The sequence below is a fragment of the Intrasporangium calvum DSM 43043 genome (assembly GCF_000184685.1).
Classification (GTDB): Bacteria; Actinomycetota; Actinomycetes; order Actinomycetales; family Dermatophilaceae; genus Intrasporangium; species Intrasporangium calvum.
Window position 1 is genome coordinate 170,458 of the sequence record NC_014830.1, and the last position, 54,397, is coordinate 224,854.

Genomic DNA, 54,397 nt, shown 5'->3' on the forward strand with positions numbered 1-54,397 from the left:
TGACGTCCTGGGTGACGGCGTCGACGTCGCCGAGCTGGTCGGGGCCGAGGCAGTCGGACTGCTGCTCGTCACTGAGGCTCCGCCGCCGGACGTCGGGCCGCCCGGCTCGTCCGGTGCCGTGCCGCTGCAGGAGGTCAGGAGCAGGCCGGACACCATCGCCGCGGTGGCGAACCACCGGGACCGGGGTGTCGACGCTGCACCCATGGCGCCTTCTTCCTTCACCTCCAGTTGACTCCCAGTGGGCCTTCGCGGTTGACCTGTGTGGTGGAGGGAACGCGTCTTCTCCGTCACACCGGCCGGTCGGCCGGTCGGCCGGTACGTTCGACAGGGTGACCGACCAGCGCGAGGGAGCCGCCGGGTGGGCGCGGTTCGCCCCCGGCCTGGGCGTGCTCCTCTCCTACGACCGGACCTGGCTGCGCGGCGACGTCCTCGCCGGCGTCACCGTCTCGGCCTACCTCGTCCCACAGGTCATGGCCTACGCGGAGGTGGCGGGGCTCCCCGCGATCACCGGGCTGTGGGCGTGTGCGCCGGCCCTCGTCGTCTACGCGCTCCTCGGGTCGTCGCGGCAGCTGTCCGTCGGCCCCGAGTCGACGACGGCCCTGATGACCGCGGCGGGCATCGGCGCTCTCGCAGGTGCGGCCGGCGGCGGTCGCCACGCGGAGCTGGCTGCCCTGCTCGCCCTCGCCGTGGGCGTCGTCTGCGTCCTCGCGTGGCTCGTCCGGCTCGGGTTCCTCGCCGAGCTCCTGTCGAAGCCGGTGCTCGTCGGCTACATGGCCGGTATCGCCGCGCTCATGGTGGTCAGCCAGCTCGGCAAGATCACCGGGATCGAGGTGGAGAGCGGCACCTTCCTCGAGGAGGTCGGCTTCACGGCGACCCACCTCGGTGAGGTGCACGGTCCCACCCTGGCGGTTGCTTCCGGTGTCCTCGTGGTGCTGCTGGCCTTCGGCCGCTGGGCGCGGCGCTGGCCGGGCCCGCTCATCGCGATGGTGTCGGCCGCGGCGCTCGTCCACGTCCTGGGGCTGACGGACGAGGGCGTCCGGGTCGTGGGCGAGGTGCCCCGGGGGCTGCCCCCGCTGAGCGTGCCCCAGCTCGACGACGTCGAGATCTGGAAGCTCCTGCCAGCGGCCGTGGGGGTCGCGGTCGTGGCCTACAGCGACAACGTGCTCACCGGTCGCGCCTTCGCCCTCAAGCGCCGCGAGACGATCGACAGCAACCAGGAGTTCGTCGCGCTCGGCGCCGCCAACATCGCGTCCAGCCTCGCGTCCGGGTTCCCGGTCAGCTCGAGCGGCAGCCGCACCGTGCTCGCCAACGCGATGGGGGCCCGCACGCAGCTGCACTCGCTCGTGTCCGTCGCCGTCCTCGCGGCGACGATGTTCTGGCTCGGGCCGGTGCTCGCGACGTTCCCGACGGCGGCCCTCGGGGGCGTGGTCGTCTACGCCGCGCTGCGCCTCGTCGACGTGGCCGAGCTGCGGCGGATCACCGGCTTCCGGCACAGCGAGCTGGTCCTCTCGCTCGCCACGACGGTGGCGGTCCTCGGGTTCGGCGTCCTGCCGGGCATCGGGGTGGCCATCGTCCTGTCCGTGCTCGACCTGCTGCGGCGGATCGTCCACCCGCACGACGGGGTCCTCGGCTACGTCCCCAACGTCGCCGGCATGCATGACATCGACGACCACTCCAACGCCGTGCAGGTGCCCGGTCTGGTCGTCTACCGCTACGACTCCCCACTGTTCTTCGCCAACTCCCACGACTTCGTCCGGCGCGCCCTGCAGGCGGTGGCCGACTCCCAGCGGACGGCGCCGGTGGAGTGGTTCCTGCTCAACGCCGAGGCCAACACCGAGGTCGACCTCACGGCCGTCGATGCCCTCGACACGTTGCGGCTGTCCTTGGCGGACGAGGGGATCCGGTTCGCCATGGCCCGAGTGAAGCAGGACATGCGCGAGCCGCTCGACGCAGCGGGGTTCGTCGACAAGGTCGGCGAGGACCACATCTTCCCCACCCTGCCGACCGCGGTCGCCGCCTACGCGAAGTGGTACGAGGAGCACCACGGCCGCCCGCTCGAGGGGCTCGAGATCCCGCCGGTGCCGAGGCAGCCGCGCCCCCCCGAGCGCTAGCGCCGGGGTCGCGGGAGGAGCGCGAGGGCGATCGCACCCACGAGGGAGAAGGTTCCCACGCGGCGGGACAGCCGGTTCGCCCGCGCGATGTCGGATGCCGCTGGGCTCGGCCCCGTGCCCAGGGTCCCTCGGTCCTCGGCCCGGCCCTCGTACACGTTGGTCCCTCCCAGGGTGACGCCGAGGACTCCGGCGAACGCCGCCTCGACGACGCCGCCGTTGGGGCTCGGGTGGGCCGGGGCGTCGTGCCGGATCGCCTCGCGGGCGCGGGACACCGCCAAGGAGTCGCCGTCGAGCGCCGCGCCCGTCAGTGCGGCTCCCGCGGCGACCCGGGCAGGGACCCAGTTCACGAGGTCGTCCAGCCGCGCCGCCGCCCAGCCGAAGTCGCGGTACCGCGGCGTCCGGTGGCCGATCATCGCGTCGAGGGTGTTGACGGCCCGGTAGCCGACGAGCCCGGGGATCCCGAGCAGGCCGCCCCAGAGCAGCGGGGCGACCACCGCGTCCGAGGTGTTCTCCGCGACCGACTCTACGCACGCCCGGGCCACCTCGTGCTCGTCGAGCCGGGTCGTGTCGCGCCCGACGAGGTGGCGCAGCCGTCGTCGGGCGGCCACCCGGTCCCCGGACGACAGGTGCCGGCCGATGACGTCGCCCTCGCGCACCAGGGAGCGCCCCCCGAGCACGGCCCACGTCGCCGCCGCGGTGGCCGCCACATGGACCACGGGGGAGTGCCGCGTCGCCCGCTCGGCGACGAGCCCGAGGGCGGCCGTGGAGCCGACGAGCAACGCGACGTGACGGACCCCGGCAGCGCGCCCAGCGGCATACGTCCGCTGCTCGACGGCCGCTGCCGCGGTCCCGAAGCCGGCGACGGGATGCCAGCGCCTCGGGTCGCCGAGGAGACGGTCCGCCACGAAACCCACCGCGAGCCCCACGGCCCTCGATCCGACGCCCTTCCGCACGGCTGCCCTCCTGTCGCCGCGGGCAGTCTGCCAGATCCCGGACGGGCGTTCCGCAGAGGCGGACGGCACGGGCGCGGTGGGCCCGGCTGTGGGACAGTGGCGCCGTGAGTGCCCCCGACAGCGTCACCGAGACACCGGTGTTCTTCCTCGCCGGCGGCACCGGCATCTCCGCGGAGACCCTGGGCAACCTCATGCTGAACCAGTTCCCCTCGGTCCGCTTCCGGCGCCGCAAGATCCCGTTCATCACCACACCCGAGATCGCCCGGCAGGTCGTCGCCGAGATGGACGAGGCGATGACCGACGCGGTCACCCCGCTCGTCTTCTCGACCGTCGCGGACGAGGAGGTGCGGACCGAGCTCGTCAAGACGAAGTGCGCCTTCATCGACCTCTTCGGCAGTCACCTCGACGCCATCGAGCGGGTCCTCCACGTCAACGCGAGCCACAACCGGGCCGGCCTGCACGGGCTCGGCGACCCGCGCCGCTACGAGCAGCGGATGAAGGCGATCGAGTACGCCATGGAGCACGACGACGGCCAGAGCCTGCGCAACCTCGCCCAGGCCGAGCTGATCCTCGTCGCCCCCTCACGCTGCGGCAAGACGCCGACGTCGATGTACCTCGCCCTCCAGCACGGGATCCGGGTCGCGAACTACCCCCTCGTCGAGGAGGACCTTCACTCCACCCACCTGCCCCGTCCGATCCGGGACTACGCCGACCGGTGTTTCGGCCTCGTCTCGACGCCCGCGCGCCTCAGCCAGGTGCGCAGCGAGCGGCGCCCGGGGTCGACCTACGCCTCGCTGGCCCAGTGCAGCTACGAGCTGCGGCGGGCCGAGGCCCTCTACCGAGCCCACCGGATCCCCTCGATCAACTCGGCGTCGATGTCGGTCGAGGAGATGGCCGCGGTCATCATGCAGACCCGGCACATGAGCAACCTCGCCTAGCGGCCGGGTTGCCGCCAGGCTCCAGATCTCCAGACTTCGCCCGTCATCGCCGACGAAAGGACAACACACATGACCGCCAACATCCTCTGGTTCCGTGAGCTGGGGCTCACCGACGTCGAGTCGGTGGGCGGCAAGAACGCCTCCCTCGGCGAGATGGTCCAGCACCTGTCGAAGGCGGGGGTGTCCGTCCCGGACGGCTTCGCGACGACGGCTGAGGCCTACCGCCGGTTCCTCGCGCACGAGGGGCTCGCCGACCGCATCAACGCGCTGCTCGACGACCTCGACGTCGACGACGTGCGGAGGCTCGCCGAGGTCGGGAGGCAGATCCGCGACGCCGTCGAGTCGCAGCCGTTCCCGGCGGACCTGGAGGGCGAGATCCGGACGGCCTACGACGAGCTCGTCGCCGCGGCCGGCGCGGAGGGCGTCAGCTGGGCGGTCCGCTCGAGCGCCACCGCGGAGGACCTGCCCGACGCGTCCTTCGCCGGCCAGCAGGAGACCTTCCTCAACATCACCGGGATCGACAACATCCTCCACGCGATCAAGCTCGTCTTCGCCTCGCTCTACAACGACCGGGCCATCGCCTACCGGGTGCACAGCAACTTCGACCACTCCGGCGTCGCCCTGTCGGCGGGTGTGCAGCGGATGGTCCGGTCGGACATCGGCGCGTCGGGCGTCATGTTCACCATCGACACGGAGTCCGGCTTCCCGGACGCCGTCTTCATCACGAGCGCCTACGGCCTCGGCGAAGGTGTCGTCCAGGGGGCGGTCAACCCGGACGAGTACTACGTGTACAAGCCGGCCCTGCGCGCCGGTCGGCCCGCGATCCTCAAGCGGGGCATCGGGGCCAAGGCGACCAAGATGGTCTACACCGAGGACGCCTCGGTGGGGCGGACGACGGAGTTCGTCCCCGTCGACCCGGCCGACCAGGTCCGGTTCAGCCTGACCGATGACGAGGTCACCGAGCTCGCGCAGCACGCGGTGCGGATCGAGGAGCACTACGGCCGCCCGATGGACATCGAGTGGGCCCGCGACGGGATCGACGGGCGCATCTACGTGCTCCAGGCCCGACCCGAGACGGTCAAGTCGCGCTCCGGCTCGTCGACGCTGCGACGGTTCCGGATGAACGAGCGTGGACCGGTCGTCGCCGAGGGGCGTGCCATCGGCCAGAAGGTCGGCTCCGGGGCGGTGCGCGTGCTCAGCGACGTCGCGTCGATGCACGAGTTCCAGCCGGGCGAGGTGCTCGTCGCCGACATGACCGACCCCGACTGGGAGCCGATCATGAAGCGGGCCAGCGCGATCGTCACGAACCGCGGCGGCCGCACCTGCCACGCCGCGATCATCGCGCGTGAGCTCGGCATCCCCGCCGTCGTCGGGTCCGGGAACGCGACCCGGGTGCTCGAGGACGGCCACGAGGTGACCGTGTCCTGCGCCGAGGGCGACACCGGGTTCGTCTACGAGGGGCTGCTCGACTTCTCCGTCGACGAGACCGCCCTCGACGAGATGCCCGAGGTCCCGGTGAAGATCATGATGAACGTCGGGACGCCGGAGCAGGCCTTCGAGTTCTCGCGCCTGCCGCACCACGGGATCGGCCTGGCCCGGCTCGAGTTCATCATCAACCGCCAGATCGGGATCCACCCCCGCGCCCTGCTCGAGCTCGACGACCAGGAGCCGGCGCTGCGCGACGAGATCCGCGGGCTCATCGGCGCCTACGACAGCCCGCGTGAGTTCTTCGTGAAGCGGCTCAGCGAGGGCGTCGCGATGCTCGCGGCCGCCTTCGCGCCGGAGCCGGTGATCGTCCGGATGTCCGACTTCAAGTCGAACGAGTACGCCAACCTCGTCGGCGGCGAGCGCTACGAGCCGCACGAGGAGAACCCGATGATCGGCTACCGTGGGGCCTCGCGGTACCTCTCGGCCGACTTCGCGGAGTGCTTCGCGATGGAGGCGGAGGCGCTGAAGTTCGTCCGGGACGAGATGGGCCTGACCAACGTCAAGATCATGATCCCGTTCGTCCGCACCGTCGCCGAGGCGAAGGGCGTCATCGACCTCCTCGCCCAGCACGGGCTGCGCCGCGGCGAGAACGACCTGCAGGTCATCATGATGTGCGAGGTCCCCTCGAACGCCGTCAACGCGGACGCGTTCCTCGAGCACTTCGACGGCTTCTCGATCGGCTCCAACGACATGACGCAGCTGACCCTCGGCCTCGACCGGGACTCGGCGCTCGTCGCGGGCTCCTTCGACGAGCGCGACCCGGCCGTCAAGAAGATGCTGAGCATGGCGATCCAGGCGTGCCGCGCGCAGGGCAAGTACGTCGGCATCTGTGGGCAGGGCCCGTCCGACCACGTTGACCTCGCCGAGTGGCTGCTCGACGAGGGCATCGAGACGATGTCGCTCAACCCCGACACCGTCGTCGACACGTGGCTGCGCCTGGCCAAGCACGCGGGCTGAGCCCGGCACCCACGGCGCCGGCCGCGCGGAGCGAGCCCAGCGGCATACGACCTCGTTCGTATGCCGCTGGGCTCGCTGCCGCTCGAAACGCTAGCTCTCGCGTCGGAAGGTCAGCAGGTAGTCGCCGGTGAAGTCGTGCGGGAGCGTGTCCCAGTGGACGACGGTCTCGCCCTGGAACGGGAGCACGGCGCCGACCGCCCGGGCGACGTCCCACGCGAGAGCGGTGGTGTGTCCGGCGTGGCGGATGTTGGCGACGTTGAGCACGAGGTGACCGCCGGGGCGGAGGATGCGCCGCAGCGCCTGCGCGATCGACGCGAGGTCCGCGAGGTAGCTCGCGTAGCTGCCCGCGACGAGCGTGTAGGCGGTGAGCGGGTCGTGCGGGTGGTCGTTCGCGGTGCGGTAGGGCGGCGACGTGAGGCAGAGGGCGACGGGGCCCGCGTCAGGGAGGAGCCGGTGCAGGCCGCGGGCGTCGCCCTCGACGATCGTCGCCGCGGGAACGCGCGCGCGAACCACGTCGACCCGCTCGGGGAGCAGCTCGACGCCGAGCCCGCGCCGCCCGAGCCGGTCCGCGACCAGGAGGGTCGTGCCGAACCCGGCGAACGGGTCGAGGACGAGGTCCCCCGGCTCGCTCAGGCGCTCGATGACCTCGGTGGCGAGGTGCTCGGTGAAGTGGACGTCCTCGTCGGCGCCATCGGCACCGGCGGCCCGCTCGGCCACGAGCTCGGACGCGGTCGCCGTCAGGTACGGCGGGAGGGGAGGCCTCGGCATGGGGAAGCCGGGCTCAGTCGGTGACGACCTCGCCGCCGGACTGTTGCCAGGCTCCGATCCCACCGCTGAGGTGGTACGCCGAGGTGAACCCGGCAGCCTGCATGAGCTGGAGCGCTGCGGCGGACCGGTTCCCCGAGCGGCAGTAGACGGCGTAGGGCGCCTTGGGGTCCAGCTGGGCGATCGTCGTCGCGAAGTCGGCTCCCTCGACGTCGACGTTGACCGCGCCCGGCAGGTGACCCTCCGCGAACTCGGCGGGCGTGCGGACGTCGAGGATGGTCGTGCCCTCGCGCTTCGCGGCGGCGGCGAAGTCGGCGGCGGACAGCTCGGCGCCCAGGGTCGGCGCGGCGGCTGCGGGTGCGGCGGAGGAGAGGTTCGCGCCGTCGTCCGCGCCGCTGCAGGCGGCCACGGAGGTGACGGCGACGAGGGCGAGGAGGGCGCCGGCGAGACGACGACGGTGTGACATGGGTGATCTCCTGACGGGGGCGGGGTCGCACGCCCATTGTGGGTCAGCGTCCGTGGGAGCGCCGACACAGGGCAGGTCAAACATACCCCCAGGGGTATCGTGCCTCGCAATCGAAGGAGCACTTCGCGACCCGCCCGCCCATCGGGAGGGCACGTCGCGACACCGAGGTTGTCGGTGCGTCCTCCTAGGGTCACGGCAGGGGCACCGACAGTAGGGACACCAATGGAGCTGAGTGCTGCACTGAAACTGGGCCGGGAGCTGATGGCCGTCCACGGCCTGAGCGACTGGACGCTGAACCTCGACCGAGCGAGGACGCGGGCCGGGGTCTGCCGGGCGGGCAAGCGGGAGATCTCGCTGAGTGCCCATCTGACGCGGCTCCACCCCGAGGCCGAGGTCCGCGACACGATCCTGCACGAGATCGCCCATGCGCTCGTCGGTCCCGGGCACGGCCACGACGCGGTGTGGCGCGCCAGGGCCCGGCAGATCGGCTGCTCCGGCAACCGCTGCTCCTCCGTCGACGCCCCGGGCATCGCGGGGGCGTGGGTGGGGACCTGCCCCGCCGGCCACCGGACGACCCGGCACCGGATGCCGTCGCGAGTCGTGCTCTGCACCCGCTGCCGCGGCACGGAGGCCGCCCGCGTCTTCGACTGGACCCACCAGGGACGGCGGGTGGCGATGCACCCGAACTACGCGGCCGAGCTCGACGCCCTGCTCCTGGGGTTGCCCCACCTCGCGCCGGGCCGCCTCGGACCCGGTGCAGTGGTCCGCATCGCGGCTCCGGGTCAGTACGACGGGGCGGTGGGTCGGATCGTCACGCGGGGGCGGACGCGCTACCGGGTGCGGGTCCCCGACGGACTGCTCTCGGTGCCCTTCGCGTGGGTGGAGCAGGCCGGCTGAGCCCGGCGGCCCGTCAGGCCGGGTGACCCCGCGCCCGGCGCGCCGCCGTGACGAGGTCGCCGGGCTCCCGGACGACCGCGCAGGTGCGGGCGTCGGGCCGGACCAGCCAGATGTCAGCGGGGTCCGACTTGAGGGAGTCGAGCAGGATGCCGCTGGGCCCGGGCTCGCGGCCCGTGACGCCGCGCCGCCCGTGACGCCGCGCGGCCCGTGACGCCGCGCCGCCCGTGACGCCGCGCGGCCCGTGACGCCGCGCGGCCCGTGACGCCGCGCGGCCCGTGACGTCGCGCTGACCGCGAACCGCCTCAGCGGCGCACCCGCGCGTACGTCACCTCGTCGGAGAAGGTCCCGTCCACGTTCCGCAGCCGGCCGGTGAGGACGCTTTCCCGGACGAACCCGGCGCGGGCTGCGACGACGCCCGAGGCGACGTTGCCGACCTTGTGGCCGAGCTCGAGCCGCACGATCGAGGTCGCGCTGAACGCCCACTCCGCGAGCAGCTCGAGCGCTCGGGTGGTGAAGCCGCGGCCCCGGAACCGGGGCAGGACCCCGTAGCCGATGAGTCCGATGTCGGGAGGCCCCATCCGCAGGACCCCGATCGCCCCCGCCGGGTGCCCCGTCGCCTCGTCGACCATGACGAACCGTGCCGCCCGCCCGCTGACCCAGTCCCGACGAGCCGAGGCGGCCCGGCGGCGGGCCTCGGCCTCGGTCAGCGGCCCGGTGAGCGACCACCTGAGCGACTCCTCGTCGTTGTTCTCCTCGAGCACCGTCTGCCAGTCGCTCGCGGTGAGCGGGCGCAGGCCGAGGACGCCGTCGGACAGGCGCTCGACCGGGGGCCAGGGGGGCGGCCCGACCTCGCTGCTCGGTTCCGACGGGCGCACGACGTAGGCGTCGAGCAGCCACCCCGACGCGTCCTCGGCACGCCGCCGCGCCGCGGTCAGGGTGGCCGCGAGGTCGCCGAGCCGCCCCGAGACGAGCACCTCGTCGTCGCGGTCGAGGTGCGCTCCCCAGAAGACCTCGAGGTCGGGGTACAGCTCGGCGAGCTCGAGGCAGCGCAGCTCGGCGTCGGCGACGACGACCGCATCGCCGTCGTGGGGCTGGTAGGTGTCCACGAGGTGCTGGCCGGAGATGGCGTGGACGCCCGTTCCGTCTCGTCCCAGGGTGATGCCGTGCCGCGCCGCGAGCAGCTGAGCCGCCCCGACGCCCGGAGTGATGGCGACGCCGATGCCGAGTCGGTCGGCCAGCGCCGTGGCGAGCTCGTGCGCCGCGGCCTCGAGCGCCGGGACCCCCGGCACGAGGAGGCCCACCGTCGCCGCGGGCGGAGCCAGCTCCCCGAGCTCCCGGACGATCGCCGTCACGCGCTCGCTCACCGACCCCACGCCGTATGCCGCTGGGCTCCCAACGCTCCCAGGCTCGCTCGGGTGGGCGGTGGGCTCGATGAACCGGTGCGCACCGGGGTCCGTCAGCACCGCGGCGAGCAGCTCCCGCTGGGCCGCAGCCCCGGGCTCGAGGACGACGAAGACGTCGAGGGTGTCGAGGGCGGCGACGCCCGCCCCGGTGAGGTGGGCACGGTCACCGAGTCCGATGCCGACGAGGTGGATTCGCTGGGTCATCGGGCCGGCTCCTGTCCGGGTCCGCGCCGGGAAGGCTGGCGCAGCTCCCGCGTTTGGGTGAATGCTATGGAGCACCAGTCTCGTTCGATCCGGGAGGGTTCATGAGCACCACAGCGGACGACGATGTTCGCGAGGCACATCGGGGCATGTTCTCCACGAGGCGGGTCTTCATCCTCGCCGCGATCGGGTCTGCCGTGGGCCTCGGCAACATCTGGCGCTTCCCCTATGTCGCCTACGAGAACGGTGGCGGCGCCTTCATCCTGCCCTATCTCGTCGCACTGTTCACCGCAGGCATCCCGTTCCTCTTCCTCGAGTACGCCCTGGGGCACAAGTACCGCGGGTCGGCCCCGCTGTCGTTCGCGCGGCTCTCCCGCGGCACCGAGGGGCTCGGCTGGTGGCAGGTCGGCGTCTGTTTCATGATCGCCGTCTACTACGCCGCCGTCCTCGCGTGGGCGCTCAGCTACACCGTCTTCTCCTTCACCAAGGCGTGGGGGGACGACCCGAACGCCTTCCTGTTCGGCGACTACCTCAAGGTCGCGGAGTCCCCCGGGATCTCGCTGGACTTCGTCCCGGGCGTCATCATCCCGCTCCTCATCGTCTGGGGAGCGCTCATCGTGCTGATGGCCCTCGGCGTCCAGCGAGGCGTGGGGCGCACCTCGGTCATCTTCATCCCGGTGCTCGTCGTCGCGTTCCTCGCGCTGGTGATCCAGGGGCTCACCCTCCCCGGTGCGGGTGCCGGACTCGACGCCCTCTTCGCGCCGAACTGGGGGGCGCTCGCCGACCCGGCCGTCTGGGCGGCGGCGTACGGCCAGATCTTCTTCTCCCTGTCGATCGGGTTCGGGATCATGATCACCTACGCCAGCTACGTGAAGCGGCGCACCGACATGACGGGCTCGGCGATGGTGGTCGGCCTGTCCAACTCCGGCTTCGAGATCCTGGCCGGGATCGGCGTCTTCGCGGCGCTCGGCTTCATGGCGCAGGCGTCCGGCGTCGCCGTCAGCGAGGTCGCCACCTCGGGGCTCGGTCTGGCGTTCGTCGCGTTCCCGGCCATCGTCAACGAGGCCCCGGCCGGCGCGGTCCTCGGCGTGCTCTTCTTCTTCTCGCTCGTCCTCGCGGGCTTCACGTCCCTCATCAGCGTCCTCGAGGTGGTCGTCTCCGCCGTTCGGGACAAGTTCGAGATGTCGCGGATCGGGGCGACGCTGTGGGTCACCATCCCGTGCGCCATCCTCAGCCTGCTCGGGTTCAGCACCACCAGTGGCCTCTTCGTCCTCGACATCCTCGACCACTTCATCAACCGCTTCGGCATCCTGCTCGTGGCGGTGGTGAGCATGGTCGTGCTCGCCTGGGTGGTCCGGGCGCTGCCGGGCCTGCAGAGCCACCTCAACACCGACGGGTCGGTGCCGGTGCGCTGGTGGTGGATCGCCCTCGTCTCGGTGATCAGCCCGATCGCGCTCGGTTTCGTCCTCGTCCGCGAGTTCATCGCCGTGGTGCAGGAGCCCTACGGTGGCGGCGACTACCCGCAGTGGATGCTCCTCGCCTTCGGCTGGGGAGCAGCCCTCGCGGTGCTCGTCGCAGGCTTCCTGCTGGCCCGGATCCCTTGGCGCCCGGACACACCCGTCCACGGACACGGGAGGGAGGACTCAGAATGAGCACTGGAGCGATCGTCATGATGGTCGTCGCCATCCTCGTGGTGTGGGGCGGGCTGGCCCTGGCCATCCACAACCTGCGTCGCGGTGACGCCCAGGAGATGCTCGAGCACCGGGACCTGTGAGGTCCGCCTGCCACGGCGGCTCCCCGGGGACCGTCGAGGTCTCGGGGAGCCGCCGGGTCTCACTCGGGGTCGCCATCGGCGAGGAGCTGGTAGAGGCGGCGCCGGGTCTCGGAAAGGATGTCGCGGGCCTCGGCGCGCTGTTGCGCCGTGCCGGTGGTGACGACCTGCCACATCGCGCCCATCACCTGTCCGACGACGGGCATCAGGCCGTCGCCCCCGGGGGTGCCGCTGAAGCCGTGGCTCGCCCGGTCGTCGGGAGCGGCGTCGTTCTCCGGCTCGAAGGGAGCCCACGTGGCACCCATCTCGTCCGGGTGCTCCTCGACGTAGCGGCGACCTTCGTCGGTGAGGCGGAGCAGACGCCGCCCCTCGGCGTCGCGGCCCTCGACGAGGCCCTCGTCCTCGAGCTGCTGGATGGTCGGGTAGACCGAGCCGGGGCTCGGTTTCCACCCGCCCCCGGTGCGCTCCGCGATCTCCTGGATGAGCTGGTAGCCGTTCATCTCGTTGCCGGCGAGCACGTCGAGGATGGCGGCCCTGACATCGCCCCGCCTGGCGCGGGGGCGGCGCGGTCCGCGGGGGTGCTGCTCTGGTCCCAAGGCCGGCCCCCCGAACTGGCGGATGAGGTCGTGGATCCATGGCGGCGGTCCGGGACGTCCGCGTCCCATGCCGCCCCAGGGGCCACCCTCCGGCCCCCAGCCCCCGAACCCGGTGAGCCAGTCCGGCCCCCCGGGGCCGCGGCCCCCCGGACCTCCCGGTCGGCGGTGGCCTCCGTGTCGGCTCGGGCCACCTCGGTGGCCGGGCTCACCTTCCGAGCCGGCCGTCGCGTCGGACCAGCCCCACTCTTCGTTCGCTTCGTTGCGGTCTGAGTTCATCGCTGCCTCCCTGTGATCCACGACCGGAGCAATCGTGATGCATCAACGATATATCGCGACTGGATCGTTGGCTAGGTTTGGCGGACTGAGGTTGCGGGTAGGACTCGGTTGATGCTTCATTGTTTGCGCGCCCCGACGTCGCTACGCTGACGGAGCGCATCCGGACGGGCGACCGGCGCCCAGGGGAGGAGGACCCGCGTGCCGACGATGCAGGACGGCAGTCCCAGCACGGACGGGGGTGCCCCCCAGAACGAGAAGAGGACTGTGCGCATCCCTTGGGCCCCTTCGGCAGCGCCCAGCATCCGCAAGACCCTCGTCGCCGACCTCGCGTCCCGCGAGGTCCCCGGCGAGGTGGTGGAGGAGGCCGAGATCGTCGTGAGCGAGCTCGTCGCCAACGCGATCCGCCATGCGAAACCCCTTGCGGACGGCGCGATCCGCGTCCACTGGAAGGTCAAGAACAACGTCGTCGAGGTCGAGGTCACCGACGGTGGCGGACCGACGGTCCCGCGGCCGGCCCCGCCGACGACGTGGGGCCCGGGCGGCCGCGGGCTGCGCATCGTCCGTTCGCTGGCCCACGAGTGGGGCGTCCTCGACGAGCCCAACGGCCGCACGGTGTGGGCCTCGGTGGGCGGTCCCTCGCGGCGCCGCTCACACTGAGCCACTGCGGGAGCCGTATGCCGCTGGGCTCGCTCACGCGGGCGTCTGACCACCCACTAGGGTGACGTCCCATGGGTAAGGCTTCTCGACGTTCCCGGGCTGACCGCGCTGCCCGCACCTCCGGCCCCGTGCCGGCCCCCTTCGTGGCGCGGCCCTTCGAGGGCCTGCCGGGAGAGACCGACTGGGTGGCGATGCGCGAGATCGTGCCGGCGGCGACGGCGACCATCCGCTTCGCACCGGGCAGGGCTCCCGAGGGCGCCCCGGAGACGGTGACCATCGCGACCGTCCTGCCGCTGGCCTGGCCCGCGCTGCACCGGGACACCGGCGAGATCCTCGTCGGGATCCAGTCCGGCAACGCCAGCGGCGACACGAGCCGGGACATCGCCCAGGCGATCGAGCTGGCCGTCGCGGCCCAGCCGGGCAGCCCCGTGACCACCCTGCCGGTCTCCACGCTCGACACCGACCGCCTCCAGGACCTCCTCGACCTCGACGCACCCTTCGACATCGAGGTCCACGAGGGCTTCGAGTTCTGGGTGGGGGACAGCGAGCTCGACGTCGAGGGGCAGCAGTCCCTCGAGCGCGCGAACGAGTCGGCGATCCCCACGGTGAAGCTGGCAGCGGCTCCCTCCGCCTACTGGTGCCGTATCGGCGAGCGATGCTACGTCCGGTGGGTCCTGCCCCACGACGAGGAGACCTCGACGAGTGCCCTGGCCCGGCTGCACGCCGCCGGCACGTCGACGCTCGGCGACGGGGGCCGGTTGCTCGGCTGCTTCCGTTCCAGCGGGCTGCTCATCCCCGTGTGGGAGGTGGACCCGGAGGCGGAGCCCGAGTCCCACGAGGCGGGCGTCTCGGCGATGCACGGGCGGCTCGAGGGGGCCGTCACGTCGACGGCGCCGCTCACCGCCGCGGAGCGCGGCGCGCGGGCGGGTCTGATGAACCGCCAGGTCACGCTGCGCTGAGCGACCGGCCGATGCCGCACCCCACCGGTGTTGCCGTCCCGTTCGTCGTCGTCATCCCGGCCAAGGACGAGGCGACACGCATCGCTGCGACGATCCGGGGCGTCCGGCGCATCCCGGGGGTCGGCGAGATCGTCGTCGTCGACGACGGCTCGAGCGACTCGACGGCGCGGATCGCGGCCGGCGCCGGTGCCGAGGTGGTCCGGCTCACCCGGAACCACGGCAAGGCCGACGCCCTCATGAGCGGCCTCGGCCGCATGGCCGGACTGCAGCGGGTGGGTCGGGTCGACCCGGGCGCCGCCGTCCTCTTCGTCGATGCCGACCTGGCGGACTCCGCCACGGAGGTCGGGGCACTCGTCGGCCCGGTCCTCCGTGGCGAGGCTGATCTCACCATTGCGACCCTGCCCCCACAGCGCAGCGCCGGCGGGGGCCGCGGGCTCGTCGTCGGCCTGGCCCGACGCGGGATCGAGGAGCTCACCGGCTGGAGCCCGGTCCAGCCGCTCTCCGGCATGCGGTGCCTCTCGCCGGCCGCCCGCGCGGCGGCGACGCCGTTCGCCCGCGGGTGGGGCGTCGAGGTGGGCATGACGATCGACGTCCTGGAGGCCGGGCTCGTCGTCCGAGAGATCCCGTGCGACCTGCACCACCGCGTCACGGGCGCTGACTGGCGGGGCCAGCTGCACCGGGCGGCGCAGTACCGTGACGTGGCCCTGGCCCTGGCGGTGCGCCGCCTCCGACTTGGCTCTCACCGCCACTCCCACCGCCCCTGATCCGCCACCGTCCCTGACCCGCCACCGTCCCTGACCCGCCACCGCCACCGCCACCGCCTGCACCGCGCTCAACCGCAACACACCCGCTTACCGACCGCACCCCTCGGTTGCAGGTGGGGGTGGCAGACGGTAAGCGGGTGTGTTGCGCGGCTGGCCCGGTCGCCGGGTTCGGGGTCCTGAGTGCGGGGAGGGGGCGGCTGGCGCGTCCGGCGTGCGGTTCGGTCAGCGGTGGTGCCGGTCACGCCGGCGTCGGACCGGCTCGTTGGCGCGCTCGATCGCCATGAACGCGGCGACGGCCGCGACGACCAGCGGAACGGTGAGGACCATGGCCACCGGGGGGATCGCGGCCCCGGAGTCATTGGTGAGGAAGCCGATGGCCGACAGGACGAGGATGGCGACGAGCCCGTCGCGCAGCAGCGGGGCCTCCTCGACGAGCCGCGCGAAGGGGGCCGTGCCGAAGCGGCCCGGCTGGAGCACGAGCACGAGGACGAACGCGGCGACGGCGAGGACCACCGCCAGCAGAGCCGGGTGCGCGGTGGACAGCTCGACGTTGGCCAGCAGCTTGCGGGACACGACCGTGAACGCGTCCCCGTCGAGCAGCGTCTGGAAGAATCGGCCGGGGTGCGAGCGGTACTGCTCCGGTCGGCGCCAGTCGAGGTAGCAGACGAGCCCGACGACGAGCCCTGCGGCGAGACCGACGAGCGCCAGGCTCCGCACCGAGACGCGGATCCCCGCGACCCGCATCAGGAGCAGACCCAGCGCCGGCACCAGGGCGATCGGGCCGCCGAAGTCAGCACCCCAGGCCGGCAACACGTCGACGGCCAGCGCGGCACCTCCGAGGACGAGGACGACGACGACGGCGAGCCGAGGGGCGTTGCGCCGCCTCAGGGCGTGCGCCATCGCCGCGCAGAGGAGGATCACGGCGGAACCGTAGAGGGCGAAGGCGACGTTGCCCATCCCGTAGAAGCGGCCGCCGACCAGGGGCTGCAGTCCGAAGATCGAGGACATCTGCAGGCGGGAGCCGGTCATCAGGTCGAGCCCGATGACGCTCGCGGTCACGGCCGACAGGACGGCGAGCGGGCCGAGGGCCGAGGAGCCCCAGGGTCCGTTGAGGCAGACCACGGCGATGAGTCCGCTGATGAGCAGGACGAGGGCGCTGAGCAGCGCGACGAGCACCGAGGACGGCGGCGACCACCGCCACCAGGGCACGAGGTTGGCGAGGAAGGTGGCGGCGGGCATTCCGGCCGCGACGAGCCCGACGAGCCGGGTGAGGCGCAGGATCCGCTGACGGGACAGGCGCGTGTGCCAGGGACGAGCGCGCTGCCAGAGGATCCACAGCACGAGCAGGGCGAGCAGGGCGCTGGCCAGCCACACGACGAGGAAGGGCACGACGATGCGGTGCATCGCGTCGGCCTTGGTGTCGATGTCGGTGAGCCGGGTCAGCTTCTTGGCGGCCGTCGACTCGCTGTTGTTCGGCGACGGGCTGGCCGACAGGGCCCGCCCGCCGATCGGCTCGACGGCCCGGACGCCGCCGCGCTGGAGGATCGTCGCGGTGACGTCGGAGATCTGCGCGATCCCCTCCATCCGGGTCGACGCGGACGCGAGGATGCCGGGTGCGTAGTGCGGGCCGGTTGCCGTGAGGATCCGCAGCCGCTCCTGCTGGTCGCGGTCGGCGAGCCCGGCGACGATGAGGTCCGCGCCGGTCGGCATGGCGTCCCGCACCCGGGCGATGCGCTGCTCGATCGCCGTGGTCTGCTCGACGTGCGTGGCCGGGTCGGGGTCCGTCGTCAGGATCCCCCCGGCGTCGACCAGGGTGATCGGGCACTGCGCCAGCTCCGACACCAGAGTTCCCTCGTCGAAGGGGGTGTACCGCTGCACCGTCCCGTCGGAGCGGGCCGCGGCGATGGCCGCCCCGGGCCCGATCGCGCCGACGCAGGAGGTGTGGTCGGCGAAGCTGTCGCCGAGCAGGCCGAGCCGGGCCTCGAACGCCGCCTCCCGGGACGCGGCCGCGATCTGCGCGAAACCCGCGACGGAGTAGCCGCGCTGCTCGTCCCCGACGACCTCGGGCAGGGGCGTGCACTCCGGGCGGTCGCCCTCCGCCCGGGGACCGGCGGCCTCACCTGCGGAGAGGGTCGCCCAGCCGTCCGTGGGGCAGGTCGTCAGGTGCAAGGTCTTGACTGACACCGAGGCGGCCGCCCCGTCCCGCAGGAGACCCCACAGGACTGGTGTCCGGTCGGGGGAGACGTCGTCCCAGGAGATACCGCCGACACCGACGACGACGAGCGACTCCCCCGGCTCCGGGTCGGCGGTGCGGGGCACGGGAACCGAGTCCCGCGTCGCATAGGACCACCCGAGGGCTGCGACCAGCAGGACCAGCACGGCGAAGAGCGCCTTGACGGGATGCCTGCGGATCACGGGGGACAGACTACAAAGCCGCCCCTCGGCCGATCCGGACGCTCCCTTGGGCGGCGGCCACAGCCTGGAACGGGAGCGAGCGTCGCCCGCGGCGGGACTACCCTTGCGGATCGTGGAGGAACCGACCCTTGCGGTCGTGGCCATCGGAGCCGCGGTCGTCGCCGTGCTCGCGCTCGCCCTCGCGGTGGGCGCGCAGCTGCGGCTGGCCCGGATCCGGCGTGACTTCCGGGCCCTCGCCGGGGACGGGTCGACCGACATCGCTCGCGTCGCGGCCGGCCAGAACCACCGCATCGACCGGATCGCGACGGAGGTGAGCCGGCTTCGCGAGCAGGTTCGCACCGCCGAGGACGACGTGCGCCAGAGCCTTCGCCACGTCGCGGTGGTCCGCTACGACGCCTTCGGGGACATGGGCGGCCGCCTCTCCTTCTCCGCGGCGATCGTCGACGACCTCGGCGACGGGATCGTCATCTCGTCGATCCACGCGCGCAGCGAGTCACGCACGTACGCGAAGGGCGTCGTCGGCGGCCGGTCGAGCATCACCCTGAGCCCGGAGGAGCAGCAGGCGCTCGCCGCTGCGACCAGGGGCGAGCCGCGTTCCGTCCATCCCTCGAGCCAGAAGGACGTCCCATGACGCCACGGACCCTGTCCGACCTGCATCGCTTCGGCTACCTGGGGCCGCGGGGCACCTTCACGCAGATGGCGCTCGACGCCTGGGACGGCGCCCGGCACGAGGAGCAGGTCCCCTTCGGCAGCGTCGACGCGGCGCTCGATGCGCTTCGGTCGGCCGAGATCGACGCGGCCATGGTGCCCATCGAGAACTCCGTCGAGGGCGGTGTGTCCGCGACGCTCGACGCCCTCGCCACGGGTGACCCGCTGGTCGTCATCGGCGAGGTGCTCGTGCCCGTGACCTTCGTCCTCTGTGCTCGAGCCGGTATGCCGCTGGGCTCGGTCCGCAGCGTCGGCACCCACCCGCACGCGTGGGCTCAAGTGCGCAGCTGGATGGCGAGCCACCTCCCCGACGCGGTCTACGTCCCGACCCTGTCCACGGCGGCGAGCGCCGCCGCCCTCGGCCGGCCGGGCGACGTGATGTTCGACGCGGGAGTGTGCGCGCCCGTCGCGGCGGCGAACGAGGGCCTCGAGATCCTCGCCGGGGACATCGGTGACAACCGGGCCGCGGTGACCCGCTTCGTCCTGGTGTCGCGTCCCGGGACCTTGCCGGAGCCCACGGGAGCGGACAAGACGACCGTCGTGCTCTTCCAGCGCGACGACCACGCCGGAGGGCTGCTCGAGCTGCTCGAGCAGTTCGCCGTTCGGGGCGTCAACATGACGAGGCTCGAGTCCCGTCCGACGGGGGAGGCGATGGGCAGCTACTGCTTCTCGATCGACTTCGAGGGTCACGTCCAGGACGCCCGGGTGGGTGAGACGCTGATGGGTCTGCGGCGGGTCTGCGCGGACGTGCGGTTCCTCGGCTCCTACCCCCGGGCCGACGGGGTCCGGGCGGATGCTCGCCTCGGCACGGCGGACCACGACTTCGACGCGGCGCGGCTCTGGCTGGAGCAGCTGCGCAGCTGAGCGGGATCGGCGAACCGGCGCCGGACGTGCCGAGGGGCGCCGGGTGTGTGACCACCCGGCGCCTCCTCTGTCCCCTGTCTCTCCCCAGGGTCCACCGGCCCCCTGAGCCGGTGGGATCCTGCGAGACATCGGGCCCCGTTGCCCCCCAGCAACGCCCCCGGGCGCCCGATGTCTCCTTGCCCCCACCGGACCAGAGACGATGGCCGGGTCCCTGATACGTCCCGGGCGAGAAAGTTTCCCGGGGCGGCCTGACGTATCACCCGCGGACGGAGCCGGCTCTGCACGTCGAGGCCCTGGGAGGGCCAGTGGGCCCGACGACGGGGGGAGTGCGATGACGGACTACGTGCCGGGGCGGCTGCTCGTCGCCGGCTTCCCGCGCACCGATGACGCGCCGTGGCTCGTCGAGCTCCGGCTGGCGCTCGCCGAGGTGGGCCTCACCTTCCGCCTCACGGCGGCGAGCCGACGGCGGACCCGCCGGCTGCGGTCCACGGGCGGGCGGGCTCTCGAGCTGCTCGACGCCATGTGGGTCTCCACGGTGGTGCTGGAGCCGCTCGTCGGGCCTGGTGTCGAGAGGCCCGAGATCCCTCAGGCCTGGTGGGTGATCGAGCGACTGCGGAGCCGTCGGCCGACCCTGGCCGACCGGCTGTCGCTCGTCGAGACCCGCCGCCCGGCCACCATGGGGACGGAGCCGCTCGGCCTCGTCATCGGCGTGCCCGCCTAGCTTCTGCGGGGGCGGTCACGCGACCCGCACCCCGCCTCTCAGCACCCGGGCGGGCCGAACGAGGGCCGCGGGATCCTCGTCGACGAGGCCGGTCACGACGAGGACGTCGGCGGTGCCGCCGGCGCGGAGCCGGCCGGCGCGGCGCCCCAGCCCGATGGCCTCGGCGGCCCGCGAGGTGCACATGGCGAGCGCTTCGGTGACCGGGATCCCGACCAGCTCGACCCCTTGGACGACGGCGAGGGGCAGCACGTCGTGCGGCTTGCCCGGGCCGATCCCGGCGTCCGTCCCGAGGATGCAGCGCACTCCCGCCTCACGGAGGCCGCGGATGTGGGCCAGGAGGGCCGGCATCCGGGCGGCGACCGCTGGCAGGGGCGTCGTGCCAGGGGGGGTGCCTGCGGTCAGGGACACGGCGACGCCGGACTCGGCAAGGCGTTGGATCAGCGCGGGGTCCTCGGCGATCCCGTCCTCCGTGAAGAAGCTGCAGTGCTCGATGGTGTCGACCCCGGCCGCCGTCGCATCGGAGACGCCGCCGGTGCCGTGCGCATGGGCGGCGACCGGGAGCCCGGCGGCGTGGGCCGCGTCGACGACCGCCTTCAGCTCGGGCAGCCGGAACTGCGACTCGTGTGGCGCGGAGCCCGGCGTGATGTTGCCTCCGGTCGCCATCACCTTGATGACGTCGACACCGGCCTCGTCGAGGCGGGCGACCGCCTTGACGAGCTCGTCGGCGTCGGTGCAGGCGCCGCCGAGGAACCAGCAGTGACCGCCGGGGGTCGTCAGGGCAGGGCCGGCGACCAGCAGCGTCGGGCCGGCGAGAGGGCTGCGGGCGGTCTCGTCGCGCAGCTGCAGAGCCACCCGACCGCGGCTGCCCAGGTCGCGGATCGTCGTGATCCCCGCGGAGAGGGCCCGGCGGGCGTTGGTGCGGCCCTGCTCGAGGAGCGCCGAGTCGTCGTGCTCGGCGTGCCACGCGAGTGGGTCGGCGGCGTCCCACGTCAGGTGCTGGTGGGCGTCGACGAGGCCGGGGAGGACGGTGACGGCGCCGAGGTCCTCGACCACGACCTCGCTCGCGTACTCCGTCGGCTCCTGCACCGCGACGACGTTGGGGCCGTCGAGGACGACGTCCGTCCGGCCCAGGAACCCGTCACCGTCGAAGACCTGGTCGGCCCGGATCACGTGCATGCCCTGTCCCTCCCGTGCTCCCGCCCCGGGGGTGGCGCGGCTGCTGCTCCCAGTGTCCGGCACCCGGTGGGCGGGCGCCGGGGCTTTCGGCGAAGGAGGCTCCCAGCATTCTCCCAGCGAGGTTAGGTTAGCCTTTCCTACATGCTTGTGAGCAATGCCCTCATCGGTCTTCGCGAAGGCCTCGAAGCCGCCCTCGTCGTCGTCATCCTCGTCGCCTTCCTCGTCAAGACCGGCCGCCACTGGGCGCTGCGGTGGGTGTGGCTCGGAGTCGGGACCGCCGTCGCGCTGTCCGTCGTCCTCGGCGCGGTCCTCACCTACGGCACGAGCCGGCTCTCCTTCGAGCAGCAGGAGCTGATCGGCGGCTTCGCGTCCATCATCGCCGTCGTCTTCGTCACGGGGATGGTCTTCTGGATGCGCTCTGCGGCGCGCACCATCTCGGGCGAGCTGCGGGGCCGCCTGGATCGGGCTCTCGACCTCGGACCGCTCGCGGTGGCCCTCGTCGGCTTCCTCGGGGTCGGCCGCGAGGGGCTCGAGACGGCGATCTTCTTCTACGCGACGACGCAGGCGGCCGGCGCAGGCAACTCGCAGCCGCTCATCGGCTGGGTCCTCGGCCTCACGGGAGCGGTCGCCCTCGGGGGTCTGATCTACCGTGGCGCCGTCCGGATCAACCTCACCGCCTTCTTCCGCTGGACGGGGAGCCTGCTCGTCGTCGTCGCGGCCGGCATCCTCGCCTACGGGCTGCACGACCTCCAGGAAGCCGGTCTCCTCCCGGGCCTGGGCGCCGTCGCGTTCGACATCAGCTCCGTCATCGCCCACGACGGCTGGATCGGCAACCTGCTCCGCGGCATCTTCAACTTCACGCCGCAGCCGACCGTGGTCCAGGCGGTGGCCTGGTCGCTCTACGTCGCGGTCATCCTCACCCTCTTCCTCCGTCCCCAGCGCACCTCTCAGCCGAGCGAGCCTGCGCCGAGTGCTCCTGCCGACCTGGCCGCGCGCCCCAGCGAGCCGGCCCCGGCGAACTGAGCCCAGCGGCATCCGGCCGCTGCCCACCCGACCGCGCTGACCCGCGCTGACCCGCGCTGACCCGCGCTGCAACTCACAAGGAGCCATGCCCCGCACCCTCCACTCCGCCATGTCCATCGCCCTGGGGGTGGTCGCGTTGACCGCCTGCAGCGCCGCTGAGGCGTCCGACTCGCCAGCCGACCCACGGGCGATCACGGTGACCGCGAGCGACACCCGCTCCGACCTGAGCGCGACCACCGCTCCCGCCGGGACCATCACCTTCGGCATCGTCAACACCGGCACCAGGGTGACCGAGTTCTCCGTCTACGCCGACGGGGACCGGATCGTCTCCGAGGTCGAGAACCTCACACCCGGCCTCAAGCGCGAGCTCCAGGTCGAGCTGACCGAGCAGGGCACCTTCACGACCGCGTGCAAGCCGGGCATGCTCGGCGACGGCCTCCGCAGCGAGCTGACGCTCACGGGAACGGCGGCCAAGAGGAGCGCCGACGCGAAGGTCGCCCGGGCCATCGCCAAGGAGCTCTACCCGACGGCCCGCCTCCCGTGGGAGACCATCGAGCCCGTCGAGAGCTTCGGGGACCTCGACCCGCGGATCGACGGGCGCGAGGACGTCATCGAGGACGGCAGGGAGTTCACCGGCTACCACCGCCTGGAGAAGGACCTCTGGGTCGATGGGCTGCAGGCCGAGGCCACCGACGGTGCCGGGCGCGCCCCCGAGGCGGCACCGGGCGGCCTCGTCGGCGGTGGGCCCCAACGCCCGAGGACACCGGCGAGGCGTACGGGCTGCCGGCCTCCGGACTGACCCTCACCATCGGCTTCGGCCCGTCCCTCTTCGATGACCGCTTCGACCTGGCGGCCCGCAGACCAGCCGCGCTCGAGGAGCTGGCCGGCGTTCCGCGGCGACCAGCTCGACCCCGCCCGTTCAGGCGGTGACCTGTGCATCCAGGCGTGCGCCAACGACCCCCAGGTCGCCGTCCACGCGGTCGCAACCTCATCCGGCTCGGCTTCGGCGTGTCCGTCCGCTGGTCGCAGCTGGGGTTCGGCCGCATCCGGATCCTGCGTCGGGGCTACAACTTCACCGACGGCAGCCCCCGGCACGCAACCCGGCCGGTGGTGGGGCGAGGTCCTGCTCACCTGACCTCTGGCCGTGCTCGTCGGTCCGTCAGGTGATGGGGACGCGGACGGTCAGGGCCGCGGGGCGGACGGTCGCGTTGATCTCGGTGGCCTCGCCGACGACGTCGCCGTCGACCTGCACGGGCAGGGGATGGTCGACGCGCACCCTGATCTCGCGACAGACCTTGTGGTCGAGCGTGGAGTGACCCTTGCGCTGTCGGGTGAGGACACGAGCGATGACCGGGGCCCACCCGACGAAGCCGCGGGGCGAGGCGATGACGACGTCGAGCTGCTGGTCGTCGACGCGGGCGTCGGGCATGAGGACCAGGCCGCCGAGCAGCCGACCACAGTTGCCGATGACGACGGCGCGGGCCCGACGCTTGAACTCCGGCTCCGCGTCGAGCCGGACCTGGGTGCGGAACTCCGGGGACACGAGGTGCTTGAAGCCGGTCAGCAGGTAGGCCGCCCAGCCGACGCGCTGCTTGAGGGCCTCGTTGGTGCCGCCCATGATGAGGGCGTCGAGACCCATGCCGGCCATGACGAGGAACTGTTGGGTGACCAGCTCGCCACCGCCGACCGGCTGCCCGTGCGCGTCCATCTCTCCGATGACGACCTCGCCGACGTCGATGCGGCGGTTCCGCCCCGTGAGTGCGACCCGGACGGCCTCGTCGAGAGCGAGCACCGGCAGGTCGAGATTGCGCGCGAGCAGGTTGCCGGTCCCCGCCGGGAGGATGCCGAGGGGCGTCTCCGTGCCGATGAGGCCGCTCGCGACGGCGCGCACCGTGCCGTCGCCGCCGAGGCTGCAGACGACGCTCGCCCCCTCGGCCACGGCCCGCTCGGCCTGGCCGGTGCCAGGGTCGGCCACGGTCGTCTCGTAGAAGAGGGGGTCACCCCAGCCGCAGGCGTGCGAGGTCGAGGTGATCCGCTCGTGGATCATCGGCAGGTCGGCGAACTTCGTCGGGTTGACGACGACGGCCGCCCGCTTGAGGGCGGTGCTGCGCTGGCCCGAGCGGAACTGGTCGCGACTGGGACGACCCCGCCCGCGCCGGCGCCGCAGGGCGGTCGTCGAGCGAGCAGCGGTCCGCGTGCCCAGGACGACCCCGACCCCGAGTGCCAGCGCCACGATGCCGGCGATGATCCACGGCAGGTAGTCGTTGGGCACCCGAAGAATCTACCGGAGCGTAGGGAGCGCCCTTGCCGCGTCCTACGCTGTGGGCATGAGCGACGCGCGCGTGCAGCCCAGCGACCCGGGTCCCGCGGCCCCCGACACGGCGGACTGGACCTGGGTCCTGACTCGGCCCTGCCTCGACTGCGGCTTCGATCCCGCCGATGTGCGCCCCGACGGCGTCTCCGAGATCCTGCTCGACGCGAGGCGCCGTTTCACGCGGGTGCTCGAGCGGGACGACGTGGCACTCCGCCCGGCGGAGGGCGTGTGGTCCCCGCTCGAGTACAGCGCCCATGTCCGCGACGTCTGCGATGTGATGCGGGGCCGGCTCGAGCAGATCCTCGCCGCCGGCGGTGCGACGGTGCAGTTCGCCAACTGGGACCAGGACGCCGCCGCCGTGGAGAAGTCCTACTGGCGGTCCGACCCGACGGTTCTGCGGCGCGAGCTCGACGCCGCCTTCGACGCTGCCGCCGCGGCCTTCGCGCGACCGACGCCGGGGCAGTGGTCCTGGCCGGGTCTGCGGAGCAACGGCTCGCCCTTCACCGTTGATACGCTCGGTCGCTACTTCGTGCACGACGTGCTCCACCACCTCTGGGACGTGCGGGGATGAGCCCCGTCGCAGTCGGCGGGAACGCCCACGCTCTTCCCGAGGCCCGCGTCCCGGACCCGCGTGAGGCGCCGCCGATCCGCTGGGGGATCCTCGCCCCCGGAGGCATCGCCAACGAGTTCGCCGCCGCCGTCACGGCCGGCACCGCGTCCACCGTCGTCGCGGTGGGGTCGCGGAGCGAGCAGCGAGCCCGCGACTTCGCGGACCGGCACCACATCCCCCGGGCCTTCGGCTCCTATGAGGCACTCGTCGCCGACGAAGCGGTCGACGCCGTCTATGTCGCCTCGCCCCACTCCGAGCACCACGACCACGCGCTGCTCGCGCTCGAAGCCGGCAAGCCGGTCCTCGTCGAGAAGGCCTTCACCCGCAACGTCACCGAGGCTCGCGCCGTGATCCGCGCCGGCGCGGACCGCGGGCTGCTCGTGGCGGAGGCGATGTGGGCGCGCTACCTGCCGCACTACGACGTGGTCCGACAGGTCCTCGACGGAGGCGTCCTCGGGGACCTCGTCCTCCTCCGCGCCGACCACTCACAGCTGCTCCACCCGAACGGGCCGGAACGGCTGGCCCGCCCCGAGCTGGCGGGTGGGGCGCTCCTCGACCTCGGGGTCTACCCGGTGTCCTTCGCCGACCACCTGCTCGGCCCGCCGGCCTCCGTGGCGGCCCGCGGCTCCCTCACGGAGTGCGGCGTCGACGCGACGGTCGGCATCGTCCTCGCCTACGTCTCAGGAGCGGTCGCCGTACTGACCTGCTCGATGCTGGCGCGGACGCCGTGCGCAGCGGAGATCATCGGCACCGAGGCCCGGCTCGAGCTCGACGGCCCGTTCTACGCGCCCACCGCGGTTCGGCTGCTCAGCCCGGCCGGGGAGGTCCTCGCCGAACGCCCCGGCACCCTGCCCGGCCCGCTCCGTGGGTTCAGCTACCAGGCAGCCGAGTTCGCGCGCTGCCTGTCCGCCGGCTCCCGCGAGTGTCCCGCCATGCCGCACGCGGCGACGCTCCGGGTCATGTCGACGATGGACGAGATCCGCGCACAGGTCGGGGTGCGCTACCCGGGGGAGTGACGACGGCACCGCCCTGCGACGGGGGCGCGCACCGAGGTCGAGTGTGCACTACGTGCCACTGTCACCGGCCTCCAGGACGGAGAGGTCCCGCTCGGCGAAGAGCCGGTGGTGGTACTCCTCGTTGAGGACGGTGAGCAGGCACTCCCGCACCGGGTAGCTGCGCGGCTCCGGCCAGCCAGGGCCGTCGACCGGTGTCGTCTGCGCCGCCAACGACTCGTCGGTGAGCCCCTCGAGGAGGCGACCCACCCGGGCCATCCCGTCGTGTCGCAGCGCGAGCGCCTCGTCGAGCGACGGCCGGGCCGCACGGTCCCGGGGCACGCCCGGGGTGTCCGGCATCTCGTCCCACGGCAGCTCGAGCGGGTGCCAGGGTGACGGGTCGCCCTGGATGGCGCGGCTGACCCACGAGTCCGTGGCGAACGCCAGGTGGCGGAGCGTCTCGATGAAGGACCACTCGCCGTCGACCGACTGGTAGAGCGCCTCGGCCGGCAGCAGGCGAGCCCGCTCCACCGTCCCGGCCCAGCGCCGTTCGTTGATCGCCCACGCCTCCCGGAACCCCGCGGGGTCGGTCGGGCGCAGCAGCGTCGGCCGCTCGGGGTCCCGGCGGTCTAGCTCGGCCTCGACGAGGGGGACGACGTCGACGCCGTTCACCGTCAGGCTGAGGATCTCACCCGAGACGTCGGCCTCCCGGACGAGCACACCCCGCAGCTGCGCGCCGGAGAAGTCGACGTCCCGGAAGGCCGCGCCGGTCAGGTCGACGGTCTGGAACCGGGCTCCGGTCAGGTCGACACGGCGCAGCTGGGCCCCGACCAACCGCACGTGCTCGAACTCCGAACCGGACAGGTCAGCATCGTGGAACCGCTCCATCTGACGACGGTAGCCCTCCCGCCGCGCCGGTGTGTGGGAGCGAGCCCAGCGGCATACGGGATGGGGGTGCGCCTCAGGCGCCCATGAGGTTCGGGTCGCGCCAGGGCCGCTCGAAGGGCAGCCGCCACGCGAACGGGGCGACCAGCTGGTGGATCTGGTTCGGCCCCCACGTCCCCTGTTGGTAGGGGCGCACCGGAGGCGGGTTGTCGAGGAGCGGCTGGCTGATCTCCCACAGCCGCTCGATCCCCTCGGCCCGCGTGAAGAGCGTCGCGTCCCCACGGGCCGCGTCGTAGATGAGCCGCTCGTACGCCTCGAGCGCCGCACCCGCCCAGTCGGTGTCCTGCATCGAGAACTGCATCGACAGCTTGTCGAGCGCCATCCCGGGGCCGGGCCGCTTGCCGTAGAACGACAACGACATGCGCGCGCGGTCCGCGAGGTCGAAGGTCAGGTGGTCGGGCCCGTCGTCGCCGACGCCCGAGCTCGGCGGGAACATCGTCCGCGGTGGCTCCTTGAAGGCGATCGAGATGATCCGGGCGCCCTCGGACATCCGCTTGCCCGTGCGGAGGAAGAACGGGACCCCCGCCCAGCGCCAGTTGTCCACAAAGCACTTCAGCGCGACGAACGTCTCCGTCTCGGAGTCCGGGGCGACGCCCTCCTCGTCGCGGTAGCCGACGTACTGCCCCCGCACGACGTCGTGCGGGTCGATCGTGAGCATCGACCGGAAGACCTTGCTCTTCTCCTCGGTGATCGCCGAGGGCTCGAGCGAGGTCGGCGGCTCCATCGCGGTGAAGGCGAGCACCTGGAACAGGTGCGTGACGACCATGTCGCGGTAGGCGCCGGTCGCCTCGTAGAAGTCCGCGCGCTGCTCCAGCCCGAGGGTCTCCGGCACGTCGATCTGGATGTGGTCGATGTGGTTGCGGTGCCAGATCGGCTCGAACAGCCCGTTCGCGAACCGGAACGCGAGGATGTTCTGCGCCGGCTCCTTGCCGAGGAAGTGGTCGATCCGGAAGATCTGCTCCTCGGCGAACACCTCGTGGAGCTCGGCGTTGAGCTTCCTGGCGCTCGCGAGGTCGGTGCCGAACGGCTTCTCCATGATGATCCGGCTGCGCTCCACGAGCCCGGCCGCCGCGATCTGGCGCACCACGGCCAAGGCTGCGGCCGGTGGCACGGACAGGTAGTGGAGGCGTCGCGCGCCCGACCCGAGGATCTCCTCCGAGTCGAGGACGGCCTGCCGGAGCGCGGCCGGACCCCCGGAGCCGGGGACCCAGTGGATCCGGTCGGCGAACTCGCGCAGGTCCTCGTCCGTCACGTCCCGACTCGAGTGCGTGCGCACCGAGTCGACGACGAGGTCGAGGAACTCGTCGCGGGTCAGGTCCTCGAGACTGGTCGCCACGATGCGCAGGCCCTCGAGCAGCTGCGACTCGTGCAGGTGCAGCATCCCGGGCAGGAGCTTGCGCTTGGCCAGGTCTCCGGTGGCGCCGAACAGGACAACGGTGGTCGCGGGCATGCGCCCAGCCTCCCCTACCCGTGCTGCCCGCGCACCCGTTGGGAACTCACGAGAACGTCACGCCGCAAGCGGCCACGGTGCGCCGCGGGGACCTACCGTGGAACGTATGCGCACGCGCCACCGACTCACCCGTCTCGTCGTAGCGAGCGTCGCCGCTGCGACCGCCGCCATCGCGGCGATCGGCTTGGCCGCTCAAGCCGCTCAAGCCGCCGACCCTCCCGGGAAGCCCGACATGGATGTCCGCTTCGCCACCTTCAACGCCTCGCTCAACCGCAACGCGGCCGGTCAGCTCGTCGCCGACCTGTCGACCCCGGACAACGCCCAGGCCCGGGCGGTCGCCGAGATCATCCAGCGGACCAGCCCGGATGTCCTGCTCATCAACGAGTTCGACTTCTACGAGGACGGGGTCGCGGCGGAGCTCTTCCGCGACAACTACCTCGAGGTCTCGCAGAACGGCGCCGACCCCGCCGACTACCCCTACTACTTCGTCGCGCCGTCCAACACCGGCATCCCGAGTGGCTTCGACCTCAACGACAATGGCGTCGTGGGCGGACCGGACGACGCCTACGGCTTCGGGTTCTTCCCGGGCCAGTACGGCATGGTCGTCTACTCGAAGTACCCCATCGACGCGGGGGCGGTCCGCACCTTCCAGCACTTCCTGTGGAAGGACCTGCCGGGCAACCTCATGCCCACCGAGTTCTACTCGCCCGAGGAGCAGGCGGTCCTGCGCCTGTCGAGCAAGTCGCACTGGGACGTGCCCATCTCCATCGGCAAGCACACCGTGCACTTCCTCGTCAGCCACCCGACGCCGCCGACGTTCGACGGGCCGGAGGACCGCAACGGCCGCCGGAACAACGACGAGATCCGCTTCTGGGCGGACTACGTCGGCTCGCCGGCCCGGTCCGCCTACGTCTACGACGACGCGGGCGCCACCGGCGGGCTCCGACCCGGCGAGCTCTTCGTCATCGCCGGGGACCAGAACTCCGACCCCAACGACGGCGACTCCGTCGAGGGCTCGATCGAGGCGCTGCTGAACCATCCCCGGATCAACACCTCGGTGACGCCCTCCAGCGCGGGAGCCGTCGAGGCGAGCGCGCTCCAGGGCGGGGCGAACCTCTCGCACACCGGCAACCCGGCCTACGACACCGCCGACTTCAACGACAACCCGGCGCCCGGGAACCTCCGGGCCGACTACGTCCTGCCGAGCAGGGCGCTGCGAATCCTGGACGCAGCCGTCTTCTGGCCGGTCCAGGCAGACCCGCTGTCCCGGCTCACCGGGACGTTCCCGTTCCCCTCGAGCGACCACCGCCTCGTCTGGGTGGACGTCCGCCTGCCGCACCGCTGAGGCACCACCTTTCCCGTATGCCGCTGAGCTGGCTCCCGCTGTCCGTTACGGTGGGAGCCAGCCGGGGTTCGGACCCTGACTGGACTCAGGGTCGGGCGTGTCGATGCCGGGGTCGGAATCAGGTCCATGACTGATGTGCCGGGCGGTGGCCGACCGGCACCGTGGTCCCATGATCCACGTAGACCGACTGACCAAGCGATACGGCCCCTTCACGGCGGTCGACGACATCTCGTTCGAGGTGAGGCCCGGGCAGGTGACCGGCTTCCTCGGCCCGAACGGCGCGGGCAAGTCCACCGCCATGCGCATCATGGCCGGCCTCACCCCGGCCACGTCCGGCACCGCGACGGTGCTGGGCCGCGCCTACGGGCACCTGCCCAACCCGGGTCGCCACGTCGGCGTCCTTCTCGACGCCTCAGCCCAGCACGCGGGGCGCACCGGTCGAGAGATCCTCAGCCTGAGCGCCATCATGATGGGCGTCGACCGCCGGCGGGTCGACGAGATGCTCGACCTCGTCGGGCTCACCGACAAGGAGGCTGCCCGCCGGGTCCGGAACTACTCCCTCGGCATGCGCCAGCGGCTGGGCATCGCCAACGCCCTCCTCGGCGACCCGGAGGTCCTCATCCTCGACGAGCCTGCCAACGGGCTCGACCCGGCCGGGATCCGGTGGATGCGGGACCTGCTCCGCGGCTACGCCAACCAGGGCGGCACGGTGCTGCTCAGCTCGCACCTGCTCAACGAGATCGAGCGCGTCGCCGACGAGATCATCGTCATCGGGCACGGTCGGATCGTCGCCCAGGGCACGAAGGACGCGCTGCTGTCCGGCGCCGGCACCTACGTCCGGTCCACCGACGACGCCGGCCTTGCGGCGGCCCTCGCTCTCGAGGACATCTCGGTCTCACCCGCCGCCACGGGCGGGCTGCACGTCGACGCCGAGCCCATGACGGTCGGCCAGGTCGCCGCCGCATCCGGAGTCGTCCTCGTCGAGCTCCGGTCCGGCGACAGCCGCGGCCTCGAGGAGATGTTCCTCGAGCTCACGGCGGCGACGGCCCGCGAGGAGGTGGCGGCATGAGCACCACCGTGACGGAACCTGTGGCCTCGCCGACCGCAGAGTCCCCGCTGCCCGCCACCGCGCGGATCCCCGAGCGGATCCCGGGTGAGCGACCCACCGCGGCAATCCCCTTCTCCCGACTCCTGCTCGTCGAGCTCCGCAAGATGGTCGACACGCGCGCCGGCCGCTGGCTGCTCATCGGGATCGGCGCCGTCATCGCCCTCGCCCTGACCATCATGTTCTTCAACGAGTCGGGCCACCACCCGTTCGCCGCCTACCTGCAGGCGACGACGATGCCGATGGCCGTCATCCTGCCCGTGGTGGGCATCCTGGCCGTGACCTCGGAGTGGTCGCAGCGGACGGGCCTGGTCACCTACACGCTGGAGCCGCGCCGGGCCCGGGTCACGTGGGCGAAGTTCCTCGGCGCGATGCTGGCCGGGGTCGCCGCGATCGCCTTGTCCTTGGCCCTCGCCGCCGTGATGCACCAGGGGGCGATCACCCTGCGGGGCTACAGCGGCGACTGGTCGCTCGACAACAAGGCCCTGCTCGGTGCCTCCTTGTACGTTCTTCTGGGGATCGCTCAGGGCGTCGGCTTCGGAATGCTGCTGCGCAACACCCCGGCCGCCATCGTGCTCTACTTCGTGCTCCCGATCGCCTGGGGCATCCTCGGCGACCTGGTCAGCTGGCTCGACGGGGCCGCGAGCTGGTTGGACATGAACCGCACCATGAACCCGCTCTTCCTCGTCGAGTCGATGACCGGGGAGCAGTGGGCGCAGCTCGCGACCTCGGTCGGGGTCTGGGTCGCCCTCCCGGTCGCGCTCGGGATCTGGATGCTCCACCGCGCCGAAGTGAAGTAGCCGGTCCTCGCACCACACCTCCGCCCCTCCCGCAACACACCCGCTTACCGAGTGCACCTGTCATCTGCAGACGGCATGGTCACGCGGTAAGCGGGTGTGTTGCCGGTGCATGGGGGGTCACGGAGTCGGGACGGTGAAGCCGTAGGGCAGCTCGAGCCGGTGCCTGGCCATGAGATCCGCGTCTGCGAGCAGATCCCGGGTGGGCCCGTCCGCGGCGATGACCCCGCCGGACAGGACCACGGCGCGCTCGCACAGCTCGAGGGCGTAGGGCAGGTCGTGCGTCACCATGAGAACGGTGACGTCGAGGGACCGGAGGATCTCGGCCAGCTCGCGGCGTGACGCCGGGTCGAGGTTCGAGGACGGCTCGTCGAGGACGAGGATCTCCGGCTCCATCGCGAGCACGGTGGCGACGGCCACCCGGCGCCGCTGGCCGAAGGACAGGTGGTGCGGCGGGCGGTCGACGAACTCGACCATGCCCACCTGGTCGAGGGCCCGGTGGACGCGGCTGTCGAGCTCGTCCCCACGCAGTCCGAGGTTGGCCGGCCCGAACGCCACGTCGTCGCGGACCGTCGGCATGAAGAGCTGGTCGTCCGGATCCTGGAAGACGATGCCCACACGGCGGCGGATCTCCCGGAGATTGGCCTTCGTCACCGGGAGGCCCGAGACCGTGACGGCACCAGCACCGGCGGTGAGAATGCCGTTGAGGTGCAGCACCAGAGTGGTCTTCCCGGCACCGTTGGGCCCGAGGAGCGACACTCGCTCGCCCCTGCCCACCTGGAGGTCGACGCCGAAGAGAGCCTGGTGCCCGTCGGGGTAGGCGTAGGCGAGCCCGCGAACGTCGAGGACGGGGGCGCCGCTCATCCGGCCAGCACCGCCGCCGCGCTGACGAGGCCGCACGCGATGGGCAGCAGGCCGCTGGCCGCCCACTGCGAGCCGGTGGCCGTGAGCGGCCGGAGCGTCGGCAGTCGCCCGGTGTAGCCGCGCGACAGCATCGCCAGGTGCACGCGTTCCCCCCGCTCATAGGACCGGATGAAGAGGGCGCCCAGGGTGGCCCCGAGCGCGGGCCACTGGCGGACCGACCGGGCGCGGAAGCCCCTCGACTCCCGTGCGACCCGCATCCGCCCGAGGTCTGCGGCGACGACCTCGGTGTAGCGGAGCATGAAGCTCATGATCTGGACGAGGGACTGCGGCAGGCGCAGCTTCTCGAAGCCGGCGACGATGTCCCGGGGCTCCGTGGTCGCCGCCAGGAGCAGCGAGGCGAGGACGCCGAGGGTTCCCTTCGCCAAGAGGGCAGCAGCCGCCTCGAGGCCCGGCTGTGAGATCTCGACCGGCCCGACTGCGGTCCGCGGCCCAGTGGCGACGAAGGGCAGGACGAGGGCGAAGACCACGAAGGGCACCTCGATGACGAGCCGCTTGGCCAGGTGCGCCAACGGGACTCGCGACACGGCGACGGCACCGGCGAGCGCGAGGAGGTGAGCGGCATACGGCCAGAAGACGCCTCGGGGAGTGGCCACGACAGCGAGGACGTAGCCGACGAGGACGACGATCTTCACGTGGGCCGGGAGCCGATGCACCGGCGAGTGGCCGTGGAAGTGGAGGGCGTGCCCGTGGGGTGCTCCCATCGGAGTCAGGACCGGTCCGGGGAGGTTGGCCGGCCGTCGGGGGGACCCGGGTCGCCGCGACGACGGAGCACGAGGAGGAGCCCACCCATGAGCAGCCCGGTGACGACGACTCCGATGACCCCGGCGAGCCCGCCCGAGAGGCGCGCGTCCTCGACACCCTCCGCCCGGTAGTCGGCGAGCGGACTGTCGGAGGCGGCGTGCTCCTGGGCGGTCTGGGCGAACCCCAGCGTCTGGGCGACGCGCTCGAGACCGTCGGGGTTGCTGGAGGCGAACCACGACAGCACGCCGGCGGTGAGGAGGGTGACGGCGAGGGCGATGACGGCGAAGCGGCGCAGGCTCACGTCGTGGCCCCCTCCCCGGCTGAGACTCCCTCGCGGAGCTCGAGCGTCCGGCCTGCGAGGACGCCTCGGGCGCCGGCGACCAGGTCGGGGCGGACGGCGACGACCGACCCGACGACGAGGGCGGTGATGAGGGCCTCGCCGACGCCGATGACGGCGTGCCACGAGAGCATGGCGGTCAGGACGGTGCCGATGGGGATCTGGGCCTGTCCGCCGACGGCGAAGAGTGCGACGAACGCCGCAGCGGTCGCCGGCACGCTGACGAAGGCCCCGACAGCCGCCGCGACGGTCACCGCGCGAGAGGACCGGCGCAGGATGGATCGGGCCGCGCGGAACGTGATCCAGCCGGCCCAGACGGCGACGAGCCCCATGAGGACGACGTTGGTGCCGAGCGCGGTGATCCCGCCGTCCGCGAAGAGAAACGCCTGGACGACGAGGACGACGGCCAAGGCGAGGGTGGCGAGCCACGGGCCCGCGAGGACGGCGGCGAGGGTCCCGCCGAGGAGGTGACCGGAGGTCCCCGCGCCGACCGGGAAGGTGATCATCTGCCCTGCGAACACGAACACCGCCACGAGCCCCGCGATCGGCGTCGTGCGCTCGTCGAGCTCACGTCGCGCGCCGCGGAGGGCTGCCGCCACGCCGGCGGCGGCGGCGACGGCCGTCGCGACCGAGGTCGGGACGTCGAGAAAGCCGTCGGGAACGTGCATGGGTCCAGTCTAGAGTCACATGCGACGCAGTCGCATCTAGCCGTCCGTGGTGCGGGTCTACTCGGGGCGCTCCGCCGGTGGGCGCCCCACCTGCGGGCGCTCGGACCGCCGGTGGGCGATCTCGGCGCGCAGGTCCTGCTCCCGGCGCCGCAGTCGACCGATGCGAGCCGTGTGCCCGGGGCCGGGGCGGTAGCCGCCCGTCGTGAGCTCCTCGGTGATCCGGTCCTCGATGAGGCGCAGGGTCGCTCGAAGGGCCGCGAGTGACGCCGTCGCGAGGTCGAGTCCCGGTTCCCGTTCGGGGCTCGCGGCCGGAGGAGCGTCATCCTTCACCGTCGGCATCTACCCGCTCCCAGGGCCGACCTCACCCTCCCCTCGGGGATGCCGTATGCCGCTGGGCTCGCCACGCTGCCCGCTCGGGCGCCGATAGGCTGGCTCCGTGATCGACATCAAGCTCCTGCGCGACGAGCCCGACCGGGTGCGTGCCTCGCAACTGGCCCGTGGAGAGGACCCTGGGATCGTCGACGCGATCCTCGCCGCCGACGAGCGTCGGCGTTCGTCCCTCGGCGAGTTCGAGACGCTGCGAGCGGAGCAGAAGGCGGTCAGCAAGGACGTCGGCGCGGCGATGGGCGCGTTCCAGCGCGCCAAGAAGGCGGGAGCCCCTGACGCGGCGCACCTCGAGTCCGTGGCGCACGCGGCGCGTGCGAAGGCGGCCCATCTCAGCGACCAGGTCAAGGCCCTCGAGTCGAACGCCGACGAGGCAGGCGCCGAGCTGGAGCGACTGCTCCGCAAGGTCGGCAACGTCATCATCGACGGGGTGCCGACGGGCGGTGAGGACGACTATGTCGTCGTCGAGACCATCGGCACGCCGCGGGACTTCGCGAGCGAGGGGTTCGAGCCGCTCGACCACCTGGCGCTCGGCGAGCGACTGGGCGCCATCGACATGGAGCGCGGTGCCAAGGTCGGCGGTGCTCGCTTCTACTACCTCACCGGCGTCGGGGCGCTCCTCGAGCTGGCCCTGCTCAACATGGCCATGGCGCAGGCCACGGCAGCGGGTTTCACGGCAATGATCACCCCGACCATGGCGCGCCCCGAGATCATGCTCGGGGCAGGGTTCATCGACGCTCACGCCGACGAGGTCTACCGCCTCGAGGCCGACGACCTCTATCTCACCGGCACCTCGGAGGTGGCGCTCGCCGGGTTCCACGCCGACGAGATCATCGACCTGTCGGCCGGGCCCAAGCGGTATGCGGGCTGGTCGGCCTGCTACCGCCGCGAGGCCGGGTCGCACGGCAAGGACACCCGCGGCATCATCCGGGTGCACCAGTTCCACAAGGTCGAGATGTTCAGCTACTGCCGGCCGGAGGACGCCGAGGCGGAGCACGGGCGTCTGCTCGACTGGGAGCGCGAGATGCTCGCCAAGATCGAGGTGCCCTACCGGATCATCGACACGGCGGCAGGGGACCTCGGCAGCCCGGCGGCGCGCAAGTTCGACTGCGAGGCGTGGGTCCCCACCCAGGGCAAGTACCGCGAGCTCACCTCGACCTCGAACTGCACCACCTACCAGGCGCGTCGGCTCAACACGCGCGAGCGCGACCCCAACGGCTCGGGCACGCGCACCGTCGCGACCCTGAACGGCACCTTGGGGACGACCCGCTGGCTCGTTGCGATCCTCGAGAACCACCAGCAGCCGGACGGCTCCGTCGTGGTGCCCGAGGCCTTGCGCCCGTTCCTCGGCATGGATGTGCTGAAGCCGATCGCCTGAGGGCACCTCGGTCGTCGACATCCCCCGGGAGGCGTCGGCGGTAGGACATCCTGTGAGGGACCCTGCCGAGAGGATGCGCCATGGAGAGCTTCGACATCATCGTCGTCGGGATGGGTCCGGGCGGCGAGCACGTGGCGAACACCCTGGCTGAGCGGGGCCTGCGCGTCCTCGGCGTCGACCATGGACTGGTGGGGGGCGAGTGTCCCTACTGGGGCTGCATCCCGACGAAGATGATGGTCCGCGCCGCAGATGCCCTGGCCGAGGCGCGACGGGTGGACGGGCTGGCCGGGTCGGTCGCGGACGTGACGCCGGACTGGTCGCTGGTGGCGCGTCGCATCCGTGACGAGGCCACGGACGGCTGGGACGACCAGGTCGCCGTCGAACGGTTCACCCAGAAGGGTGGGACGTTCCTGCGCGGCACCGGCCGGGTCGTCGGGCCCGGCCGCGTCGACGTCGACGGCAAGCCGTATGCCGCTGGGCGCGGGATCGTGGTCAACGTCGGCTCCCGCGCGGCGACGCCTCCCATCGAGGGACTCGAGGGGGTGCCCTTCTGGACCAATCGCGAGTTCGCCGAGGCGACGGCTCTCCCCGGGTCACTCGTCGTCCTCGGGGGTGGTGCGATCGGGTGCGAGCTGGCGCAGGTCGCTGCCCGGTTCGGGACCACGGTCACCGTGGTGGAGTCGGCGCCTCGCCTCCTGTCACCCGAGGAGCCGGAGGCGTCCGAGCGGATCGCGACGGTCTTCGAGCGGGAGGGGATCACCGTGCACGTCGGCTCCGCCGCAGCGACCGTCGCCGCGTCCCCGACGCCCGGGGAGGCCGACCAGGTCGAGGTGACCCTCGAGGACGGGACGGTCCTGCGAGCCGAGCGACTCCTCGTGGCGACCGGACGTCGAACCGACCCGGGTGCGGTGGGCCTCGGCTCCGTCGGGGTGGCCGCCGACGCCAGGGTGGCCCCGACCGACGAGTGGTGCCGAGTCGCCCCAGGAGTGTGGGCGGTCGGCGACATCACCGGTAAGGGTGCCTTCACCCACGTCTCGATGTACCAGGCCGCAATCGTCGTCCGGGACGTCCTCGGTGAGGCGGGGCCACCGGCCGACTACCGGGCCGTTCCGCGGGTCACCTTCACGGACCCGGAGGTGGCGACCGTGGGGCTGACCGAGGCGCAGGCGCGGGACCAGGGGGTCGAGGTCAGGACGGGCTTCACCGCACTCGGCTCGACGACACGCGGGTGGATCCACGGCGTCGGCGGCGACGGTTTCATCAAGCTCGTCGCCGACCCGGGGCGGGGGCTCCTCGTCGGGGCGACCGTCATGGGGCCGGCGGCGGGCGAGGTGATGGGCGCGCTCGCCGTGGCCGTGCACGCCGAGGTGCCGCTCGACCGGCTCCGGTCGATGATCCATGCCTACCCGACCTTCCACCGGGGCATCGAGGACGCCCTGGCCGATCTGGACCAGAGGTCCTGACGTTCCGGGCTGAGCTGTGCCACGCTCGACCCATGGCGTCGTGCGCCTCGACGAAGTGGAGGATCCGTGACCGGTCAGCAGCAGGACGAGCCATCGCGGGTCGTGCACCCGCACCACCTCGGCGCCCGGCCGCTCGCCGAACGGATCGCGAGCGCTCCGATCTCGTGGGGGGTGTCCGAGGTGCCGGGTTGGGGCTGGCAGTTCGACCCCCACACGGTGCTGGCCCAGATGGCCGAGATCGGCCTCGCCGCAACAGAGCTGGGGCCTGACGGCTTCCTGCCGGACGCCCCTGCGGACCGGGCGCGCCTCCTCGGCGCTGCCGGGCTCGAGGCGGCGGGGCAGCTCGTGTCGGTCGTGCTGCACGACGCGACGGTCGACCCGCTCGCTGCGCTGGAGCCCACGATGGACGCCCTGGTGGCGACGGAGGCGACCACCCTGGTCGTGGTGGCCGCGACCGGGGTGGCCGAAGACGCGACCCGCCCGGACCTCGACGAGGCGGCGTGGGCGACGCTCCTGCGCAACCTCGACCGCCTCGAGGACGCCGCGCGGTCCCGCGGGCTCGTCGCGGCCGTGCACGCCTCCGCCGACACGGTGGTCCAGTCTCTCGTTGAGCTGCAGCGGGTCATCGACGGCAGCCGGATCGGGGTCTGTCTCGACACGGGGCACCTGGCGCTCGTCGGCGACGACCCGTTGTCGCTCGCCCTGGCCCGTCCCGGACGCATCGTCCACGTCCACCTCAAGGACGTCCGGGCGGCCGTGGCCGAACGGGTCCGCTCGGGTGAGCTGAGCCTCGTCGAGGCCGTCCGGGCGGGTCTCCACCCGCCGCTCGGGCAGGGGGATCTCGACATCGCCGCGATCGTCAGCGCGCTGGAGGATGCCGGCTACGACGGGTGGTACGTCCTCGAGCAGGACGTCGTCCTCGACGAGGACCCGGGCGCTCCCGGGCCGGCCCGCCAGGTCGAGCAGAGCCTCGACCACCTGCTGGGTCTCGCCGCGCAGTGGTCCGGGGTGGGTGCCTGACCGTGTGGCACCGGCGCCCCGGCACCCGACGGCCGGGCGCCGACCCGTTTACGGAGCGGCCGGAGCGGCCTAACGTGAGGCGATGGGACCACGACAGGCACTGGTGACGACTGCACTTGTCGCTGTCTTCGCAGCGACCCCACTGGGAGCGGCCACGGCCGAACCGTTCCCCGATGTCATACCCATCCCGACCGGGTCGCTTCCCGAGGGAATCGCCACGGGGACCGGGACCTCGGTCTACGCAGGATCCCGGGCGGATGGGTCGGTCTGGCTGGGTGATCTCCGAACCGGAGCGGGCGACCTCCTCGTCGAAGGAGGCGAGGGGCGGATGGCCGTCGGCGTCAAGGTGGCGTCCGGGCTGCTCTTCGTCTCCGGCGGGACGTATGGCGACGCCCATGTCTACGACGCGCGGACCGGGGCCGAGGTGGCGGCCTACCACCTGACGGACGGCCCGGCGTTCATCAACGACGTGACCGTGACGCACGAGGCCGCCTACTTCACCAACTCGGCCGCTGCCGAGCTGTACGCGGTCGAGCTGGCCCGCGGAGTGCCGACCGGGGAGTTCGCGACCATCCCGCTCGTCGGGGAGTGGCAGCAGGTGGCGGGCTTCAACGCGAACGGGATCGCTGCCACGCCCGACGGGCAGACGCTGCTCGTCATCAACAGCACGTCGGGCATCCTCTACAGCGTCGACCCGCACACGGGCGTGGCGCTCGCGGTCGACACGGGTGGCACGGACCTCACCGCCGGCGACGGCATCCTCCTGCGCGGGAGGACCCTCTACGTGGTGCGCAACGTCCTGAACGAGGTCGTGGAGCTCCGCCTCGCCCCGGACCACCGGTCCGCGGCGCACGTGGTGACCCTCACGGATCCGGATTTCGACGTCCCGACGACGATCGCGATGCAGGGCTCCCGGCTGTACGTGGTCAACGCGCGGTTCACGACCCCGCCCGGCCCGACGACCGAGCACGACATCGTCAAGGTGGACGGGGAGTAGCAGGCACGGCCGAGCCCCGGTTTGGGTATGGGTGGACGAGAGTCTGACGCCCAGACCTGGAGAGGAGTGCAGTCATGGGAGCAGGAGTCACGCTGGCCGTGATCGGGGCGATTCTCGCCTTTGCCGTGCGGGCCGACCCGGATGGCATCAGCCTGCCCACCGTGGGGGTCATCCTGATGATCGCCGGCGGGCTGCTCATCGTCCTCTCGCGGCGGGACCACCACCGCAAGGTCATCACGAGCGTCGAGCCCGCCGAGGACCCTCGCGACCCGCCGCACGTCTACACCGAGGGCGCCATCCGGGACATCGACGACTGACTCGCGTGCGGTGAGCTGGGCGTGGTCACCCGACCAGGGAGCCGGCGAAGATCTGCCACGCCAGGGCTGACTTGGCGACCAGGCTGAGCGCGAGGTAGGTCTTCTCGCCGAAGGCGTAGCTGCGCCAGCGCCCGACCTGCCGGTACTGCAGCCACTGGTTCAGCGCGAAGCTGTTGAAGAACACGAAGAGCGAGACGAAGATCCCGACCACGAAGCCGGGGACCTCGTCGGCGGCCACGAGGTTGTAGCCGATCGCCACCCACGGCGCCGCGCCGGCAACGCAGCCGAACCAGAACGGCTTCATCGTGGTGGCGGAGCGGCCAGGGGGGTTGGCCAGCTCCTGCAGCCAGCCGAACAGGATCATCGCGACGTTGGCGCCCGCGATCCCGATCAGTGCCGAGATCCCGTCGATGCCGGTGTACAGGGCGATGAGCACGACCATGAGCGTGGCGCTGACCGAGTACTCCATCCAGCGGAACCGGTTGATCCCGCCGCGCAGGTCCTGCTCGTAGGACTTCCGGAGGGCCGTGGCGGTCAGCAGGTGGTCCAGCGCAGCAAGGGTGAGGAACACGGCCACCGACGCCCCGATGGGCAGGTCGAACAGTGCCTCGGGCGATCCGGGAGGAGTGCCCGGAGGGCCGCTCGGCAGCGACTGCGTCACCGTGACGGCGAAGCCGGTCGCCAGCAGGAGCACCGTCACGGCCTGCCCGAGGTGGAGCAGCGAGAGAGCGAGGTTCCAGCGGCGCAGGGACCGCAGCCGGGTCTCGTCGACACCCGTCGCGGTCGTGGGCGGATGCGTCTCGGTGCTGCCGGTCGCGGTCATGGACTCATGATGGTGCCTCCCCACCCGTGGCCGTCGCAAAAGGGGACGGTCCTCGGGCCCCGGGGCAGGGACGTGGTCTGCGCGGCGGGGCGGATAGCGTGGGCCCATGGCTCTGCGCATGCTCGCCCTGGACCTCGACGGAACGACGCTCAACCACCTTGGTGAGCTGTCCGACGCTGTCCGCGACGCCGTCGCAGCGCTCCCCGACGAGGTCATCGTCGTCGTGGCGACCGGCCGGTCCATCATCGCGACCACGCCCGTCCTCGAGTCGCTCGGGGTCACCGAGGGGTTCGCCGTCTGTGCCAACGGCGCCGTGACGATCGAGCTGGACCGGCGCGCCCCGACGGGATATGCGATCGTCGACACGGTGACCTTCGACCCCAAGCCGGTGCTCGAGCGGCTTCGCGTGGCGCTCCCCGAGGCCCGCATCGCCGTCGAAGAGCTCGGGGTCGGCTTCAAGGTGAGCCGGCACTTTCCCGAGGGGGAGCTGATGGGACAGGCCCGCGTCGTCGACTGGGACGAGCTCGTCGCCCACCCCGTCACCCGCGTCACGCTGCGCCAGCCCGAGGCGACCGCCGAGGAGTTCATGGAGATGGTGGAGCGTGCCGGCCTGCACGGCGTCTCCTACGCCGTCGGCTGGTCGGCCTGGCTCGACATCAACCCCGAGGGGGTCAGCAAGGCCTCCGCCCTGGAGCTCATCCGTCGTCGCATCGGCGTCGAGCCGATCCACACCGTGGCCGTCGGAGACCAGCGCAACGACCTCGAGATGCTCCGCTGGGCAGCGTGGGGAGTGGCCATGGGCAACGCCCCCGACGAGGTCAAGGCGGTGGCCGACGAGGTGACCGGCCACGTGGACGAGGACGGCCTGGTGCCCGTCGTCCGGGGGATCGCCGAAGCAGCGCGCCACGGAGTCCCGTTCCGGGACGGAGTGCCGTCCACCGCAGCGGACCGGTCGCCCTGGCGCGCGGACCGCCGAACCGGGACCTGAGCCCAGCGGGATCCGGATCCGGCATCGGTGACAGCTGGACCCGGCGTCGAAACCGGCTCGCTTCGTTCGACGAAGGGGTGAGCGGGCCGCCCGGCCCTGCAGAGAGGAAGGACACCATGCGGTACCTCATCATCGTCCCGGGAGGCCCGGAGACGGAGAGCGACACCATCGGCACGGAGCAGCAGCTGGCGGACATGCAGTCGTACCAGGAGGAGATGCTCCGCGCCGGCGTCTACGTCGACGGCCAGGGCCTCCACCCCACGGCCAAGGGTGCGCTCGTCTCATTCGAGGACGACGAGTGGGTCGTCACCGACGGCCCGTTCGCCGAGGCGAAGGAGATCATCGCCGGCTTCTCCGTCATCGACGTGTCGTCGCGGGAGGAGGCCCTCGAATGGGTCAAGCGGTGGCCGCGGTCCTGCGCGCCCGGTCCCGGCCAGGCGCTCGAGCTGCGGCAGATGTACGCGCCGGAGGACTTCGACGAGCAGCTGAGCCCGGAGCTGCGCGAGCGTGAGCGGGCCCTGCGCGAAGCCGCTGCCCGGCAGGCCGCCCAGGGCTGAGCTGGTGGCCCAGGGCCGTCGCGGCGCCCGTCGTCACCGTCCCGTGCCAGCATTGACCGGGTGACCCCTCCCGCCCCGCCCGTCACCGACCCCGACGCCGACTCCGACGTCGTCCGCCGCACCCTCGAGGCCGTCTGGCGGATGGAAACCGCCAAGGTGACGGCCGTTGTCGCGCGGGTCGTCGGTGACATCGGGCTGGCGGAGGACCTCGCCCAGGACGCCTTCCTCCAGGCGCTCGAGCAGTGGCCACGCGACGGACTCCCGGACAAACCGGGCGCGTGGCTCACCGCGACGGCGCGTCGCCGCGCCATCGACCGGATCCGGCGGGACGTGAACCTCAGGGACAAGCTCCAGCAGGTCGGCCACGCGGAGGAGCTGCGGGCGGCCGACCTCGCCGAGGCCGGCTTCGACCGGGCCCTGGAGGACATCGACGACGACGTCCTCGGCCTCGTCTTCGCCGCGTGCCACCCCGTTCTCACCGCCCAGGCCCGGATCTCCCTCACCCTGCGGATGATCGGCGGGCTGACGACGCGCGAGATCGCCCGGGCCTTCCTCACGACCGAGTCGACCATCGGCCAGCGGATCTCCCGGGCCAAGAAGGCCCTCCGAGCCGACGGCGTCACGATCGAGGTCCCCTCCGGTGCCGACCTGCCACCCCGGCTGGCCTCGGTGCTCGAGGTGGTCTACCTGATCTTCAACGAGGGCTACGCCGCCACATCCGGACGGGACTGGGTGCGGGGCGACCTCATGGAGGAGGCGATCCGCCTCGGCCGCGTCCTCGCCGCGCTCGCCCCGCAGGAGCCCGAGGTGCACGGGCTCGTCGCCCTCATGGAGATCCAGGCCTCGCGGACCCGCGCTCGTATGGCTGCCGACGGCTCACCGGTCCTGCTCCTCGACCAGGACCGCACCAGGTGGGACTGGTCGCTCATCCGCCACGCGCTCGGTGCACTGGACCGCGCGACCCAGCTCAGCGGCATACCGGGCCCGTATGTCCTGCAGGCGGCGATAGCCGCGTGCCACGCTCGGGCCCGCACACCCGACGAGACCGACTGGGCGCGGATCGTCACCCTCTACGACGAGCTCGCGCGCGTGCGGCCTTCCCCGGTCGTCGACCTCAACCGGGCTGTCGCGATGGCGTATGCCGCTGGGCCCGGCCCCGCTCTCGCCGTCGTCGACCGGCTGGTCGAGTCCGGGTCGCTCGCCGACTACCACCTCCTGCCGAGCGTGCGAGGCGACCTGCTGCGCAAGCTCGGCCGTGAGGAGGAGGCGCGGGAGGAGTTCCGCAGGGCTGCCGCGATGACCGACAACGCGGCGGAGCGGCGCCTGTTGCTCGAGCGCGCCGGCGACGACGGTCCGGTCGATCCGTGACGAACCGCTCCGGACCGGCACGTATCAGGGTTAGGGTCGAAGCACCCTGAAGGACAGTGGCGTCTTGGGAGGGTTCGCATGGTCACGCACCGAAGCTGCCCGGGTTACGTCGACGAGCCGTTCGCCTCGCTCGTCGCGGACTATCCCGGGGCCGAGGCCTATCCACCGGGGGACTTCCGCGTCGAGTGGGGGCCGGTGTTCCACCGGGGCCGGCTCGACGGGTCGGCCCGCGTGCTCGTCATCGGCCAGGACCCGGCGACGCACGAGGCGATCAGCCGCCGCGTCCTCGTCGGTGAGGCCGGGCAGCGCGTGCAGGGGCTGCTCGCGCGGCTGGGGATCACCCACAGCTACGTCATGCTCAACGTCTACCTCTACAGCGTCTTCGGGCAGGCGGCCGGCTACCGACACGTGAAGGACCCGGACATCGTCGACTACCGGCACCGATGGCTCGACGCGGTCCTGCTCGACTCCGCGTCCCCATCCGTGACCCCATCCGTGACCCCTTCCGTGACCCCTTCCGTGACCCCATCCGTGACCCCATCCGTGGCCTCCTCCGGGGTCACCGCGGTCATCGCCCTGGGCACCCTCGCCAAGCGGGCGTTCGGTCTCTGGGAGGACAGCTCGCCCGAGCGGGAGGCACGCTCCCGCCGGCTCCACCTCGCGGCGGTGCGTCACCCCACGTATGCCGAAGGGTCGGCGCGGGCGAGTGGACAGCCCTTGGAGGACACGACTGCCGCCCAGCTCGCCGACTGGAGTGCCCACCTCCCTGCGCTCGGCGCCGCCGTGTCTCCCGAGGTCACCCCGAACCTGAGGTCGTACGGCGAGTCGTGGACCGAGCGCGACCTGGTGGCGATCCCGGAGCAGGACCTCCCCCCGGGCGCTCCCGCCTGGTGGCGCGCCGTCGACGCGTGGGCGGTCCGGGACGGAGCCGATGCGCAGGAGAAGCGTGCGACGATCCGGGTCGCCGTCCCGAAGGGAGCGCGATCATGGCCGACCCTCTGAGGACGGGACCCGCGCCGGGCAGGGTCACCTTCGAGGAGGCCTACAGCAGGGGGATCACCGACGAGCTGCCGCCGCCACCGCGGCGAGCGCGCGCCCTGCCCCCCACTCCGTTCGCGCTCCGGGGCGCCGTCATCACGCCGCAGGGTGCGTGGTCCTCGGGCTACGTCACCGTCGCGGACGGGCGCATCGACCGGGTCAGCCGCCGACGCCCGACCTCGGTCCCGGTGCTCGAGACCGACGGGGTCATCCTGCCCGGGCTCCTCGACCTCCACGGCCACCCGGAGTTCAACGTCTTCGCCGCCTGGGAGCCGCCGAAGCTCTATCCGAACCGGTATGCGTGGCGGCGCTCGACGGCCTACAAGCAACTGGTCAGGGACCCCCAGAACGCCCTGCTGAGCACGGTCCCACCGCAGACGCAGACGCGCTATGCCGAGGTGCGCGCGCTCGTCGGCGGCGTGACCGGGATCCAGGGCGCCGCATCGGCGAGCAGCAGCGCCTCGGCCGAGCCCCTCGTGCGCAACATCGACCGGTGGGCCTTCGGCGCCCACCGGGCCCGCTCGCTGGTCGACCTGCCGACCGGGAGCTTCGGCAAGGAGTCGTTCGACCGGATCATGGCGCACATCGCCGCCGGCACGGTCAACGCCTTCTACCTCCACCTGTCCGAGGGTCGGCGCGGGGACGCGGTGAGCACCGAGGAGTTCCGCCGGTTCGTCGACCTCGGGGCGGCCACCCCGGCGACCAACATCATCCACGGCAGCGCCCTGACGGTGACCGACCTCCACGAGGTCGCCGACGCCGGCTGCCGCCTCGTGTGGTCGCCCCAGTCGAACCTCCGCCTCTACGGCGAGACGACCTTGGCCGGGGAGGCCCTCCGGGCCGGTGTCCCCGTTGCCCTCGGTGCGGACTGGCTGCCCTCGGGCTCGACGAGCCTGCTGGCCGAGATGAAGGTCGCCCGGCGCGAGCTCGCCCGGCAGGAGCACCCCGTCGCGGCCGCTGACCTCGTCGCCATGGTGACGTCGGTGGCGGCCCGGGTGGCCGGGCTCGACGAGCACCTCGGGTCCGTCGCGGTGGGACGCCCCGCCGACCTCCTCGTCCTGGAACGGCACCACCGCGATCCCTACGAGAGCGTCTGCCTCGCCGACCCGTCGTGGGTCGAGCTCGTCTGCATCGGTGGTGACGTCACCTACGGCCGGGTCGACTGGTTCGACGAGCTGTCCGGTGGCGCGGTGGGGTCGACGGTCGAGGACCTCGTGGCCTGGGGCAAGCCGATGCGGCTCGACACCGGCTTCCAGTCGCCGGCCAGTGGGGCGACACCGTCGCTCACCGAGATCCGGGCCCTGCTGACGGCGGCCTACCCGCCCGTGGGTCCGATCTTCGCCTGAGGTCTCCGCCGGCCGAGCGCGGCCTGCCGGAACCGTGGATCCGCGAGCGTGTCCGGCACGACCTCAGTCCGTCCGGAGGCTCACCTCGGCGGTCGAGGCCGTGTCGCCCTTGCGGCCCGGCGCCTTCGCCTCCGACCAGTAGGCGTTGGTGTGCGCGATGACCTGCTCCGGGCTGACCGGGACGCCCCACTGTCGCAGGTCCTCCGTGGTGTGGGCGTCCGAGACGAGGGTCGCGTCATAGCCGCGGACCAGCGCACCGTGCAGCGTGGCCCGAACGCACGCGTCGGTCTGGGCGCCGGTCACGACGACCCGGCCGACAGCCCGCTTCGCGAGCACCGACTCGAGGTCGGTCTCCTCGAACGAGTCCCCGTAGTGCTTGCCGACGAGCGGCTCGTCGTCACCGGGCGCCAGCTCCGGGACGAGCTCCCACTCCTCGCTGCCCTCAGCGAGGCCCTCATCCGAGTGCTGCACCCAGACGACCGGCACGTCCTCGTCGCGGGCCCTCGCCACGAGGGAGCCGATGTTGGCGATGACGCGCTCACGGTCGTGCGCGTCAGCGACGACGCCCTTCTGCATGTCGATGACGAGAAGGGCGCTCTTGGGCCGGTTCTCCAAGCTGGCCATGGTGGTCCTCTCCCCAGGTTCCGTTGACCACGACGACGCTAGACCACGGCACCGACAGCCGTCACGGTCCGGCAGGACGCGCACAGTGGGATGCTGGCCGTGCCATGAACCTGCCTCGCGACCTCTCCGTGTCCTCCCCGTCGAACCCCCGCCTCAAGGCGCTCGTCGCGCTGCGCCGCCGGCGGGTCCGGGAGGAGACCGGCCAGACCATCGTCGAGGGGCACGAGGAGATCCGGTTGGCACTCGATGCCGGAGTCACCCCCCGGACGCTCTACGTGGCGGAGGAGCTGTTCAGCCCGTCGGGCCGCGCCGGGTCACAGGAGATCGGCACGCAACCGGAGCTCGTCGAACGACTCCGAGCGGCAGGGGTCGAGATCGTCCGACTCAGCCCAGCGGCATACGCCAAGGTGTCCTATCGGGAAGGGCCCGACGGCCTGCTGGCCGTCGTCGACGACGTCGGTGTGCCGCTGGCCTCGCTCACGGTCGACGGTCCCTCGTGGCTCGGGCTCGTCGCGCAGCGGATCGAGAAGCCCGGGAACCTCGGGGCGATGCTGCGCACGGCGGACGCAGCCGGCGTCGACGCGGTCGTCGCCGCGGACCCCGTCACGGACTGGGGCAACCCCAACGTCGTCCGAGCGAGCAAGGGCACCCTCTTCGCCGTGCCGGTCGCGAGCGGGACGACGTCCGAGACCCTCGCCTGGCTGGCGCACGGCGCCGTCACCCTGGTCGTGACCACCCCGGAGACCGACCTCCTCCACACCGAGGTGGACTACACCGGCCGGGTGGCCATCGCGGTCGGCTCCGAGAAGCACGGCGTCGACGACGCGCTCCTCGTGGCCGCCACCCATCGGGTACGCATCCCGATGCACGGCCGCGCGAACAGCCTCAACGTCTCGGTCGCCGCCGCCGTCGTCCTCTACGAGGCAGTCCGGCAACGTGCCTCACGCCTCGGAGGTGGCGGTCCGGCCTGACCGGGGGGTGGTCAAGAGCACCCTTGGCGGTGTGTCACGATTGACCGTATGCGAGTCGACCACGTGTCCTATGCGGCAGAGCACGACGGCCTCCAGGCAACGGCCGAGAGGCTCTCGAAGCTCCTTGGTGTGGAGCCCGTCGACGGCGGGGTCCACCCCCGGTTCGGGACGCGCAACGTCATCCTTCCCCTCGCGGACCGCAACTACGTCGAGGTCGTCGAGGTGCTCGATCACCCCGCCTCGGACAAGGCCCCCTTCGGGCAGGCGGTCCGGGCGCGCTCGGAGGCCGGCGGTGGCTGGCTCGGGTGGGTCGTCGCCGTGGACGACCTGACCGCCGCGGAGAAGCGACTCGGCCGCGAGGCCGTGGAGGGCAACCGGCACCGTCCCGACGGCACCGAGCTGCGCTGGCGGCAGATCGGCATCAGGGGACTCATCGCCGACCCCCAGGTCCCCTACTTCATCCAGTGGGAGGACATCTCGCTCCACCCGGCCAACGGCTCCGCGGCGCAGGTGCACATCGGCGAGCTGCAGATCGCCGGCGACCCGGCGCGCGTGCGTGAATGGCTCGGCGTCGACCAGACCTTCGACAAGGGCGACATCCACTTCACCTTCGTCGCGCCGCACGGCACCCCCGGGCTGCTGTCCGTCACGTTCCACACCCCGGACGGCGACGTCACGATCTGAGACGCTGCGCACTGGCGAGCGGAACGAACGCGGCCACCGCGGCGAGGATCGCGGCCCACGTCGGGTGGACCCAGCCCAGGCCACCAGCGACGAGGGCGATCACGTTGTAGCCGAGCGCCCAGCCGAGGTGCTGCCGGATCACCGACTGGGTCTGCTGGGCCAGCTCGATGGTGTCCGCCGCCGCGTCGACGTCGTCGGCCTCGAAGAGCAGGTCTGCCGGCGCCCGCCCGATGACGGCGACCCGGCGCCCCTGCCGCTGCAGCTCGGAGACCAGGTCCCGATCCGTGACGGCCTTGCCGCGCGATCCGGACCGGACCTTCCCCGGGTCGATGCCCACCGCGGCGGCAAGGCCTCGAGCGTGCGCTTCCCCGTCCTCGGTGAGCAGGTAGGGCGTCAGGCCGAGGCCCTTGAGCCGCGCGATCGCGGGCCGGGACGTCTCCCGGATCGTGTCCTCGACGGTGAGTGCCGCGCGGGCCCGGCCGCCCCAGCCGACGAACACCGTCCGGCCCGGGGTCCCGTCCGCATGGGCGAGCAGGTCCGGGTCGACGTGTTCGAAGAGGGCGGCCTTGCCGACGGTGACCTCGGTGTCCTTGATCCGCGCGGACGCCCCTTCGCCCGGATTGGCCTCGAAGTCGCGGATCCGCGGCAGGTCGACCCGGGCCTGCCCCGCCCCCGCGACGATGGCCCGGGCGATCGGGTGGTCGCTGCCCTGCTCGACCGCGGCGGCGGCGATGAGCGCCGCCTTCTTGGACAGCCGACCGGTGACCGCGATCTTCCGCAGGGCGAGGTCGCCGGTCGTCAGCAGCCCCGTGCGGTTGATGACGACGGTGTCAAGGGTGGCCGACCTCGCCAGGGTGCCGGCAGCCGGCGCCGACCCCAGCCGGCGCTCGGCCCGCGCCCGGGCCGCGGCCAGGGCTGCCGGCGCAGCCAGGGCGGCGGCCGGCAACGACGCGATGAACAGGACCGCGACCGTCGCGCTGAGCGAGTCCGCCACGGTGTGTCCGGTGCGGAGCCGGACGACGAGAACGACCGCCGCGACGAGGAGGACGACCGGGGGCAGCCACCTCGCGAGGCGGTCCACGACGGTCGGCTGCGGCATGTCCGGCCCGGCGGCTGCGTGGGCGCGGGCCGCGACGTGGCGGACGAGCAGGAGGAGGGTCGCGGCGACGGCAGCGGCTCCGAACCACTGCTCCGGAGCGCCGCGGACCAGGTCGGTCACGGACGCCGCCCACGAGACCAGGGCGCCGAGCAGGACCGGCACCTCCGGCCCCGGTCTGAGGGCCCTCAGCGTGCGCCCTGCCGCCGCGACCAGCGGGCCGGCGGACCAGCCGAGGATGACCGCGGTCAGGACCACCTGGGCCCAGCGTCCGACCGTGCTGTCGTTCGCCCAGAGCGCCAGTGCGACCACGGGAACGGTCAGGACGAGGGCGACCAAGAGCCGAGTGCGCGCCCCCGGCGGCGGGAGTGCGGCGGCAGGGTGCTCGTCCTCGCCCGGCGCTGCACCGGCGCTGCCCAAGGCCTCGGCGCGACGGCGCAGCTTCGTCAGCAGCTCGTCGGCCCGAGGACTCCGGTCGTCTCGGCCCTGCATGCTCTGTGACGGTAGCCCGATCGCTGCCTGACTTCCACGACCTGAGGGCCGAGTCGACGGTGCACTTCGGCGGACGGGGCGGCGGGAGCAGGTCGTCGGCGCTCGCAGGAGGGAATCCATACCCGCCGGGGGTATGTTGTACCGAAGAGCACCGCCGCGCGAAGGAGGACCATGGACCACGGGACGGAGGCCGTGCCGCACCAGCACGGCTACATCCACCAGAAGGACGACTACCTTCGCCGGCTGAGGCGCATCGAGGGGCAGTCTCGGGGCCTGCAGCGGATGGTCGACGAGGAGCAGTACTGCATCGACATCCTCACCCAGATCTCGGCGATGACGAAGGCGCTGCAGTCCGTGGCCCTCGGGCTGCTCGACGAGCACATCGCGCACTGCGTCGTCGACGCGGTACGTGAGGGTGGTCCGGACGCGGAGCTCAAGCTCAAGGAGGCCTCGGACGCGATAGCGCGGCTCGTTCGTTCGTGACGAGCGGGGCACCCCACCGGACCCGTGCTCCTGGACGGGACCCACGAGGGCCCGCCGGGCGAGCCGGCGGGCCCTCGGTCCTCCCCGCGTGGGGTCAGCGTCCCGGCGCCGCCGTCTTGAGGCGCGTCTGGACGACGAAGAGACCCTCCTCGGTCCCGGTGAAGACGACCTTGCCGTCCTTGAACCACGGGTACTTGCTCCACGAGCCGGCGAAACCGGTGCGGTCGTCGGCCGGGTAGCCGTCGAAGTAGCCGACCTCGCGCATCCGGCCCTGGTCGACGCGCCAGCCGTCGAAGATCCGCAGCCCGCTCGTGTAGTTGGACTCGTGGGCGAGGCCGTCCTGGCGCGTCGAAATCATGGGGGTCTGCGACCCCGCGTTGGAATGGATACCCCAGCGGGGTATGTTGGACAGGTAGGACGAGACATGCTCCAGTGCCCTGGACACCAGCGGCACCGAACCGGAAAGGCACGACCATGAGCGAGACCAGCACCTACACCGTCGTCGGCATGACCTGCGGACACTGCGTCGCCTCGGTGTCCGAGGAGGTCGGCGCCATCGCCGGTGTCGAGAACGTCGACGTCGACCTGGCCAGCGGCCGCGTCACGGTCACCAGCGGCTCGCCGGTGGACGAGGCCCAGGTCAAGGCGGCTGTCGAGGAGGCGGGCTACGCGCTCGCACCGACGGCATGACCACAGTCACCAGGATCGTCGGCTTCGCCCTCGGCCTGGTCGTCGTCTTCGTGCTCGCCCTCGGGCTCGGCCGCGTGGTCGGGCCCGTGGGGGAGCCACCGGCGGCGCACGCCGGCTCGAGCGGGGGTGGCGCGGGCAGTGCTGACCTGCCGGCGGCCGGACTCCCGGGCGGCCTCACGATCAGCGACGCCGGCTACACCCTGCGCCTCTCGGCGCCGACCGCTCCGGCCGGGCGGGGCGTGCCCGTGTCGTTCGCCGTCACCGGCCCGGACGGCACGCCGGTGACCGACTACGAGGTCGAGCACGAGAAGGAGCTGCACCTCATCGCGGTGCGGCGCGACTTCACCGGCTACCAGCACGTCCACCCGACGCTGCGCGCCGACGGCACGTGGTCAGCGGCGCTCGACCTCGAGCCTGGCGTGTGGCGTCTCTTCGCCGACTTCACCGCGACCGGCGCCGGCGCCCTGACCCTCGGGACCGACCTCAGCGTCCCGGGGACGGCGGCCCTCGCGGCTCCCGTCGGCGAGACCCGAACCGTCACCGTCGACGGCTACACGGTCAGCATCACCGGCGACCTCGTCGCCGGCCAGGATGCCGACCTCAGCTTCTCGGTCCGCAAGGACGGCGCACCCGTCGCCGACCTCCAGCCGTACCTCGGCGCCTACGGCCACCTGGTCGCGCTCCGCCAGGGCGACCTCGCCTACCTCCACGTCCACCCGGACGGAGCCCCCGGGGACGGACGCACCAGACCCGGCCCCGACGTCGTCTTCCACGCGTCCGTGCCGAGTGCCGGCGCCTACCGGCTGTACCTCGACTTCCAGCACGACGGGGTCGTGCGGACCGCGCCGCTCTCGGTCACCGCGCACGGCAGCGCCGCGCCGGCAGAACCGGCCCCCGCCTCCAGCGGCACGACCTCAGACCACGGAGATGACCACTGATGACCACGACGCCGACGACCACACCGGGGGGCGCCTCGCTCGGCCTGCCCTCGGCACCCGGGGCGATCGAGCTCGAGATCACCGGCATGACGTGCGCCTCGTGCGCCAACCGGATCGAGCGCAAGCTCAACAAGCTCGACGGCGTGACGGCCACGGTCAACTACGCCACCGAGAAGGCCAAGGTCTCCTTCCCCGACACGCTCTCCGCCGAGGAGCTCGTCAAGGCCGTCGAGGCCGCCGGCTACGGCGCGACGGTCCCCGCGCCACCGGTGACAGCGGAAGGCGCGGAAGGTCCCTCCGGCGGGGAAGCGAGCCCAGCGGCGTACGACCGCGTTCGTGCTCTGCGTGACCGACTGGTCGTCTCGGCGGTGCTCAGCCTCCCCGTCATCGCCATGGCGATGGTCTCGGCCCTGCAGTTCGACTACTGGCAGTGGGCCTCGCTCACCCTCGCGGCCCCGGTCGTCGTGTGGGGCGCCTGGCCGTTCCACAAGGCCGCGTGGACCAACCTCCGGCACGGCACGACGACGATGGACACCCTCGTCTCCATGGGGGTGCTCGCGGCCTTCGGCTGGTCGCTCTATGCCCTCTTCCTCGGGACCGCCGGGATGCCCGGGATGGTCCACCCGTTCGAGCTGACCATCTCGCGCACCGACGGCGCGGGCAACATCTACCTCGAGGCCGCGGCCGGGGTGACGACCTTCCTCCTCGCCGGCCGCTACTTCGAGGCACGGTCCAAGCGGCAGGCCGGAGCGGCTCTGCGCGCGCTCCTCGAGCTCGGCGCCAAGGACGTGTCGGTCCTGCGGGACGGGCTCTCGGGTCAGGTCGAGGAGCGGATCCCGACCTCGCAGCTCCAGGTCGGGATGCGGTTCGTCGTCCGGCCGGGGGAGAAGATCGCCACCGACGGCGTCGTCGAGGACGGCACCTCAGCCGTCGACGCCGCGATGCTCACGGGCGAGTCCGTGCCCGTCGAGGTCGGTCCCGGCTCCGCGGTCGCCGGAGCGACGATCAACGCCGGCGGCCGCATCGTCGTCCGGGCCACACGCGTCGGCTCCGACACCCAGCTCGCCCAGATGGCGCGACTCGTCGAGGACGCCCAGAACGGCAAGGCCCAGGTCCAGCGGCTCGCCGACCGGATCTCCGGGTTCTTCGTGCCCATCGTCATCGGCCTGTCGGCGGCCACGCTCGGCTTCTGGCTCGGAACGGGCGCGGGCGCCGCGGCCGCCTTCACCGCGGCCGTCGCCGTGCTCATCATCGCCTGCCCGTGCGCCCTCGGCCTCGCGACACCCACCGCGCTCATGGTCGGGACCGGCCGTGGCGCGCAGCTCGGCATCCTCATCAAGGGGCCAGAGGTGCTCGAGTCCACCCGCCAGGTCGACACGATCGTCCTCGACAAGACAGGCACGGTCACGACCGGGGCCATGGCGCTCCACGCCGTCGTCGCCGCCGACGGTGAGGACGAGGCGGAGGTGCTGCGCCTGGCCGGTGCCGTCGAGGACGCCTCGGAGCACCCCGTCGCCCGCGCCGTCGCGGCTGGCGCGAAGGAGCGGCTCGGGGCGCTGCCCGCCGTGTCGGGCTTCGAGAGCACGCAGGGTCTCGGCGTGCGCGGCGAGGTCGACGGCAGCGACGTCTACGTCGGCCGCCCCGTGTTCCTCGCCGAGCGTCGGCAGATGCGCTGCACCGAGCTCGATGCGGCTGCCACGGAGCACGAGTCCCAGGGCTCGACCGTGGTCGCGGTGGCGTGGGGCGGACGGATGCGCGGCATCCTCGTCGTCGCCGACACCATCAAGACGACCTCGGCGCAGGCCATCCAGGAGCTGCGCGACCTCGGCCTCACCCCGATCCTGCTCACCGGCGACAACGAGCGCGTCGCGCGGACCGTCGCCGCCCAGGTCGGCATCGCCGAGGCCGACGTCATCGCCGACGTCCTGCCCGCCGACAAGGTCGACGTCGTCAAGCGGCTCCAGGAGTCCGGCAAGGTCGTCGCCATGGTCGGCGACGGGGTCAACGACGCCGCGGCCCTGGCCCAGGCCGACCTCGGCCTCGCCATGGGCACCGGCACCGACGTCGCGATCGAGGCGAGCGACCTGACCCTCGTGCGCGGGGACCTGCGCGTCGCGGCCGATGCGATCCGCCTGGCCCGACGCACCCTCCGGACGATCAAGGGCAACCTCTTCTGGGCGTTCGCCTACAACGTCGCCGCGATCCCGCTGGCCGCGGCCGGCCTGCTCAACCCCATGCTCGCCGGGGCCGCGATGGCGTTCTCGTCGGTGTTCGTCGTGTCCAACTCGCTGCGGCTGAGGGGCTTCCGGGCGACTGCGGCCTGACCGCCTCTGCGCAACACACCCGCCCATCGACTCCGACCCCCTGGTACAGCCGGGGTGAGCAGTCGACAAGCGGGTGTGT

At 72.4% G+C, this 54,397-nt stretch carries 55 protein-coding genes and 1 pseudogene (1 of these 56 cut by a window edge); 37 read left to right on the forward strand and 19 right to left on the reverse strand.

Going from position 1 to position 54,397, the window contains the following annotated elements; translation table 11 throughout:
• Together INTCA_RS20165 and INTCA_RS00790 are read left to right on the forward strand one after the other, a co-directional pair.
• Nucleotides 1-232: the 3' portion of a hypothetical protein gene (locus INTCA_RS20165; protein ID WP_244859859.1), read on the forward strand. Its footprint begins 200 nt before the window's first position; the window shows 232 of its 432 coding nt (coding positions 201-432); the start codon falls outside the window, past its left edge; the stop codon is at nt 230-232.
• 97 nt (nt 233-329) lie between these two features.
• Nucleotides 330-2,111 carry a SulP family inorganic anion transporter gene (locus INTCA_RS00790; protein ID WP_013491039.1) on the forward strand — a complete coding sequence of 594 codons (1,782 nt, stop codon included), beginning with the start codon at nt 330-332 and terminating at the stop codon, nt 2,109-2,111.
• On the opposite strand, the gene INTCA_RS00795 is transcribed toward INTCA_RS00790, so the two are convergent.
• Nucleotides 2,108-3,064 carry a cobalamin biosynthesis protein gene (locus INTCA_RS00795; protein WP_013491040.1) on the reverse strand — a complete coding sequence of 319 codons (957 nt, stop codon included), beginning with the start codon at nt 3,062-3,064 and terminating at the stop codon, nt 2,108-2,110. The two genes, INTCA_RS00790 and INTCA_RS00795, sit on opposite strands and share 4 nt — an antisense overlap.
• Nucleotides 3,065-3,168: 104 nt before the next feature.
• On the opposite strand from INTCA_RS00795, the gene INTCA_RS00800 reads away from it, so the two are divergent.
• Nucleotides 3,169-4,002, forward strand: coding sequence for a pyruvate, water dikinase regulatory protein (locus INTCA_RS00800; protein ID WP_013491041.1), 834 nt, complete (start codon nt 3,169-3,171; stop codon nt 4,000-4,002).
• 69 nt (nt 4,003-4,071) lie between these two features.
• On the forward strand, nt 4,072-6,447 hold the full coding sequence (gene ppsA / locus INTCA_RS00805) for a phosphoenolpyruvate synthase (RefSeq protein WP_013491042.1): 2,376 nt from the start codon (nt 4,072-4,074) through the stop codon (nt 6,445-6,447).
• A gap of 90 nt (nt 6,448-6,537) precedes the next feature.
• Here the strand turns inward: ppsA and INTCA_RS00810 are convergent, their stop codons facing one another.
• Complete coding sequence (locus INTCA_RS00810; RefSeq protein WP_013491043.1) at nt 6,538-7,215, reverse strand: DNA methyltransferase; 678 nt, start codon at nt 7,213-7,215, stop codon at nt 6,538-6,540.
• Nucleotides 7,216-7,228: 13 nt separating this feature from the next.
• Entirely contained in the window at nt 7,229-7,678 is a 450-nt protein-coding gene (locus INTCA_RS00815) for a rhodanese-like domain-containing protein (RefSeq protein ID WP_013491044.1), read from the reverse strand.
• Nucleotides 7,679-7,900: 222 nt separating this feature from the next.
• Between INTCA_RS00815 and INTCA_RS00820 the strand changes: the two genes are divergently transcribed.
• Nucleotides 7,901-8,575, forward strand: a complete 675-nt coding sequence (locus INTCA_RS00820; RefSeq protein WP_013491045.1) for a SprT-like domain-containing protein — start codon at nt 7,901-7,903, stop codon at nt 8,573-8,575.
• A 302-nt stretch (nt 8,576-8,877) separates the two neighbouring features.
• Here INTCA_RS00820 and INTCA_RS18455 read toward each other — a convergent pair whose 3' ends face one another.
• The gene (locus INTCA_RS18455; RefSeq protein WP_013491046.1) at nt 8,878-10,182 is read right to left on the reverse strand and encodes a GNAT family N-acetyltransferase; all 1,305 of its coding nucleotides are present in this window, start codon (nt 10,180-10,182) and stop codon (nt 8,878-8,880) included.
• Between the two features lie 101 nt (nt 10,183-10,283).
• On the opposite strand from INTCA_RS18455, the gene INTCA_RS00835 reads away from it, so the two are divergent.
• Complete coding sequence (locus tag INTCA_RS00835; RefSeq protein WP_013491047.1) at nt 10,284-11,831, forward strand: sodium-dependent transporter; 1,548 nt, start codon at nt 10,284-10,286, stop codon at nt 11,829-11,831.
• Nucleotides 11,828-11,953 (forward strand): methionine/alanine import family NSS transporter small subunit, encoded by a 126-nt coding sequence (locus INTCA_RS18875; protein WP_013491048.1) that lies wholly within the window; start codon nt 11,828-11,830, stop codon nt 11,951-11,953. Before INTCA_RS00835 ends, INTCA_RS18875 begins: the two co-directional genes overlap by 4 nt.
• A 59-nt stretch (nt 11,954-12,012) precedes the next feature.
• Here INTCA_RS18875 and INTCA_RS18460 read toward each other — a convergent pair whose 3' ends face one another.
• On the reverse strand, nt 12,013-12,615 hold the full coding sequence (locus tag INTCA_RS18460; protein WP_244859860.1) for a PadR family transcriptional regulator: 603 nt from the start codon (nt 12,613-12,615) through the stop codon (nt 12,013-12,015).
• Between the two features lie 414 nt (nt 12,616-13,029).
• Here INTCA_RS18460 and INTCA_RS00845 point away from each other — a divergent pair, with 414 nt between their 5' ends.
• The 3 genes from INTCA_RS00845 (at nt 13,030) to INTCA_RS00855 (ending at nt 15,202) form a co-directional block, all read left to right on the forward strand.
• Complete coding sequence (locus tag INTCA_RS00845; protein ID WP_052338059.1) at nt 13,030-13,479, forward strand: ATP-binding protein; 450 nt, start codon at nt 13,030-13,032, stop codon at nt 13,477-13,479.
• Nucleotides 13,480-13,550: 71 nt separating this feature from the next.
• The gene (locus INTCA_RS00850) at nt 13,551-14,438 is read left to right on the forward strand and encodes a DUF5926 family protein (RefSeq protein ID WP_013491051.1); all 888 of its coding nucleotides are present in this window, start codon (nt 13,551-13,553) and stop codon (nt 14,436-14,438) included.
• 11 nt (nt 14,439-14,449) lie between these two features.
• Nucleotides 14,450-15,202 (forward strand): glycosyltransferase family 2 protein, encoded by a 753-nt coding sequence (locus INTCA_RS00855; RefSeq protein WP_013491052.1) that lies wholly within the window; start codon nt 14,450-14,452, stop codon nt 15,200-15,202.
• Between the two features lie 222 nt (nt 15,203-15,424).
• Here INTCA_RS00855 and INTCA_RS00860 read toward each other — a convergent pair whose 3' ends face one another.
• On the reverse strand, nt 15,425-17,617 hold the full coding sequence (locus INTCA_RS00860; RefSeq protein WP_013491053.1) for a hypothetical protein: 2,193 nt from the start codon (nt 17,615-17,617) through the stop codon (nt 15,425-15,427).
• Nucleotides 17,618-17,729: 112 nt separating this feature from the next.
• Between INTCA_RS00860 and INTCA_RS00865 the strand changes: the two genes are divergently transcribed.
• From INTCA_RS00865 to INTCA_RS00875, 3 genes are all read left to right on the forward strand, one after another.
• On the forward strand, nt 17,730-18,248 hold the full coding sequence (locus INTCA_RS00865) for a DUF4446 family protein (RefSeq protein ID WP_041308081.1): 519 nt from the start codon (nt 17,730-17,732) through the stop codon (nt 18,246-18,248).
• Complete coding sequence (pheA, locus tag INTCA_RS00870; RefSeq protein WP_013491055.1) at nt 18,245-19,189, forward strand: prephenate dehydratase; 945 nt, start codon at nt 18,245-18,247, stop codon at nt 19,187-19,189. The genes INTCA_RS00865 and pheA overlap by 4 nt, the downstream gene beginning before the upstream one ends.
• Nucleotides 19,190-19,520: 331 nt before the next feature.
• Nucleotides 19,521-19,910 carry a hypothetical protein gene (locus tag INTCA_RS00875; protein ID WP_013491056.1) on the forward strand — a complete coding sequence of 130 codons (390 nt, stop codon included), beginning with the start codon at nt 19,521-19,523 and terminating at the stop codon, nt 19,908-19,910.
• A 15-nt stretch (nt 19,911-19,925) separates the two neighbouring features.
• On the opposite strand, the gene INTCA_RS00880 is transcribed toward INTCA_RS00875, so the two are convergent.
• Nucleotides 19,926-21,086: an amidohydrolase family protein gene (locus tag INTCA_RS00880; RefSeq protein WP_013491057.1), complete on the reverse strand. Its 1,161-nt coding sequence runs from the start codon at nt 21,084-21,086 to the stop codon at nt 19,926-19,928.
• A 141-nt stretch (nt 21,087-21,227) separates the two neighbouring features.
• Between INTCA_RS00880 and efeU the strand changes: the two genes are divergently transcribed.
• From efeU to INTCA_RS20175, 3 genes and pseudogenes are all read left to right on the forward strand, one after another.
• Nucleotides 21,228-22,109, forward strand: a complete 882-nt coding sequence (efeU, locus tag INTCA_RS00885; RefSeq protein ID WP_013491058.1) for an iron uptake transporter permease EfeU — start codon at nt 21,228-21,230, stop codon at nt 22,107-22,109.
• 109 nt (nt 22,110-22,218) lie between these two features.
• Nucleotides 22,219-22,908, forward strand: a complete 690-nt coding sequence (locus INTCA_RS20170; protein ID WP_244859920.1) for a cupredoxin domain-containing protein — start codon at nt 22,219-22,221, stop codon at nt 22,906-22,908.
• Nucleotides 22,863-23,153 (forward strand): annotated as a pseudogene (locus INTCA_RS20175) (Dyp-type peroxidase); the annotation flags it as partial. The gene INTCA_RS20170 and the pseudogene INTCA_RS20175, both read left to right, overlap by 46 nt.
• Nucleotides 23,154-23,268: 115 nt before the next feature.
• On the opposite strand, the gene INTCA_RS00895 reads toward INTCA_RS20175, so the two are convergent.
• Entirely contained in the window at nt 23,269-24,381 is a 1,113-nt protein-coding gene (locus INTCA_RS00895) for a diacylglycerol/lipid kinase family protein (RefSeq protein ID WP_013491059.1), read from the reverse strand.
• Between the two features lie 55 nt (nt 24,382-24,436).
• Here INTCA_RS00895 and INTCA_RS00900 point away from each other — a divergent pair, with 55 nt between their 5' ends.
• The gene (locus INTCA_RS00900) at nt 24,437-24,994 is read left to right on the forward strand and encodes a DinB family protein (protein ID WP_013491060.1); all 558 of its coding nucleotides are present in this window, start codon (nt 24,437-24,439) and stop codon (nt 24,992-24,994) included.
• On the forward strand, nt 24,991-26,049 hold the full coding sequence (locus INTCA_RS00905; protein ID WP_013491061.1) for a Gfo/Idh/MocA family protein: 1,059 nt from the start codon (nt 24,991-24,993) through the stop codon (nt 26,047-26,049). Before INTCA_RS00900 ends, INTCA_RS00905 begins: the two co-directional genes overlap by 4 nt.
• Nucleotides 26,050-26,097: 48 nt before the next feature.
• Here INTCA_RS00905 and INTCA_RS00910 read toward each other — a convergent pair whose 3' ends face one another.
• Together INTCA_RS00910 and zwf are read right to left on the reverse strand one after the other, a co-directional pair.
• A complete protein-coding gene (locus INTCA_RS00910; RefSeq protein ID WP_013491062.1) occupies nt 26,098-26,913 on the reverse strand; it encodes a DinB family protein in 816 nt (271 codons plus the stop codon).
• A 73-nt stretch (nt 26,914-26,986) separates the two neighbouring features.
• Nucleotides 26,987-28,420, reverse strand: a complete 1,434-nt coding sequence (gene zwf, locus INTCA_RS00915) for a glucose-6-phosphate dehydrogenase (RefSeq protein ID WP_013491063.1) — start codon at nt 28,418-28,420, stop codon at nt 26,987-26,989.
• A gap of 106 nt (nt 28,421-28,526) precedes the next feature.
• On the opposite strand from zwf, the gene INTCA_RS00920 reads away from it, so the two are divergent.
• From INTCA_RS00920 to INTCA_RS00930, 3 genes are all read left to right on the forward strand, one after another.
• Entirely contained in the window at nt 28,527-29,765 is a 1,239-nt protein-coding gene (locus INTCA_RS00920; protein ID WP_052337939.1) for an endonuclease/exonuclease/phosphatase family protein, read from the forward strand.
• Between the two features lie 169 nt (nt 29,766-29,934).
• A complete protein-coding gene (locus tag INTCA_RS00925) occupies nt 29,935-30,834 on the forward strand; it encodes an ABC transporter ATP-binding protein (RefSeq protein WP_041308091.1) in 900 nt (299 codons plus the stop codon).
• Entirely contained in the window at nt 30,831-31,670 is an 840-nt protein-coding gene (locus INTCA_RS00930; RefSeq protein WP_013491066.1) for an ABC-2 transporter permease, read from the forward strand. The genes INTCA_RS00925 and INTCA_RS00930 overlap by 4 nt, the downstream gene beginning before the upstream one ends.
• A 117-nt stretch (nt 31,671-31,787) precedes the next feature.
• Here INTCA_RS00930 and INTCA_RS00935 read toward each other — a convergent pair whose 3' ends face one another.
• The 5 genes from INTCA_RS00935 to INTCA_RS00955 are packed head-to-tail and all read right to left on the reverse strand — an operon-like array spanning nt 31,788 to nt 34,676.
• Nucleotides 31,788-32,531, reverse strand: a complete 744-nt coding sequence (locus tag INTCA_RS00935) for an energy-coupling factor ABC transporter ATP-binding protein (RefSeq protein ID WP_013491067.1) — start codon at nt 32,529-32,531, stop codon at nt 31,788-31,790.
• Complete coding sequence (gene cbiQ / locus INTCA_RS00940; RefSeq protein ID WP_013491068.1) at nt 32,528-33,292, reverse strand: cobalt ECF transporter T component CbiQ; 765 nt, start codon at nt 33,290-33,292, stop codon at nt 32,528-32,530. The genes INTCA_RS00935 and cbiQ overlap by 4 nt, the downstream gene beginning before the upstream one ends.
• 5 nt (nt 33,293-33,297) lie before the next feature.
• Nucleotides 33,298-33,633: a PDGLE domain-containing protein gene (locus INTCA_RS19345; RefSeq protein WP_052337940.1), complete on the reverse strand. Its 336-nt coding sequence runs from the start codon at nt 33,631-33,633 to the stop codon at nt 33,298-33,300.
• Nucleotides 33,630-34,337: an energy-coupling factor ABC transporter permease gene (locus tag INTCA_RS00950; protein WP_041307080.1), complete on the reverse strand. Its 708-nt coding sequence runs from the start codon at nt 34,335-34,337 to the stop codon at nt 33,630-33,632. The genes INTCA_RS19345 and INTCA_RS00950 overlap by 4 nt, the downstream gene beginning before the upstream one ends.
• A 57-nt stretch (nt 34,338-34,394) precedes the next feature.
• Nucleotides 34,395-34,676, reverse strand: a complete 282-nt coding sequence (locus tag INTCA_RS00955) for a hypothetical protein (RefSeq protein WP_013491069.1) — start codon at nt 34,674-34,676, stop codon at nt 34,395-34,397.
• 97 nt (nt 34,677-34,773) lie between these two features.
• Between INTCA_RS00955 and serS the strand changes: the two genes are divergently transcribed.
• The 5 genes from serS to INTCA_RS00980 all read left to right on the forward strand — a co-directional run bounded on the left by serS (nt 34,774) and on the right by INTCA_RS00980 (nt 39,896).
• Nucleotides 34,774-36,099, forward strand: coding sequence for a serine--tRNA ligase (serS, locus tag INTCA_RS00960; RefSeq protein ID WP_013491070.1), 1,326 nt, complete (start codon nt 34,774-34,776; stop codon nt 36,097-36,099).
• A gap of 80 nt (nt 36,100-36,179) precedes the next feature.
• Nucleotides 36,180-37,562 carry a dihydrolipoyl dehydrogenase family protein gene (locus INTCA_RS00965; RefSeq protein WP_013491071.1) on the forward strand — a complete coding sequence of 461 codons (1,383 nt, stop codon included), beginning with the start codon at nt 36,180-36,182 and terminating at the stop codon, nt 37,560-37,562.
• Nucleotides 37,563-37,628: 66 nt separating this feature from the next.
• On the forward strand, nt 37,629-38,582 hold the full coding sequence (locus INTCA_RS00970) for a TIM barrel protein (protein WP_013491072.1): 954 nt from the start codon (nt 37,629-37,631) through the stop codon (nt 38,580-38,582).
• A gap of 103 nt (nt 38,583-38,685) precedes the next feature.
• A complete protein-coding gene (locus tag INTCA_RS00975; RefSeq protein WP_148236445.1) occupies nt 38,686-39,579 on the forward strand; it encodes a PQQ-like beta-propeller repeat protein in 894 nt (297 codons plus the stop codon).
• 74 nt (nt 39,580-39,653) lie between these two features.
• On the forward strand, nt 39,654-39,896 hold the full coding sequence (locus INTCA_RS00980) for a hypothetical protein (protein ID WP_013491074.1): 243 nt from the start codon (nt 39,654-39,656) through the stop codon (nt 39,894-39,896).
• Nucleotides 39,897-39,921: 25 nt separating this feature from the next.
• Here INTCA_RS00980 and heR read toward each other — a convergent pair whose 3' ends face one another.
• Nucleotides 39,922-40,719: a heliorhodopsin HeR gene (heR, locus tag INTCA_RS00985; protein ID WP_013491075.1), complete on the reverse strand. Its 798-nt coding sequence runs from the start codon at nt 40,717-40,719 to the stop codon at nt 39,922-39,924.
• Between the two features lie 106 nt (nt 40,720-40,825).
• Between heR and INTCA_RS00990 the strand changes: the two genes are divergently transcribed.
• The 5 genes from INTCA_RS00990 (at nt 40,826) to INTCA_RS01010 (ending at nt 46,016) form a co-directional block, all read left to right on the forward strand.
• On the forward strand, nt 40,826-41,707 hold the full coding sequence (locus INTCA_RS00990) for an HAD family hydrolase (protein ID WP_013491076.1): 882 nt from the start codon (nt 40,826-40,828) through the stop codon (nt 41,705-41,707).
• Between the two features lie 116 nt (nt 41,708-41,823).
• Entirely contained in the window at nt 41,824-42,264 is a 441-nt protein-coding gene (locus INTCA_RS00995) for a YciI family protein (RefSeq protein ID WP_013491077.1), read from the forward strand.
• Nucleotides 42,265-42,324: 60 nt separating this feature from the next.
• Nucleotides 42,325-43,632 carry an RNA polymerase sigma factor gene (locus tag INTCA_RS01000; protein ID WP_013491078.1) on the forward strand — a complete coding sequence of 436 codons (1,308 nt, stop codon included), beginning with the start codon at nt 42,325-42,327 and terminating at the stop codon, nt 43,630-43,632.
• Between the two features lie 78 nt (nt 43,633-43,710).
• On the forward strand, nt 43,711-44,634 hold the full coding sequence (locus tag INTCA_RS01005) for a uracil-DNA glycosylase family protein (RefSeq protein WP_013491079.1): 924 nt from the start codon (nt 43,711-43,713) through the stop codon (nt 44,632-44,634).
• Entirely contained in the window at nt 44,619-46,016 is a 1,398-nt protein-coding gene (locus INTCA_RS01010) for an amidohydrolase family protein (protein WP_013491080.1), read from the forward strand. Before INTCA_RS01005 ends, INTCA_RS01010 begins: the two co-directional genes overlap by 16 nt.
• Nucleotides 46,017-46,079: 63 nt before the next feature.
• Here the strand turns inward: INTCA_RS01010 and INTCA_RS01015 are convergent, their stop codons facing one another.
• On the reverse strand, nt 46,080-46,640 hold the full coding sequence (locus tag INTCA_RS01015; RefSeq protein ID WP_013491081.1) for a cysteine hydrolase family protein: 561 nt from the start codon (nt 46,638-46,640) through the stop codon (nt 46,080-46,082).
• Nucleotides 46,641-46,744: 104 nt separating this feature from the next.
• On the opposite strand from INTCA_RS01015, the gene INTCA_RS01020 reads away from it, so the two are divergent.
• Both INTCA_RS01020 and INTCA_RS01025 read left to right on the forward strand, forming a co-directional pair.
• A complete protein-coding gene (locus INTCA_RS01020; protein ID WP_013491082.1) occupies nt 46,745-47,611 on the forward strand; it encodes a TrmH family RNA methyltransferase in 867 nt (288 codons plus the stop codon).
• 48 nt (nt 47,612-47,659) lie between these two features.
• On the forward strand, nt 47,660-48,295 hold the full coding sequence (locus INTCA_RS01025) for a VOC family protein (RefSeq protein ID WP_013491083.1): 636 nt from the start codon (nt 47,660-47,662) through the stop codon (nt 48,293-48,295).
• On the opposite strand, the gene INTCA_RS01030 is transcribed toward INTCA_RS01025, so the two are convergent.
• Nucleotides 48,285-49,883, reverse strand: coding sequence for an HAD family hydrolase (locus INTCA_RS01030; protein WP_013491084.1), 1,599 nt, complete (start codon nt 49,881-49,883; stop codon nt 48,285-48,287). The genes INTCA_RS01025 and INTCA_RS01030 overlap by 11 nt on opposite strands.
• Before the next feature lie 171 nt (nt 49,884-50,054).
• On the opposite strand from INTCA_RS01030, the gene INTCA_RS01035 reads away from it, so the two are divergent.
• Nucleotides 50,055-50,366, forward strand: coding sequence for a metal-sensitive transcriptional regulator (locus INTCA_RS01035; RefSeq protein ID WP_013491085.1), 312 nt, complete (start codon nt 50,055-50,057; stop codon nt 50,364-50,366).
• Nucleotides 50,367-50,460: 94 nt separating this feature from the next.
• On the opposite strand, the gene INTCA_RS01040 is transcribed toward INTCA_RS01035, so the two are convergent.
• Nucleotides 50,461-50,724 carry a hypothetical protein gene (locus INTCA_RS01040; protein WP_041307084.1) on the reverse strand — a complete coding sequence of 88 codons (264 nt, stop codon included), beginning with the start codon at nt 50,722-50,724 and terminating at the stop codon, nt 50,461-50,463.
• A gap of 116 nt (nt 50,725-50,840) precedes the next feature.
• On the opposite strand from INTCA_RS01040, the gene INTCA_RS01045 reads away from it, so the two are divergent.
• Genes INTCA_RS01045 through INTCA_RS01055 form a run of 3 tightly spaced genes read left to right on the forward strand, consistent with a single transcriptional unit; the run spans nt 50,841 to nt 54,318 of the window.
• Entirely contained in the window at nt 50,841-51,056 is a 216-nt protein-coding gene (locus INTCA_RS01045) for a heavy-metal-associated domain-containing protein (RefSeq protein WP_013491086.1), read from the forward strand.
• Nucleotides 51,053-51,994, forward strand: a complete 942-nt coding sequence (locus INTCA_RS01050; RefSeq protein ID WP_013491087.1) for a hypothetical protein — start codon at nt 51,053-51,055, stop codon at nt 51,992-51,994. The genes INTCA_RS01045 and INTCA_RS01050 overlap by 4 nt, the downstream gene beginning before the upstream one ends.
• Nucleotides 51,994-54,318, forward strand: a complete 2,325-nt coding sequence (locus tag INTCA_RS01055) for a heavy metal translocating P-type ATPase (RefSeq protein ID WP_013491088.1) — start codon at nt 51,994-51,996, stop codon at nt 54,316-54,318. The genes INTCA_RS01050 and INTCA_RS01055 overlap by 1 nt, the downstream gene beginning before the upstream one ends.
• Nucleotides 54,319-54,397 lie beyond the last annotated feature (79 nt).

Bases quoted from the DNA above. Each gene is read 5' to 3' on its own strand.
- INTCA_RS00950 (WP_041307080.1), bottom strand. From the start codon at position 34,337: ATGCACGTTCCCGACGGCTTTCTCGACGTCCCGACCTCGGTCGCGACG.
- INTCA_RS01050 (WP_013491087.1), top strand. From the start codon at position 51,053: ATGACCACAGTCACCAGGATCGTCGGCTTCGCCCTCGGCCTGGTCGTC.
- INTCA_RS18875 (WP_013491048.1), top strand. From the start codon at position 11,828: ATGAGCACTGGAGCGATCGTCATGATGGTCGTCGCCATCCTCGTGGTG.
- INTCA_RS00930 (WP_013491066.1), top strand. From the start codon at position 30,831: ATGAGCACCACCGTGACGGAACCTGTGGCCTCGCCGACCGCAGAGTCC.
- INTCA_RS01040 (WP_041307084.1), bottom strand. From the start codon at position 50,724: ATGATTTCGACGCGCCAGGACGGCCTCGCCCACGAGTCCAACTACACG.
- heR (WP_013491075.1), bottom strand. From the start codon at position 40,719: ATGACCGCGACCGGCAGCACCGAGACGCATCCGCCCACGACCGCGACG.
- cbiQ (WP_013491068.1), bottom strand. From the start codon at position 33,292: ATGGGAGCACCCCACGGGCACGCCCTCCACTTCCACGGCCACTCGCCG.
- INTCA_RS00875 (WP_013491056.1), top strand. From the start codon at position 19,521: ATGACGGACTACGTGCCGGGGCGGCTGCTCGTCGCCGGCTTCCCGCGC.
- INTCA_RS01035 (WP_013491085.1), top strand. From the start codon at position 50,055: ATGGACCACGGGACGGAGGCCGTGCCGCACCAGCACGGCTACATCCAC.
- INTCA_RS01025 (WP_013491083.1), top strand. From the start codon at position 47,660: ATGCGAGTCGACCACGTGTCCTATGCGGCAGAGCACGACGGCCTCCAG.
- INTCA_RS00845 (WP_052338059.1), top strand. From the start codon at position 13,030: ATGCAGGACGGCAGTCCCAGCACGGACGGGGGTGCCCCCCAGAACGAG.
- INTCA_RS00955 (WP_013491069.1), bottom strand. From the start codon at position 34,676: ATGCCGACGGTGAAGGATGACGCTCCTCCGGCCGCGAGCCCCGAACGG.
- INTCA_RS00820 (WP_013491045.1), top strand. From the start codon at position 7,901: ATGGAGCTGAGTGCTGCACTGAAACTGGGCCGGGAGCTGATGGCCGTC.
- INTCA_RS20170 (WP_244859920.1), top strand. From the start codon at position 22,219: ATGTCCATCGCCCTGGGGGTGGTCGCGTTGACCGCCTGCAGCGCCGCT.
- INTCA_RS01005 (WP_013491079.1), top strand. From the start codon at position 43,711: ATGGTCACGCACCGAAGCTGCCCGGGTTACGTCGACGAGCCGTTCGCC.
- INTCA_RS00850 (WP_013491051.1), top strand. From the start codon at position 13,551: ATGGGTAAGGCTTCTCGACGTTCCCGGGCTGACCGCGCTGCCCGCACC.
- INTCA_RS18460 (WP_244859860.1), bottom strand. From the start codon at position 12,615: ATGGGACGCGGACGTCCCGGACCGCCGCCATGGATCCACGACCTCATC.
- INTCA_RS00900 (WP_013491060.1), top strand. From the start codon at position 24,437: ATGAGCGACGCGCGCGTGCAGCCCAGCGACCCGGGTCCCGCGGCCCCC.
- INTCA_RS00815 (WP_013491044.1), bottom strand. From the start codon at position 7,678: ATGTCACACCGTCGTCGTCTCGCCGGCGCCCTCCTCGCCCTCGTCGCC.
- INTCA_RS18455 (WP_013491046.1), bottom strand. From the start codon at position 10,182: ATGACCCAGCGAATCCACCTCGTCGGCATCGGACTCGGTGACCGTGCC.
- INTCA_RS00810 (WP_013491043.1), bottom strand. From the start codon at position 7,215: ATGCCGAGGCCTCCCCTCCCGCCGTACCTGACGGCGACCGCGTCCGAG.
- ppsA (WP_013491042.1), top strand. From the start codon at position 4,072: ATGACCGCCAACATCCTCTGGTTCCGTGAGCTGGGGCTCACCGACGTC.
- INTCA_RS00905 (WP_013491061.1), top strand. From the start codon at position 24,991: ATGAGCCCCGTCGCAGTCGGCGGGAACGCCCACGCTCTTCCCGAGGCC.
- INTCA_RS01010 (WP_013491080.1), top strand. From the start codon at position 44,619: ATGGCCGACCCTCTGAGGACGGGACCCGCGCCGGGCAGGGTCACCTTC.
- INTCA_RS00920 (WP_052337939.1), top strand. From the start codon at position 28,527: ATGCGCACGCGCCACCGACTCACCCGTCTCGTCGTAGCGAGCGTCGCC.
- INTCA_RS01015 (WP_013491081.1), bottom strand. From the start codon at position 46,640: ATGGCCAGCTTGGAGAACCGGCCCAAGAGCGCCCTTCTCGTCATCGAC.
- INTCA_RS00925 (WP_041308091.1), top strand. From the start codon at position 29,935: ATGATCCACGTAGACCGACTGACCAAGCGATACGGCCCCTTCACGGCG.
- INTCA_RS00980 (WP_013491074.1), top strand. From the start codon at position 39,654: ATGGGAGCAGGAGTCACGCTGGCCGTGATCGGGGCGATTCTCGCCTTT.
- INTCA_RS01020 (WP_013491082.1), top strand. From the start codon at position 46,745: ATGAACCTGCCTCGCGACCTCTCCGTGTCCTCCCCGTCGAACCCCCGC.
- INTCA_RS00935 (WP_013491067.1), bottom strand. From the start codon at position 32,531: ATGAGCGGCGCCCCCGTCCTCGACGTTCGCGGGCTCGCCTACGCCTAC.
- INTCA_RS00880 (WP_013491057.1), bottom strand. From the start codon at position 21,086: ATGCACGTGATCCGGGCCGACCAGGTCTTCGACGGTGACGGGTTCCTG.
- INTCA_RS00965 (WP_013491071.1), top strand. From the start codon at position 36,180: ATGGAGAGCTTCGACATCATCGTCGTCGGGATGGGTCCGGGCGGCGAG.
- INTCA_RS00995 (WP_013491077.1), top strand. From the start codon at position 41,824: ATGCGGTACCTCATCATCGTCCCGGGAGGCCCGGAGACGGAGAGCGAC.
- pheA (WP_013491055.1), top strand. From the start codon at position 18,245: ATGACGCCACGGACCCTGTCCGACCTGCATCGCTTCGGCTACCTGGGG.
- INTCA_RS00835 (WP_013491047.1), top strand. From the start codon at position 10,284: ATGAGCACCACAGCGGACGACGATGTTCGCGAGGCACATCGGGGCATG.
- INTCA_RS00910 (WP_013491062.1), bottom strand. From the start codon at position 26,913: ATGGAGCGGTTCCACGATGCTGACCTGTCCGGTTCGGAGTTCGAGCAC.
- zwf (WP_013491063.1), bottom strand. From the start codon at position 28,420: ATGCCCGCGACCACCGTTGTCCTGTTCGGCGCCACCGGAGACCTGGCC.
- efeU (WP_013491058.1), top strand. From the start codon at position 21,228: ATGCTTGTGAGCAATGCCCTCATCGGTCTTCGCGAAGGCCTCGAAGCC.
- INTCA_RS01045 (WP_013491086.1), top strand. From the start codon at position 50,841: ATGAGCGAGACCAGCACCTACACCGTCGTCGGCATGACCTGCGGACAC.
- INTCA_RS00990 (WP_013491076.1), top strand. From the start codon at position 40,826: ATGGCTCTGCGCATGCTCGCCCTGGACCTCGACGGAACGACGCTCAAC.
- INTCA_RS01030 (WP_013491084.1), bottom strand. From the start codon at position 49,883: ATGCAGGGCCGAGACGACCGGAGTCCTCGGGCCGACGAGCTGCTGACG.
- INTCA_RS00855 (WP_013491052.1), top strand. From the start codon at position 14,450: ATGCCGCACCCCACCGGTGTTGCCGTCCCGTTCGTCGTCGTCATCCCG.
- INTCA_RS01055 (WP_013491088.1), top strand. From the start codon at position 51,994: ATGACCACGACGCCGACGACCACACCGGGGGGCGCCTCGCTCGGCCTG.